Below are 57,104 nucleotides of genomic sequence, written 5' to 3' on the forward strand. Positions count from 1 at the left end.
GATGCTGGATATCGTCTTGTGGAGTGCCCACACAGATTGTCTGATAAATTGTTAAAGAGCAGTGCCGAGAAACTCATCGGCGCGGGCTGCGTATATTACGCTTTTAGCCCGGAGAGTCAAGCGTTTATTTCGCTGTCTTCTCGCTGACCCGGCGGCTTGTCAGTCGTTGTTCCCGGTCAGTGGAGGCGCATTATAGGGAGTTCTCGGCAGGCCGCAACCCCTAAATGCAAAAAACTTTTCAAGCGCTCAAATAATCGCCCAAAATGCCTTTTTAGGATGTTTATTAGTCAAAAAACACCGGTTTTAGCGCAGCAATAGCGGCAAACCCTGTAAATAGAGACAAATGAAGATAAAGAAAAGGGAGCGGTCACCCGCTCCCTTTCATCTTCATGACGCTTAGTTGCCGTTATTGGCGTGCAACGATATGGTCGTTTTCCACATCCAGCGTCACCAGCTTGCCGGGAATCAGCTTGCCGGACAGGATTTGCTGCGCCAGCGGGTTCTCGATCTCCTGCTGAATCGCGCGTTTCAACGGACGCGCACCATACACAGGGTCGTAACCGGTTTTGCTCAACAAAGCCAGGGCCGGTTCGGTCATGGTCACTTCGTAACCGCGTTCTTCCAAACGTTTGTACAAACGCGACAGCTGAATTTTGGCGATTGCAGCAATGTGTTTCTCGCCCAGCGGATGGAACACCACCACTTCGTCGATACGGTTGATGAACTCAGGACGGAAGTGGTGACTCACCATCTCCATCACCGACTCTTTCATCTGCGCGTAGTTCATCTGACCGAAGTGCTCCTGGATCAGATCGGAGCCCAGGTTGGAAGTCATGATCACCACGGTATTGCGGAAATCGACGGTACGGCCCTGGCCATCGGTCAGTCGGCCGTCATCCAACACCTGCAGCAGAATGTTGAATACGTCCGGGTGCGCTTTCTCGACTTCATCCAGCAGAATCACCGAGTAAGGCCTGCGGCGCACGGCTTCCGTCAGATAGCCGCCCTCTTCATAACCCACATAGCCCGGAGGCGCGCCGACCAGACGCGAAACGGAGTGTTTCTCCATAAACTCGGACATGTCGATACGCACCATGGCGTCGTCGCTGTCGAACAGGAACGAAGCAAGCGCCTTGCAGAGCTCGGTTTTCCCCACCCCGGTAGGGCCGAGGAACAGGAACGAACCGATCGGCCGGTTAGGATCGGACAACCCGGCGCGGCTGCGGCGGATAGCATTAGAGACCGCGCTGACCGCTTCGTCCTGGCCGATCACCCGCGAATGCAGCTCTTGCTCCAGGCGCAGCAGTTTGTCGCGTTCACCTTCCAGCATTCTGGCCACCGGGATGCCTGTGGCACGCGCCAGCACCTCGGCAATCTCCGCATCGGTCACCCGATTGCGCAGCAGCTTCATGCTTTTGCCTTCGGCCTGCGTGGCGGCGGCGAGCTGTTTCTCCAGCTCAGGGATTTTGCCGTATTGCAGTTCCGACATCCGCCCCAGATCGCCAACGCGGCGCGCCTGCTCCAGGGTGATTTTGGCCTGCTCGAGTTCAGCCTTGATGTTCTGGGTGCCGGAGAGCGAGGCTTTTTCCGCTTTCCACTCTTCTTCCAGCTCCGAATATTCGCGCTCTTTCTGCCCCAGCTCATCGCTGAGCATGTCCAGGCGTTTCTTGCTGGCGTCGTCAGACTCTTTATTCAGCGCCTGCTGTTCCAGCTTCAACTGAATGATGCGGCGTTCAAGCCTGTCGAGCGACTCCGGCTTGGAATCCATCTGCATGCGAATACTGGATGCCGCTTCGTCGATCAGGTCGATAGCCTTGTCCGGCAATTGACGATCGGCGATATAACGGTGAGAAAGCGTCGCCGCCGCCACGATGGCCGGGTCGGTGATCTGCACGTGGTGGTGCAATTCGTAACGCTCTTTCAGGCCGCGCAGGATAGCGATGGTGTCTTCCACGCTCGGCTCCGCCACATACACTTTCTGGAAACGACGTTCGAGCGCCGCGTCTTTCTCTATATATTGGCGGTACTCATCCAGCGTTGTGGCACCGACGCAGTGCAGTTCGCCGCGCGCCAGCGCCGGCTTGAGCATGTTGCCCGCATCCATCGCACCATCCGCCTTACCGGCGCCGACCATGGTGTGCAGTTCGTCGATAAACAGGATAACGCTGCCTTCCTGCTTGGCCAGATCGTTGAGCACGCCTTTCAGACGCTCTTCAAACTCGCCGCGGTATTTGGCGCCGGCGATCAAGGCGCCCATATCGAGGGACAATACGCGCTTGTGCTTCAGCCCTTCCGGCACTTCGCCGTTGATGATGCGCTGCGCCAGGCCTTCGACGATGGCGGTTTTACCCACGCCAGGTTCGCCGATCAGCACCGGGTTGTTTTTGGTACGGCGTTGCAGCACCTGAATGGTGCGACGGATCTCTTCGTCACGGCCGATCACCGGGTCAAGTTTGCCCTGCTCGGCGCGTTCGGTCAGATCGATCGTGTATTTCTTCAATGCTTGCCGCTGGTCTTCGGCGCCTTGGTCTTCCACGCTGTCACCGCCTCTCATTTGTTCAATGGCTTTGCTGATTTTGTCGGCCGTTGCGCCGGCCGCTTTCAACAAGTCGGTCAACGAGCCGCGGTCTTCCAGCACCGCCAGCACAAACAGCTCGGAAGAAATGAATTTATCCGCACGCTTCTGTGCCAGCTTGTCGCACAGGTTCAGGACGCGCACCAACTCGTGGGACGGTTGAACGTCGCCACCGGTACCTTCTACCTGCGGCAAACGGGACAGCGCCTGTTCGATCTCGGTGCGCACGCGCCCGGCATCGATACCTGCGGAAGTTAAAAGTGGACGAACCGTGCCCCCTTCCTGATTGAGCAGGGCGCTCATCAGATGTAGCGGTTCAATAAACTGGTTGTCGTGCCCAAGGGCTAGTGACTGGGCATCGGCGAGGGCAAGCTGGAATTTGTTGGTAAGACGATCCAGACGCATAACACCTCCAAGATGGGTCGAAATTGCTACTGGAGATTAAATGAGGTCATCCCTCAAATTTTCAAGGTTATCTCGACGCTAAATTTTCGGTACAACGCCATGCGTCGTTGGATCGTCCTAATTCAATAGGTTATATCAGCCAGATTAAACTTGCCAGACGTCCGGTTATTCCATCGCGTCGATAGGAGAAAAAATGACTCTTTTCGTTAACCGTGCAGCGGTCGCCGCCGTAGATGGCCTGCACGCCTGCCCGCAACAAACGTTGGCGAGCCAGCAAGTAGATATTAGCCAAAAACTTATCGCCGTGCGGCGTAAACGCCGCCGCGGCTTCGGCGTCTTCCGCGATAAAGGCAGCGCGCACCTCCGGCCCGACCTCAAACTGCTGCGGGCCGATCGCCGGCCCCAGCCAGGCGCTGATCTGGCTCGGCGCGGCGCTGAACGCCGCCACGGTTTGCTCCAGCACGCCATGGCATAACCCACGCCAGCCGGCGTGAGCGGCGGCCACTTCATCGCCGTGCTGCGAACAGAACAGCACCGGCAGACAATCCGCCGTCATCACGGCACACACCTGCCCCGGCACGTTGCTGTAAACCGCATCCGCCCGCAGATCGGCAGGCGCTTGCCCCGCCAACGTCACCACACGGGTGCCATGTATCTGCTCGAGCCACACCGGCATCTGCGGCAAGCCGGCGACGGTAACCAACCGTTCCCGATTGCGCTTCACCGCTTGCTCCTCGTCACCGACGTGGGCGCCGAGGTTCAGCGAGTCATAAGGCGGCAGGCTGACGCCGCCGCCGCGCGTGGTGCTGCAGGCCTTAACGCCGGGAGGCAATGGCCAGTCGGGCAGAATGAGCGAGTTCATTACCAGTCCATCTGATCTTTGAATTCTTCGGTATCCGCCTTCAGCGCGTTAATCAGATCGACCATGTCCTGCGGCAGCGGCGCATGCCACTCCATCTGGATGCCGCTGATCGGATGGTACAAACGCAGCATGGTGGCGTGCAGCGCCTGGCGGTCAAAACCGCGCAGCGTGTTGATGAAGGCTTCCGAAGCCCCCTTCGGCGGACGTGGACGGCCGCCGTACAGCGGATCGCCCACCAGCGGATGGCTGATGTAAGCCATGTGCACGCGGATCTGGTGAGTACGGCCGGTTTCCAGGCGCAGACGCAGACGGGTGTGCGCGCGGAAGTGTTCCATGATGCGGTAGTGCGTCACCGCCGGTTTACCCATCGGGTGCACCGCCATGTGGGTACGCTTGGTGGAATGGCGCGCTATGGGCTCTTCTACCGTGCCGCCGGCGGTCATGGTTCCGATCGCCACCGCTTCGTATTCACGGGTGATTTCACGTGCCTGCAGCGCTTCCACCAGCCGGGTTTGCGCCGGCACGGTTTTCGCCACCACCATCAGGCCAGTGGTGTCTTTATCCAGACGGTGCACGATGCCTGCGCGCGGCACGTCGGCGATTTCCGGGTAGTGATGCAGCAGCGCATTGAGCACGGTGCCGTCCGGGTTACCGGCGCCAGGGTGCACCACCAAATCGCGCGGCTTGTTGATCACCAGGATGTCGCTGTCTTCATAGACGATATCCAACGCGATATCCTGCGGCTCCCAACGCGCCTCTTCTTCTATCTGTGCATCGATGGCGACCGTCTCTCCGCCCAGCACCTTCTCTTTCGGTTTGTTTGACGTTTTGCCATTGACCTTCACCCGATCGCCCAGGATCCACTCTTTTATGCGAGATCGTGAATAATCAGGGAACAATTCGGCCAAAGCCTGATCTAAACGTTGTCCGAGTTGAGATTCGGCCACCGTTGCGGTGAGTTGTACTTGTTGTGCCATATGCAGCTTCTTCGTTAACGTTGGGTTTTCACGGCGATGCCGTTTAATATAATGTGCTATTGTACCTGGTCTTTGTCGGGAGCTTAACGGACAGTCTCCCGGAATAACACCCTGAGGATAATCAAAACGTCATGACGCGTATGAAATATCTGGTGGCGGCAGCCACGTTGAGCCTGGCGCTGGCAGGTTGCTCCACATCCAAGGATGCGGTTCCCGACAACCCACCTTCGGAAATCTATGCCACCGCGCAGCAAAAGCTGCAGGACGGTAACTTCAAGGGCGCGATTACGCAACTCGAAGCGTTAGATAACCGCTATCCTTTCGGGCCGTATTCCCAGCAGGTCCAGTTGGATTTGATTTACGCCTACTATAAGGCCGCCGACTTGCCGATGGCGCAGGCATCCATCGATCGCTTCATGCGCCTGAACCCGACGCACCCGAACATCGATTACGTGATGTACATGCGCGGTCTGACCGACATGGCGCTCGATGACAGCGCGCTGCAGGGCTTCTTCGGGGTTGACCGTTCGGACCGCGATCCTCAGCACGCTCGCGCTGCGTTCCGCGACTTCAGCCAGTTGATTCAGCAATACCCGAACAGCCAATACGCGACCGACGCCAACAAGCGTTTGGTGTATCTGAAAGACCGCTTGGCCAAGTATGAGCTTTCGGTGGCGGAATACTACACTAAACGCGGTGCTTACGTCGCGGTCGTTAATCGCGCCGAGCAGATGTTGCGTGAATTCCCGGATACCAAAGCGACGCACGACGTGTTGCCGCTGATGGAAAATGCCTACAAGCAACTGCAGTTGAACGGCCAGGCTGACAAAGTGGCCAAAGTGATCGCCGCCAACCCGCAATAAACGCGCGTCGGCAACGGCAAAAAAACAAAACGGCAGCCTCGGCTGCCGTTTTCATTGGCGTGGACCTGGTTTTCACTGGAAGAATACACAAGTAAAAACACGGTGTTAGCTAGCGCTCCTCACCGGTCAACTCATCGATAATGCGCCATCCGGCGGCAACTCTCAAGCATTAGATAACCAATTCAAATGCTGAATCACAGATTGAACTAACTTTGCAAAAAGTGACAAAAAATCGTGATTTACATCACGCATTTAAACAAAAAGCGGGGTATGCTGGGTTCACCAAGACGGAAAGACAGAGAGGTAAGTTATATGACATTGAACATTACCAGCAAACAAATGGATATCACTCCCGCAATCCGCAATCACGTCGAAGACCGTCTCACCAAACTGGAAAAATGGCAGACCCAGCTGATAAACCCGCATATCGTCTTATCCAAAGAACCGCAGGGGTTTGTCGCCGACGCTACCATTACCACGCCGAACGGCCCGCTGGTCGCCAGCGCCAAACATGATGACATGTATACCGCCGTTAATGAGCTGATCGCCAAGCTGGAGCGCCAGCTGAACAAGGTGCAGCACAAAGGTGAAGCGCGCCGCTGCAATGCCAGCGTGAAAGACATCGTGCCGGAAGTGACGCAGGAACAGGAATAACCGTCCGACTGCGGTTGCCGCATCAAACGCGCCCGAGGGCGCGTTTTTTGTCGGGTATTTTTGTTGACGGGGTAAAAGCCAGCGGTTACTTTAAAACCTGTTCGCATTAACCTTAGGTAGACCATGCCACGCACACCGTTTTTCTTCGCATTCTTTTTTACCTTCCCCTGACTGGGAGGCGTTTCGTCGTGTGAGAAAGAATGCGAAGACGAACAACAAGGCCTCCTGGAAACAGGAGGCTTTTTTTATGGCTGTTATACAACGAATAAGAACTGAAGGCGGAAGCTGATTATGACTGACAACCCGTTATTGGTGCTGCGCGAGCGCATCAGCGCACTGGATTTGAAACTGTTGGCCCTGCTGGCGGAACGCCGTGAACTGGCGATCGAAGTCGGCAAAACCAAACTGCACTCTCACCGTCCGATCCGCGACAAAGAGCGCGAGCGCGATCTGCTGGATGCGCTGATCGCCGCCGCCAAGCCTTACGACCTGGACGGTTTCTACGTCACCCGCCTGTTCCAACTGATCATTGAAGACTCCGTCCTGACCCAGCAGGCGCTGCTGCAGCACCAGCTCAATCCCGTCAGCCAACACTCCGCCCGCATCGCCTTTCTCGGCCCGAAAGGCTCTTATTCACATCTGGCGGCGCGCCAATACGCCGCCCGCCATTTCGATCGGTTGATCGAATGTGGCTGCCAGAAGTTTCAGGATATCTTCGCCCAGGTGGAAACCGGCCAGGCGGACTACGCCATTCTGCCGATCGAGAACACCAGCTCCGGCTCGATTAATGAGGTGTACGACCTGCTGCAACACACCAGTCTGTCGATCGTCGGCGAACTGACCAACCCTATCAACCACTGTGTTCTGGTGGCCGGCGACAGCGATTTGAGCCAGATTGAAACCGTCTACAGCCACCCGCAGCCGTTCCAGCAGTGCAGCCAGTTCCTGAATCGATTCCCGCACTGGAAAATCGAATACACTGAAAGCACGGCCGCCGCAATGGAGAAAGTCGCCAAGTTGAATTCGCCGAAGGTGGCGGCGCTGGGCAGCGAGGCCGGCGGCGCGCTGTACGGGCTGCAAGTGCTGGAACACAACCTCGCCAATCAACAACAGAACATCACCCGCTTTATCGTCCTGGCGCGTAAAGCGATCGACGTCTCCGAACAGGTGCCGGCCAAAACCACGCTGATCATGGCGACCGGCCAGCAATCCGGCGCACTGGTCGAAGCGCTGCTGGTATTGCGCGACAACGGCATCATCATGACCAAACTGGAGTCACGCCCGATCAACGGCAATCCGTGGGAAGAGATGTTTTACATCGATGTGCAGGCCAACCTGCGTGCCGACGCAATGCAAAAAGCGCTGCGCGATCTGGCGCCCATCACCCGCTCGCTGAAGGTGCTGGGCTGTTATCCCAGCGACACCGTGGTGCCGGTCAACCCATCCTGACGCGATAAAAAAAGGTTCGGCCAAGCCGAACCCTTCATTTTTATTTACCGCCGGTATTTTACTGCCGGCTGTCGTTAGCCTGCCGTAACAGCGTGCGGCTTTCCACCAGGAAGCGCTGGGCGTAATCGCCAAACCAGTGCTCCACCTTGCGGAAGCTATCGATAAACGCCTGTTTGTCGCCGTGCTCCAACAGCTTGATCGCCTCGCCGAAGCGCTGGTAGTAGCGTTTGATCAACGCCACGTTTTCCTCCGACGACATGATAATGTCGGCGTACAGCTGCGGATCCTGCGCAAACAGGCGGCCAACCATCGCCAGCTCCAGCCGGTAGATCGGCGAAGAGAGCGCCAGCAACTGCTCCAGTTGCACGTTCTCTTCCGCCAGATGCAACCCGTAGGCGAAGGTGGCAAAGTGCCGCAGCGCCTGAATAAACGCCATGTTCTGATCGTGTTCGACCGCACTGATGCGGTGCAGCCGCGCCCCCCACACCTGCAGCTGTTCAAGCAACCACTGGTAAGCCTCTGGCCGGCGGCCGTCGCAGTAAACCACGACCTGCTTCGCCACGCTGCCCACGTCCGGGCCGAACATCGGGTGCAACCCCACCACCGGGCCACTGTGCACCGCCAGCATCGCATGCAGCGGACGGTTCTTCACCGACGCCAAATCCACCAAAATACAGTCGTCGGGCAACGGCGGCAGGCGGCTTATCACCTGTTCGGTCACATGGATTGGCACGCTGACGATCACCATGCCGGCGTCTGCCAACAGCTGTTCCGCCTGCGGCCAATCTTCCTGATCCAATACCCTGACCTGATAACCCGACAACGTCAGCAGACGGTTGAACAGCCGGCCCATCTGGCCGTTGCCGCCAATGATGACGATCGGCCGCAGCTGCGGGCACAGGGTTTTAAAGCCTTTATCGTTCTCGCTGACGTACGATTCGCGCATCACGCGGCGCAAGACATCCTCGATCAAATCCGGCGGCACCCCGAGGTTTTCCGCCTCTTGACGGCGCGAGGCCAGCATCGCCGCTTCGCGCTCCGGCACATAAACCGGTAAACCGTGGCGGCTTTTCACCTCGCCGACTTCCGCTACCAGATGCAGGCGTTTCGCCAGCAGATCCAGCAGCGCTTTGTCCACCTCGTCAATTTGATCGCGTAACGCGGTCAGTTCTGCCACCATAACTTACTTTTCTCCCGTGCGTGCCGTCAGCGCAGCGCCGAGTTCCTGATGCATATGACGCAGCAGCGTTTCCGTGCTTTCCCAGTTGATGCAGGCGTCGGTGACGGACACACCGTAACGCATGTCTGCACGCGGCTGCTCGGAAGACTGGTTGCCCTCATGCAGATGGCTCTCCAGCATGATGCCGGTGATCGAACGGTTGCCCGCCTTAATCTGCTCCACCACGGACTCGGCCACCGCCGGCTGACGGCGATAGTCTTTATTCGAGTTGCCATGGCTGCAATCTATCATCAAGGACGGATGGAGTCCCGCCTCGAGCATCTGTTTTTCACAGGCCGCAACGTGCTCGGCGCTGTAGTTCGGGGTTTTACCGCCGCGCAGGATCACATGCCCGTCCGGGTTGCCCTGGGTCTGCAGCAGGCAAACCTGGCCCGCCTGGTTGATGCCGACGAAACGGTGCGGCATGGCGGCGGCGCGCATGGCGTTGATGGCGGTGCCCAGACTGCCGTCGGTGCCGTTTTTGAAGCCGACCGGCATCGACAGGCCGGAAGCCATTTCGCGGTGGGTCTGCGACTCGGTGGTGCGCGCACCGATCGCCGACCAGCTGAACAAGTCCCCCAGGTACTGCGGGCTGTTCGGATCCAACGCTTCGGTAGCCAACGGCAAGCCCATGCCCACCAGATCCAGCAACAGGCGACGCGCGATATGCAAGCCTGCTTCAACGTCAAACGAACCGTCCATGTACGGATCGTTGATCAAACCTTTCCAGCCGACAGTGGTTCTGGGTTTTTCAAAATAGACGCGCATAACGATATACAGCTGATCGCTCAAGTCAGCCGCCAGGGTTTTCAAACGACGGGCGTAGTCCAGCGCCGCATCCGGATCGTGGATCGAACAAGGCCCGCACACTACCAACAGGCGATGATCGCGCCCCTGCAAAATGTTGGCGATGGTGTTGCGCGCGGTGGCGATTTCATTTTCGTCGTCGGCGCTGAGCGGGAACTGGTTCTTCAGCTCCTCCGGCGTGATGAGAACCTGTTCTGCACTGATGTGTACGTTATTGAGCGCGTCTTTTTGCATGATGCTATTCCTGTCGTTTGGCGTTATGCGTTGAAGTGGAACCTTGAGCGTTTCAGGGCTCTACCTTATCACGCAATGTAAAGTTTTCAATCCAATTTCCGTAAATAAAAAATTACCGTAATTACCCCTAAGAAAAACCATTGGGAAAGGCACTTCAATAAATAAAATAAACGCAATAAATTTAATAAGATATACAAACAAAAAGATTGCCGACGCCTCTCTACTCGCTTGCCTGGCAATAGATGGGGGTCGTAAACATAAATGTACATTTGATTTTACAAGGAAGACGCGCCCCCCACCTCAGCGCCAACGAATGGGCTGAGACAGGCATCCGCCAGACTCAGCACGAAGCGCTGCTGAAAGCGATGAATTTCAGTAGAAGAAAAGCGAATAAATAAGGAATAAAAATTAAAAACTTAAGCTAATGGCGGCTATTTTTGTCGCCGAAATGAACCGATATAATGTGACCGTCATCAACAATAACCACCCTTAACAACTGGATCCAAAATGCTCTCTTCTCGCGCTCGTCGCGCTTTTCCGCTGTATATTTGCTGCTTAACGACTTTCACCAGTGTTTCAGCTCTCGCCGACAATACGCTTTTCACCGCGATGGACGATCCGGCCACCGCCAAGAAACCGTTTGAAGGCAACGTGCAGGCGGGCTACAACGCCCAGTCAGGCAACTCGCAGAGTTCCACCCTGCTGGCCAACACCAACATGACCTGGTTCAACAGCGACGCGGCGTACAGCCTGTGGGGGGCGGCCAACAACACCACCTCCTCCAACGTGCGCTCCTCCGAAAAATACCAGGCCGGTGGCCGTACGCGCTATAACCTGACCGACCGCAACTACCTGTTCGGCCAAGCCAGCTGGCTGAGCGACCGTTTCAACGGTTACGATTCACGCTCCACGCTGACCGGCGGCTACGGCCGTCAACTCCTCAACGGGCCGCTCAGCGACCTGCGGGTGGAGTTCGGTCCCGGCGTGCGCCATGACGAATACCACGGCGGCGGCCGCTCGACCAAAGGGCTGGCCTACGGTGCGGCCAACTATTCCTATCAGCTGACCGACAACACCAAGTTCATTCAGGGCGTTTCCGCGCTGGCGAACGAGGAAACCACGCTGAACTCGGAAAGCGCGTTGAACGTGGCGATCAACGATCGCTTCTCACTGCGCGTAGCCTACACCGTGACCTACAACAGCAAACCGCCGGCCTCGGCACCGAAAAACACCGACACCACCACCTCGGTCACGCTGGTCTACGGCCTGTAATCTCCCTTCCAGAATCTCTCGAAGCCCATCATAGATGGGCTTTTTTATGCCTGCGGCGTCAACGTTAACCAGACCATACCAAGCGCTTTCAACGCATCCGGAGAACATTGAAAGTCGACGTTGCCGCCGCTGACCCGCACTTGGTTACCCGGTAAACGCGCTATATCGTAAACGTCCAGGTTACCGTCTATGTCCACCAGCCAGCGGCCATTGGCGATATGCGTAACGGCCAGATCCACCAGCCAGGATACGCGCCCGCCATCAACATAAGCCGGCTGAGCCACGCCGTCAGGAATCAAAGAACAGTCTGCCGACCACTGCCCCACCTCTTTCAACTGCCCGGCGAGCAGGCGATATTTCGGTATCGTGCGCCCTCCGGGAACCGGTACCGCCGGTGCGGCATCACCCCACATTTCCCCCTGTCCCGTCGCCAACCACAGCAGCGAGACGCCTGTATCCAGAGCACAGGTCACCACGATATCGCCGGGGAAGTAGTTGCGGCGGACCCAGGTGCTCATCGTGCCTGAAGATATACCCAGCAGGTCGCCCAACTCTTTTTGCAGATTGAAACCGTAAGCATCCAAAATGCGGCGCAATACCCCTTTCCCGCCGGAAGCCAAAACGCGATCGTAAAGCGCTTTACCTTGCGCAGATGACGCAGGCTTGCGATTACTTTTTGATTTTACAAGTTCGCCGGTCATCAGCCAGGCCAAGTCTGCCCCCGTGGTTAACGCGCAGTTGATGATGACGTATCCGGGAACACTCCCCCGTTGTTGCCAACTACTGATGTTATTCGGCGCTATCCCGAGGATTTCACTCAATTCCTTCTGCGTGCCAACGCCATAAGATGAAAGAACTCTTTCAATCACCGCTCCCACGGAGGTGTTGTTGTTTGTTGCTTCTTCACGCATATCATCACCGATTAAAATAAAATTTGCATTTACAAGTCGCATTATGCGATTTAAAGTAACATCAATTCGCCGTCACTCGGCATATCGATCGCTTTAGTTAAGATGATGCGACATGGTTGATGAAAATGCAAATACCGTAAGGCGACGACGATCTTGCGTAAGCACTTTGTTTACACCGTGTTTACTCAAATTTTCGACCTTGATCGACGGATAACCGAACCTTGCTTTTGCGAGTATTCATCCATCATCAGATTCAGATAAGGAGATTGTCATGCTTCTAGCCAGCGAGGAGCAACGGGCTATCGGCCTGCGGCGTATTGCTGAAATCCGCCGCACACTGTTTGCCCGGCAAACCAACCATGCCGAAGAGATTTACGACACGGCGCCGCTGCACCTGCGCCATACGTTTTGCTTCCACGCCGGGCTGACTGAACGCTATGTGTGGTTAAAGTTTCACGAAATGGGTTATGCCGAACGGCGGAAAATCGTCGCGGCACTCAATGAACTCATCTCGCTCAGTCAATCGTTGCCGCGCTATATCAGCGAAACAGACTGTCTGTTAACCCCAAAAAAATAACCTTTCGAATAAAGCTGGCGTGCAACCCGCCGGGCATCGCTCGGCCCAAATTCTCCCTATTAAATACTGGAAAATGTTATGGCTGATACTATTGATATGGCGCAAGAGCGCCAGGCATTGATGCTCGAGAAACAAATTGCGTACGCCAGGCCGGTTGCCACTGCGCCCTCGGCGTTCTGCTGTGCCGATTGTGACGCGGCGATTCCTGTGGCGAGACGCATCGCGATTCCCGGCGTCAGCCGCTGCGTGACCTGCCAGCAGCTATCAGAAGCCAAGCAACGTCATGTCGCTCGCCGTTAAAAATAGGCCGGCGGAACATCTGCCGGTCAACGCCTCTGCCATACAACACGCAGCGTACGGTGATTACGCCTATCCATGGAATGCCCCACGCCGTGCGATAGGGCGCGAAGCGGCGCTGAATCGCGACCAACTGCGCCAATGGCAAGCGATACTGCAGTGCATTCATGACCTGCCTTATTATCTGCGCACGCCGTTCCTTGAGCGCCACCGCCAACTGCTCAGCCAGAAGGGAGCCCACGCAGCCTGGCATTATCTGGTGCGAGTTTTCCATCGGCGGATATGGCCACGCATTCAGCAGGTAAATAATAATTTCGGTTTGGATCAACGCAAATCACTGCACTTTGGCAGCGAAGCGGACAGCTATAGCGCACTGCCCGCGCTGGGCGATAAAGCGCTGGAGCAGTTGGCGCGGCGTATCGGGGGCCAACTTTCTGCGCTCTACCAGAGTGAATGTGACGCCTTGCTGGCGAAGCATGGCAATAATGCCGAGATCCTGCTACACGCGGATATACAGCGCCGCCTCTATCGCCAAATCGCCACGATGGCCCGCGCCTTCAATATCCAGCCCATGCACTGGCGCTGTTATCGTAAAGGCAAGTTGGACAGCGAGCGGGCGATTGCGGCGCTGTCGCGCCTGACCGACGATCGCTGGTGGCTGCGGCGTCTCAAAATGCAGCGCATGCAGTGGCGCGAGGCGCTGCAAATCGCGATAGGCAACGTCCGCAACAACACGTCACCTTATGCCAGCAGACAGGCCCTTCACGATGTCAAGGCTCGGCGTCAATCGAACCTCGATTATCTTCACCGTTGCGAGCTGGAAAACGTCGCCACGGGCGAGCGCGCCGATCTTATGGATAAAGTGCTCGGCAGCATCGCCAATCCCGCCATTCGTCGTATGGAGTTGATGAATACCCTCGCCGGTATAGAAACCTACGCCACTCGCAACGGCCACTGCGGGTTGTTTATCACGTTGACGACGCCGGCACGCTTTCACCCTATCCAGCATGTCGGCGCACGAGGCAAAATGCGCTTCAATACACGCTGGCAAGGACAAGCCCTAACACCGAAGGATGGCCAACGTTATCTGGTTGCCCAGTGGGGGAAAATGCGAACCGCCTTCAAGGATCGCCGTCTGCAGGTCTACGGTATGCGAGTGGTTGAGCCTCATCATGACGGCACGCCGCACTGGCATCTGATGATGTTCACTCCACAAATGCAACGTCAGGCAGTGCTTGACATCATACAGCGTTATGCGCTGCAACAGGATGCAGCAGAACCCGGTGCCCAACAACATCGTTTCCAGAGCAAACACCTCAACCGGGGTGGCGCAACCGCCTATCTGGCCAAATATGTCGCAAAAAACCTCGATGGGTATGCATTGGAGGAAGAGCTCGATCGCGAAACCGGCGCCCCGCTGAGCGATACCGCCCGCGCGGTCAGCGCCTGGGCCGCCACCTGGCGCATCCCTCAGTTTCATCCCTTCGGCCTGCCCGGTCTCGGGGTCTACCGCGAATGTCGACGTATTCGCGGCCAAAACCTGACGCCGCAGTTTGACGCCGGCACCGAAGCCGTGCGCGCCGCTGCCGACGCCGGCGACTTTGCCGGTTACATACAGGCGCAAGGCGGCGCCAATGTGCCACGCAGCCACCAATGGGTGCGGGTCGCGCGCGAAGCCTCAGAAACCCGGAACGCTTATGACGAGCCCGTCACAAAAGTTGTCGGCATTTATGCACCGCATTTGGGAATTGAACGGGTATACCGAACGCGCACCGTGCAATGGCGGATCGTCGCTAAAACACTCGCCGCCGCGACGCCTTGGAGTTCTGGCAATAACTGTGGAACGCGCGCTCTTCACCTGCCGCCGGCACCCGCGCCGTCGGCTCGTTTGACGCCGCCACAGCGGCAGCATTGTCTGAATATTGCCCGCAAACTTCGAGGTATTGGCATAGAACCGCAATGCTGGCAATTGGAGGTTCTCGCACGCGGCGGCAAAATTCATTTTGACGGCCTCCTTGTACAATTTCCGCTAATCAATGATTGGCCGTATTTTTACTACACAAATGATAAGCCCAACCATTGACGCCTTTAGCGTTTTGCTTAATACTGTATAAATACACAGTATAGTCAAGAGAGGGCAAAAACAGTGGAAATTATGGATAAACAACAAGTAACACTGTCCCGAATCCAATTCATCGCCGATGTTTCACAGGCTGCGCAATGCAGTGCCTCCGAGTTTCTGATCGCCATGTCGCTGATCTCCGATTTGGCCAGTCAGGTGCTGCCGAACAATGATTATCAAGAAATATTTTATCCCGCTGACGAACACCCCCCCTGCTAATCCCTCCAGCCAAACGTTTTTCATCCCCCCGCCGCCGGCGGGGTTTTTATTTCTGCCGACGGCACTTTTGCTCCTCAGTTGTGCCATCTCATCCACAACCCCCTCGCGTTGCCCCTCCCTCCCACGCGCGCGAAACTGAAGATATCCGGGGCCACAGCCCTCTCTCCCAACGCTATCGCAGGATGGTAATGATGAAAATTTATGCACAACAAGGTGACACCATTGATGCGATTTGCTGGCGCTACTACGGCAGCACGCAACGCCAGGTGGAACAAGTCTATCTGGCTAACCGTGGCCTGGCCGATCTGGGGCCCCTGCTGCCGCACGGTCAACCGGTTGAATTGCCGGACCTGCCTGCGGCGGCCCAACGCGAAATCGTCAAATTGTGGGATTAAGCGATGGAGAAACTCACTTCAACCCTTGCCTATTTCGTCGCGGCTTGCCTGGCCTGGTTAGGGAGCCACTCTGCACAGGACATTGCCATCCTGGTCGGCGCCGCAGTCGGCGTCGGTACCTTTGCAGTGAATTGGTACTACCGGCGTAAAAGCTACCAGCTGCTGAAATCGCTAAAAAAAAACGGCCTGAAACGCGGAGTCTACGATGAGCTCACTCGCTAAACGCTGCAGCGTGGCGGCTATTTTAACGCTCGCCGCCCTGCTGCCTCAGTTCAATACGCTGAAAACCTCTGAGCAAGGTTTGCGCCTGATCGCCGATTTCGAAGGCTGTCGGCTGTCCCCCTACCAATGCAGCGCCGGCGTCTGGACCAACGGCATCGGCCACACCGCCGGCGTGAAGCCGGGTGCAGTCATCAACGAACGCCAGGCGGCTACCCATTTGGTCGACGATGTGCGCTCCGTAGAGCGCGGCATCGCGCGCTGTATGGACGTCAAGATGCCGCAGCCGGTTTACGACGCCGTCAGCGCTTTCGCTTTCAACGTCGGCGTCAACGCCACCTGCAATTCAACGCTGGCCACCTTTGTCAAACGCCGTCAGTGGCAGGCGGCTTGCGATCAACTGTCTCGTTGGATTTATGTCAACGGCGTCAAAAATAAAGGATTGGAGCGCCGCCGCACGGCCGAACGTGCGCTATGTCTGAACGGCATCTCACACTGACCGTTTTCAATAAACGCCCACTCAAACCACTTCCTTTTCAGGAGATACACCATGTTAAAACCCGAACAGCTACGTGCAGCACTGCTCAATGCCATTCCCTTGTTGCAGCAAAACCCCGAACGGTTGCGCCTTGGCATTGTTAACGGCCGCGTGGTCTCAACGCTCGCCCCCTCGCTGTCCTTCGAATATCGCTATCAGCTCAATCTGGCGCTGGATGTGCCGTCAGCTGACGATGACCGGGTCATGGTCACCGTACTGGCCTGGCTGCACAGCCACCAACCAGACCTTCTTGCCAATCCGGATAAGCGTAAAAATGATTTTTCGTTTCAAAGAGATATAGACACTCCCAACCAGTTGATATTGCAGTTGCAACTTACCGAACGAATCCGGGTGGAACCGCGCGACGGCGCATTGCATATCAACCCGCTGGCTGAACCTCCCGAACCAGAGAACGTCGTTCGCTTCACCCAGATTTATCTGCACGGAGAGTTACTCAGCGAATTTAGTCAGCCGTAGCGCCCTACAGGCAGCTTCGGTTGTGCCGGCGGCAGCCAAACGCCGTCGCGTTGTCCCCCTTTTCATCCAGCGGCATTCTTGAGACATGAACACAGACAACTTCGATATTCAGCGCCTAGTGCGCAACCTGATACGGATCGGGACCGTCAGCGAGCTCGACCTGGAACGCGGGCGCTGTCGCATAGCCACCGGCGGCAATCTTACCGACTGGCTCAACTGGCTGACCGGACGGGCCGGCGACGCACGCAGCTGGTGGGCGCCCAGCATTGGTGAACAGGTCTTGGTGCTGTCACTTGGCGGGGAACTTGAAACCGCTTTCGTGTTGCCCGGCGTATTTTCCGATGCTCACCCCGCACCGTCGGCCTCAGCACAGGCGGCGCATATCGCTTTTCCTGACGGTGCAGTGCTCGAATACGAGCCGGCTACCGGGGCGCTTAAGGCCGTCGGCATAAAAAGCGCCACCATTGAAGCCGCCGAGCGGATCACACTGACGGCGCCAAATATCACCTGTATCGCCAGCGGAAAAATTACGCTGGACGCTCCCGAAGTGGAGTGTACCCAGCAACTCACTACCGGCACCATCGCCATCCATCAGGGCGGCTCGATGACCGGCGATCTCAATCACACCGGTGGCAGCATCAGCTCTAACGGCATTGTGGTGCATACCCACACTCACGGTGGAGTGCAAAACGGCAGAGGCCAAACGGACAAACCAGCATGAAAAACGCGAAATTTCTTGGCATGAATCGCGGCAACGGCCGCGCAATCGCCGATCTCGAGCACATTCGCCAGTCGGTGAGCGACATCCTGATTACGCCTATCGGCTCACGCGTCATGCGCCGCAGCTACGGTTCGTTGCTATCCGAGTTGCTGGATCAGCCGCAAAACGACGTACTGCGATTGCAAATGATGGCGGCCTGCTACAGCGCAATGCTGCAGTGGGAACCACGCATTCGGCTGACGGGCATCAGTTGCAACACCACCTTTGACGGAAAAATGGTGGTCGACATTACCGGCAACCGCACAGATACGCCGGATGCCTTTTCTCTTTCTATTTCAGTGAGCTGACACCATGGCAACCATTGACCTGAGTTTATTACCCGCCCCGACGGTGGTGGATCCTCTCGATTACGAATCGCTGCTGGCGGATCGCAAGGCCACACTGATTTCCCTTTACCCGGAAGAGCAGCGTGAAGCCATCGCCCGTACATTGACGCTGGAATCGGAGCCAATCGTCAAACTGCTGCAAGAAAATGCTTACCGCGAACTGCTGTTACGCCAGCGTGTGAATGAAGCCGCACAGGCAGTGATGCTGGGTTATGCCAGCGGCAGCGACCTCGACCAACTGGGAGCAAACTTCCAGGTGCTACGCCTGGTGGTGCAACAGCCGGATGAGAGCGTCATCCCGCCGTTGCCGGCGGTCATGGAATCGGATAGCGATTTCCGTGTGCGCATCCAGCAGGCATTCGAAGGTTTAAGCGTGGCAGGATCCAGTGGCTCTTACGAGTATCACGGCCGTTCCGCCGATGGTCGGGTCGCCGACGTTTCCGCGATCAGTCCCAGTCCGGCCAACGTGCTGATTTCCGTACTGTCACGCGAAGGAGACGGCACCGCCAGCGCCGAACTGGTGGCGATCGTCGATAAAGCGTTGAACGATGAAGATGTGCGCCCGGTGGCCGATCGCGTCACCGTCCGCTCTGCCAACATCATCAGCTACAACATCGATGCCGTACTGTACCTCTACCCTGGCCCTGAAGCAGAACCGGTGCGTCGCGCTGCCGAAGCCAAACTGAAAAATTACATCAGCGCCCAGCACCGTTTAGGCCGTGACATTCGCTTGTCGGCAATCTACGCCGCACTGCATGCCGAAGGGGTGCAACGCGTTGAATTGAAGACCCCGCAGGCCGACATCGTATTGGACAAAACCCAGGCGTCGCATTGTGCTTCTTATCGTCTGACGGTGGGAGGCTCCGATGAGTAACCGTCTGCTGCCGGTCGGCTCTTCCCCGCTGGAGGTCGCGGCTGCGGCCGCCTGTGCCGAACTGGCCGCCATGCCGGTGCCGCTGCGCGATCTGTGGGATCCAGCCACCTGTCCGGTCAATCTGCTGCCGTACCTGGCCTGGGCCTTCTCGGTCGATCATTGGGATGAAACCTGGACGGAAGATGCCAAACGCAGCGTCGTAGCCGCCGCTTTCTTCATCCACCGTCACAAGGGCACCATCGGCGCTATTCGCCGCGTGGTGGAACCGTTGGGTTACCTGATCAAACTGCGCGAGTGGTGGGGAACCAACGGTGAGCCCGGCACCTTCACGTTGGATATCGGCGTGTTGGAGAACGGTATCACCGAAGAGATGTATCTGGAAATGGAGCGGATGATCGCCGATGCCAAGCCGGTCAGCCGCCATCTGACAGGCCTGGCGCTGAACCTCGAAGCCGCTGGCGCAATCAACGTCGCCAGCGGTCAATATGATGGAGAGCTTACTACCGTGTACCCCGACTATGCCAGTCTCGCCCTGCAAATGCTGGAGGGACATTACCAATTCTTGCAACGCAATACCGGCATCACGCTGGACTCGACTCAACAACACTTCGTGCTTAACGACGAGCATGTCTTGGCCGATTCGCGCCATGAACGCGAGCTGTCGCGCATGGCGGGGCTGCCGAATGACGCCACCACCGAAGGACAGGCTCTGCAGATCCTTGGCTATGCCCATGCGTATCTGGCGACCGGAGAACAAAAATATTTGGAACAGGCCATCGCCTGTTTTGACGCCTATGTGACCTACTTTTACGACGGTGCGCCGATCCCTGACAGCCCTCAACGCTGGATCGCCAACTGGATCGTCAACGCCAAAGAGCCGGTGCCCGCCAATTGGCCGGTCGATACGAGGGATCCGACGCATAGCGGCTTCAAAGGTATTCCTCTAACTTTCAACAAGGGCCGTACTCTGATCCCTCACGGCGCCCCCTACTGGGGTGAATATCTCGACATCGCTACTTTCGCCTTCGACGGCTCGCTGGCCTGGAATGCCGTCAACGCCCAGGTGCGCGCGGTCAATGCCGCCGGTGAAATCGACTGGAATAACGACGGTAAACGCTATGACGTGGACTGGATCATCAATTGGCAGGGTTACCAGATCGATGCCGACGGCGAGATCCTGGTCAAAGGACTGCCCGCTGAACAAATCGGTACGGTGCAGTTAAAAGACGTCACGCTCGGCGGCAATCACAAGCTGAATTTCGCCAATCGCCAACCAGTCGAACACGGCGGCGTGTTAATCAAGCGTAATCAGGTACAGCATAACCGTCCGCTGCATGTGCCGGTCCCGCACAACGCCATGGGCAACGCGGCCGATGCCGAGCTGTGGTTTGCCGACGCCTGCTATCTGCTGCACAGCATCACCGGCGATCAGCGCTATTTCAACGCCTGGAAAAGCGTTGAATTCACCGCGATGGAATATACCGATATTGATGCGCAGGATAAGTTCTTTCGCCAGAGCCGCAGCGCCAATACGCCGTTTACCGACGGCATCTCCTACGATTGGTCATACCCTTCCGGTGAGCCGGTAAGCTACGGCCGTAGCGCCGAAGGCATGATCACCATTCGCAAAGAGATAGCATCGCAACAATCGCTGGAACAACAGGCAATCTGGTTCCGCATTAATCGCCAGTCAAAAATCCGCACTTGCTTTGGTGGCGTCGACGATCAGAATCAGCCGATCTCCTGCAAAATACAGCTGTCTATAGCACCGGAAAAAAACGCGGCGAGCACCACGGAATGGGGCGTCGCTCTGCCGCAGTCGTTCCAACCTCAGGTAAAAACATACGACATCGCGCTCAGCAGCCTGGCGGCGCTGACGAAAGAAGACGGCAGCGACTATCTGCTGGCCGATCTGCGCGCAGTGACCGACTACGGCGGTTGCGCGATCGCCAGCCAGTTTGAGGAACAGGTTTACGACAGCCGCAGCGCGACGGTGATCCAAGCCCGTTTCCCCAATGATGACGCTGGCATGGTGATCGGCGCCTGGTTGACCGCGGAGGAAAGTTTCCCCGTTACGCAGTTGGTCTATCGCGCGGACGCCGACTTCAACCTGCGGCTCGAAGATGATGACAAATGGCGCTGGTATTGGATGCTGCCCGCCACCGGCGGCAAATGGCAAATCGCAAATTTCGCCCCGCAAGCGGCTACGCTGAGCGGCTATCAGCCGGATCATCAGGATGTCGAGCCTAAACCGGCCGCACCTCGTTTCAGCCGCGTCAAGCAAGTAACCATTCTGCAAGACGGCAATGTACCGGACGCCACATTCAGCTACTACGTACTGAACGACATTCCACCGACGCTCAACGCAGATGACGGCTACACGATCCGCTATCGCATCACGTTCCAGGCGGCACACCCCTACACCGCGCTGTTGGGAGACTGCACCCTCCTGAATCACCGCCACGACGGCCTGTTCTGTACGCCGGGCGTCATGCCGTTCTCCAACATTTATCAGGCGGACGGCCAACAGTTCGATGGTTGGCACGGCATGCCTTATCCGGGCTACCAGTACCCGTTCATTTTCGTGCACGCCGCCGCCGATCCCGACGGGGTGATGCTCAACAACATGGTCGAGTTTCTGTGGCAGTCGCAGCAGTGGTATCAGCAGCAATTCGGCGTGCTGGGCCCCGGCGCATCGGCCTATATCTGGAACCGTTGGGACAATCGGAGTTACGGTCCGGCGGATACCTGGACCATGTATCACTGGGGTGACGGCACGGCCTGGTCCGGCTATCAGCCACGCGCCTTCTTCGGTGCCGCGCGCGCCTGGCTCGAGTTACAGCAGGCGGGCAAAACGCCACCGCTCAAGCTGGTGGAATATGTCGAAAACTGGCTGCGCTGGCTGATTGATTTTACCAATGACGCCGACGGTGTCACGCCAACCGATTTCCCGATGGCCAGCCTGCCGCAGCCCGATGCACAGGATTTTACCGGCCACATGTGCGGCCTGTGGCTGGCTGGCGCGGTGCTGGCAAAAATGGCCGGCAGTGAAATTGAGGGCCTCGAACACTTTATCGAACAATGCGTTACGGAATTACAAAGGCATTACCTCTCCACCGGTGACGTGATGGACGGCGGCTGGTCGCCCGCGCCGCGTCTCGGCACCGATAACGGCATGTTCTTCGGCTTTTGGTCAGGCGAGATCCTGCGCGGATTGAGCCTGTATGTGATGTATAAAAACGGCCTTACCTACCCGGCCGGCAAACAGAAGAGAACCACACCATGACAGCAAAATACCGCGCCCTGCTCACCGAACAGGGCAAAACGCTGCTGGCTAACGCTGCAGCAACCGGCCAAAAGCTGGAAATTACGCATATGGCGGTCGGCGACGGCGGCGGTTCGCCAACGCAGCCCGATGAAAGCCAGACCAAGCTGGTGAACGAAAAACGCCGCGCAGCATTGAATTCACTGCAGATAGATACCGGCAACAGCAACCAAGTGATCGCCGAACAAGTGATCCCGGAGGACGTTGGTGGTTGGTGGATCCGCGAGCTGGGGCTGTATGACAAAAACGGCGTGCTGGTGGCGATCGCCAATACGCCCGACACCTACAAGCCGCAGTTGACCGAAGGTGCCGGCCGCACCCAGGTCGTGCGCATGGTGCTTCTGGTAAAAGGCGACGCCAATGCGACGATCGTCGCAGACAAAACAGCCTTACTGGTCTCGCGCGATATGCTGAATGCCGCTATCGACGAACATGCCCGCTCGCGCAATCATCCTGACGCCACCTTGCTGGCAAAGGGTTTCACTCAATTGAGCAACGACAGCAATAGCGCCAGCGAAACGCAGGCCGCCACCCCAAAAGCGGTGAAAACGGTCAGCGACGCCTCGCTGAAAATTGCCGCTAACCTGAAAGACCTGCCAAACAAGTCCATCGCGCGCCGCAACTTGGAATTGGGTACTGCCGCCACGTGTAACGTCGGTACGCAAGCCAGCCAATTGATGGAGGTGGGCGCCTTTGGTCTAGGCTCTGGCCCGAAACATCGCGAGGAGACCATCAGCAATCTTGGCGAGATCTACCGTGTCACCAGCGCATCGAAAAACGCGCCGGGCGGCGGCGTCTACGGCGTGCTGAACCTGCCAATCGACGGCGGCCCTTCCAGTGGCTATCTGGCGGTTCAGACTAATGGATCATCTTACGTCGGCACATCCACCACCCCTGACAAACCGCTGAACTGGTACCGAATTTACACCACCGGTTTTAAACCGACCGCTGCGGACGTCGGTGCTTACAGCAAGGCGGAAGCCGACGGCAAATTCGTCAAACAGAGCGGCGATACCATTACCGGCAGCTTGACGGTCAACGGCTCAATTGAAACGAAATCGGGATTGACCACACCTTACGCCACAGTGATGGGGTCGTTAACCACCAAAGGCGGCGTCGAATTATTCGGAACCTCGCCCTATATAGATTTCCATTATGGCAATACGAACGCGGATTATGATGTTCGCATCATTAATGATAGCCAGGGTCAATTAAGTCTGGGTGCAAAAAACGTTCGGGCCAATGAAAACCTTACCGTTGGCTTAGACGCCCACGTTGATAGAACTCTTTATATCAATGGCCAAGATTTTATTACTAAAAAAGGGGTAATAACCGAAACCAGTGGTAATCGCAATACTCAAGGGCTGCACATACAAGGTGCAGGTAATCAGTATGTTGATCATTACTTTTATGAGGAGATAGGTAAGCGTGCATTTGGCGCAATGCATGTTTCATCTGGCGGCTCTGATGGCTGGTTCCAATTTGGTCATCAAGGCGATATTCGCAGCAATGGCCCATGGCCGCGCCTGATGTTAGGTGAAGCAACCTACTTTAATGACGGCAATATCAACGGCAGCATTTGGGGTGGCTATTTAAGCAACTATCTCAATCAAAACTTTGTGCGCGATGTTCGCCTGGGTAATGTGGAAAGTATCGCTACCTGGCGAGGCCCCGGCTATTCGGATAGTGCGGGTTATGTCCTGACCGGCGCAGCAAATAACAACGTGGATGAATACATCGACGTAATTTTCCGTCGTCCGCTGCAAAAACACATTGGTGGCAATTGGGTTACCGTCTGGAGCGTTTAGTGATGAATAACATGAAGAACTTTACCCTCGCCGCGCCGGAAACGGTAGAGCAGAAACAGCTGGCCGCCTCGCACGGTGTTTTGTTTTTAAAATCCGATGCTGGGGAAGACTGGTATGAATGTCAAAAAAGCTTCCGTCCTGAAACGGTAAAACTGATGTATGACAAGGACGGGATCATTCGTTCAATCACCACGAAACCGAATGCCGAAGGCCATTATGACGTTTCCGGATTTTTCCCGGAAAATATGAGCGTGGCAGAGGTCGGAAACTTGCCGGAAGGCACTGATATTAACGGCCGCTGGATTTTTGATGGAGAAAAAATCATACCAAGATCGTATTCAACTCAAGAGCTACGGCAACAGGCTGCTAATAAAAAACAAGAGTTGATTAAGCAAAGTTCGCTGCAGATAGAAACGCTTAACGACGCTTCTGACCTGGGAATGGCGAGCGAAGAGGAACTGCTGCTGCTGACCCGCTGGAAAACCTACCGCGTATTGCTTAATCGGGTCGATCCCGAAGCGGCCCCTGATATCGATTGGCCGCAACCGCCGCAATAACGTCGTTCAACGCCCCGCTTGGGGCGTTTTTTTCCTTTATTTTTCCTGCTGTTGTACCAGTTATCCCACACCCCGAATGAGATGCGGCGCCGCCTGCCAACAGGCATGCTGTCATCACCAACCACAAACGGAGTAATGCTATGGGTGACTATCACCACGGCGTGCGTGTCCTCGAAATCAACGAAGGCACCCGCGTAATTTCCACCGTCTCGACGGCCATTGTCGGCATGGTTTGTACCGCAGAAGATGCCGATGCAACCCTGTTTCCTCTCAACACCCCGGTGCTGATTACCGACGTCCTGGCCGCCAGCGGCAAAGCAGGTAAAAAAGGGACGCTGGCGCGTTCGCTGCTGGCGATCGCCGAGCAGACTAAGCCGGTAACCGTCGTGGTACGCGTGGCGGAAGGGAAAGACGAGGCCGAAACCACGTCCAATATCATCGGTGGCGCCGATGAAAACGGTAAGTACACCGGCATGAAAGCGCTGCTGGCCGCTCAGGCCGAGCTGGGCGTGAAACCGCGCATTCTGGGCGTACCGGGCCATGATAATCAGGAAGTGGCGACCGCGTTGGCCGGCATCTGCCAGCAGCTGCGCGCTTTCGGCTATATCAGCGCTTACGGCTGTAAAACCGTGTCCGACGCCATCAAATATCGCGCCAACTTCAGCCAGCGCGAACTGATGCTGATTTGGCCGGACTTCATCAACTGGAATACCACCACCAACAGCAGCGACATCGCCTTCGCCACCGCTCGTGCGCTGGGGCTGCGTGCCAAGATCGACCAAGAGACCGGCTGGCATAAAACCTTATCCAACGTCGGCGTCAACGGCGTGAGCGGCATCTCGGCCAGCGTATTTTGGGATCTGCAAACCGCAGGCACCGACGCCGATCTGCTGAATGAAGGTTGCGTCACCACCCTGATCCGCAAAGATGGCTTCAAGTTCTGGGGATCTCGCACCTGCTCCGACGAGCCGCTGTTCCAGTTTGAAAACTATACCCGCACCGCGCAGGTATTGGCCGACACCTTGGCCGAAGCTCATTTGTGGGCGATTGATCGTCCGCTCACCCCGACGCTGATCCGCGACATGATCGACGGCATCAAGGCCAAGTTCCGCGAACTTAAATCCGCAGGTCTGATCATCGACGGTGACTGCTGGTATGACGAAAGCGCCAACGACAAAGAGACCCTGAAGGCCGGCAAGCTGTTTATCGATTACGACTACACCCCGGTACCTCCTCTGGAGGATCTGACTCTGCGTCAGCGCATTACCGATCGCTACCTGGCGAACTTCGCCGCATCCGTGAACAGCTAAGGAGACTGAAGCATGGCACTGCCAAAAAAACTGAAATACCTGAACCTGTTTAACGACGGCTTCAACTACATGGGCGTGGTTTCCTCAATGACGCTGCCGAAACTGACACGCAAGCTGGAAAAATTCCGCGGCGGCGGCATGAGCGGCGCAGCCTCGGTGGACTTCGGCCTGGATGACGATGCGCTGGTGGTGGAATGGACCATGGGCGGCATTGACGAACTGGTGCTCAAGCAATGGGGCCGCGTCGATGCGGTACCGCTGCGCTTTACCGGCTCTTTCCAACGCGACGATACCGGCGACGTCTCTGCGCTCGAAGTGGTGATGCGCGGCCGTCATAAAGAGATCGACAGCGGCGACTTCAAGCAGGGTGAAGATACCGAAACCAAAGTTTCCACCGACTGCACCTACTTCAAGTTGAGCATCGACGGCAAAGAGCTGATCGAGATCGATACCGTCAACATGATCGAAAAAGTCGACGGCGTAGATCTGCTGGCTGCGCACCGCCGCGCCATCGGCCTGTAATTTTTCACCTCAAACGGCCAGCCCCGCGCTGGCCCTCTTTTTCCGACTGAAAACTGGATACCCCATGGAACTGAATGCATCCCCGGAGAACACCGTCGTCCTGAATACTCCGATTAAACGTGGCGACAGTGAAATCACTCGCGTGCAAGTGACCAAGCCGAATGCCGGCAGCCTGCGCGGCATCGGTCTGGCCGCGCTGGCCAACGCCGATGTCGACGCGTTGATCACTATTCTGCCTCGGGTCACCTACCCGAACCTGACCAAGGAAGAGTGTACCCGTTTGGAACTGCCTGACCTGATTGCGCTGGCCGGCCAGGTGATCGGTTTTTTGTCGCCGACATCGGCCGAGTAACGGTCGAGCCTACTCTGACAGTAGATGACCTGATGGCGGATATCGCGGTGATTTTCCACTGGCCGCCGTCAGAAATGAACGGCATGACGCTGGCGGAGCTGATCGGCTGGCGCCACAGAGCGCTGCAACGTAGTGGAGTAAAAACAGATGAGTAACAGCAGACAGGAGCTGGAGTCACAAAACGAGATTGTCATCGGGCTTCAAGCGATAGCCAAGCAGAGCAAAGAACTGATGAGGCAGTTGCGCAGGCCTACCGGGGATAAAAACCTGTACAACAGTCTGGGACAGGATATCCAACGAGCAGAGAAAAAAGTCAAACATCTGCGCCAGCAGGAAAATGACATCGACGCTTTCCAAAAGACGAACCAGTCGCTGGCTGAAACCAATAAGTTGCTGGCAGCGTCGCGCAAAAAATCCGCCGCGCTGGCAATGCTGACGAAAGATCGCGAGCCAAGCCAGCGTTCCCGATTTATGAACAAAGAGATTGCGCAGGTCGCGGAGACGATAAATGCCCTGGAAAAGAAACGTGATCTCCTCGCCGCAATCGATAAAAGCCAGCGCCATCATCTTACCCAGCAAGGGATTAATCTAAAATCGCTCGGCAATGAGCGCAAAAATCTGCGTGACGGCAGAATTAATGCCGGCGCCGCTATCGTTACCCTAAAAGAACAACGGCAATTGATAGCGCAGGAGCGCTATCGATCCGCACAGGCAGGCAATCAAGCGCGCCTCGACAAGCTGGAAAAATTACGCAACACCAGCAGCGCAGGCTTTTCTGTCGCCAAAAGTGCCACCATAGGGGGAGCTAACCTGCTGGCGCCGGGAATCGAATTTGAAAAACAGCTTTCTCAACTGCGGGCGCAGCTGAATCTGGGCAAATCTGATCCGCAGCTCACGGCTCTCGAGCAGCAGGCTCGCGGTATGAGCCAATCCGGTTATACCCCGGATCAAGCCCTACAAGCGCAAACAGCGCTGGCAAAACAAGGGTTGAATGCCAAGGAAATTTTAACGGCTTCGCCCGCCGCACTGACACTCTCCGCCGCGACGGGCAGCAGCGTCAACGAAGCCACCGCAACGATGACGGAAATGCTGCACAGCTTCAATATGGGCTCCGATCAATTCGACCGCATTGCCGATGTATTGGCGCTGGCCAGCAATCAATATGGCATGGATATTCGGGCCGTTGGTGCGGCCATGAAAAGCAAAGCCACAACAGGTGTCGATATCGTCAGTGCGGCGCAACAGATTGCGCCTTCGGGCAGAGAGAAGCTCCAGGCCAACCAGGTTGCCGGCTCAGCGCAGCACTTGGTCACCGTCAAAGGCGACAATATGGATGGTGATATCCAAAAGCTTTTTGCCTCATGGGATAGCCTGAGAATCAACCTGTTTAGCGGCCAAAACGCTGCCCTGCGGGAACTGACCCAAACGGCGACAGAGTGGCTGGTGAAACTGAATATGTGGATAACCAATAATCCGGCGTTGGCCGGCACCTTGCTGCAGGTCGCCGGTGGGCTCACGTTATTGCTCGGCGGCCTTAGCGGCGTCAGCCTGGTCGCCACCCAGGTACTCTTAGGGTTCTCTATTATCAGCGGCGCGATCCTAAAGGCAGGGCAAGCCATGATGTGGCTAGGGCGGATAGCGATGGCCAACCCGCTGCTGGCCATTGTCGGCCTGGTTGCGCTTGCTGCTTTTACCCTGATTGAAAACTGGGACAAGGTCGGCCCCTTCTTTAGCCATCTCTGGGAGCAGATATCGGCAGGGTGTGAGGCGCTGAAGAATTACATTTCAGACACCATTGATGGCTGGATAAAACAACTGACGTCATTGACCGAATATCTTCCCGACTGGATGCAATTTGGCGATAAGAGCAGCACCTCTGGCAATGCCGAAAACGGCAGCGCCTGGTTTGCCGGCAAGTTCGATCGCGGGGGAGACATTCCTGCCGGACAATTCGGCATTGTAGGCGAAAACGGTCCTGAGTTGGTCAGCGGCCCCGTTCAGGTGACCGGCCGCCGCCATACGGCCGCCATGTCGGCGGCTTTACTGTCGCTCAGCGCGCCTGTAATGCCGGCCTCGCCGGTAGCAGATTCGCCGGTAACCCAAATCCAGGTTCCGTCGGTCACTATCAACATCACTGCCGGCGCCGGTCAGAATGAACAAGACATCGGCCGCGAAGTCGCGCGGCAATTTGAATTACTTGCTCATCGCCAGGCGGCAAATGCTCGCAGCCGGATGAGTTAATCATGCGAATAGGAGAAATATGATGATGCTGACCCTCGGCATGTTCGTTTTTATGTTGAAAACCGTGCCTTATCAAAGCATGCAACGCAGCGCCAATTACCGCTGGCCGACTCTGCCGCGCATCGGCCAGCGCCCTGCCGCGCAGTTTCTGGGAGTAGACAATGAGAAAATAACGCTGACGGGAGTCTTGGTACCGGAAGTGACCGGAGGGACATTGTCATTGATGGCGCTTCAGCTCATGGCTACCCAAGGCAGAGCCTGGCCACTGATCGAGGGCAATGGAACTATTCATGGGATGTATGTCATTGAAAGCATAGTCGACACGAAAACCCAGCTTTTTTCGAACGGCAGCGCGCGACAGATAGAATTTACGATCAATCTGATGCGCGTTGATGAATCGCTGATCGCCATGTTCGGCGATCTGCGCCAACAAGCCTCTGACCTTGCCGATAAAGCAGGTCAGGCTGCGGCGCGGCTCAGGGAGATGCTGCCGTGATCACGCAAACCCCCGTCCCTATTGGCGCGCTCATTGCGCCAGACTACGCCTTGTTTTTGCAGCAAGCAGACATCACGGAGGCTTTCCGCCACCGTCTGCTCTCATTGACGTTAACCGATAATCGCGGTTTTACCGCGGATCGATTGGATCTTGAGCTCGACGATGCGGATGGGCAAATCGCCATGCCCAAACGCGGCCAAACGCTCACTGTGAAGCTCGGCTGGAAAGGACACGCCTTGATCGACAAAGGCAAGTTTATCGTTGATGAAATCGAACATCGTGGCGCACCGGATAAACTCGTCATTCGGGCCCGCAGCGTCGACTTTCGAAACTCGATGAACGTGGCGCGAGATCATTCCTATCACGATCGCACCCTTGGTGACATCGTCAACGAAGTGGCCAACCGTAACCGGATGGGGCATACGCTGGCGGCAGGACTGGCAGAGATCAAAATCACGCATATCGATCAGTCTCAGGAAACGGATGTCGCCTTTCTTACCCGGCTGGCGACCATGAATGGTGCAGTCGCCGCCATTAAAAATGAACGCCTGCTGTTTCTGGTCCCAGGTTCTGGTCTAAGCATCTCGGGCAAACCGCTGCCGTCACTGACTTTGGAACGCAGCGATGGCGACCAGCACTACTTCAATGTGGCCGATCGGAACGCTTACACCGGCGTTATTGCCAAATGGCAAGATACTCAGCATGCCAGGCAACAGCAGATGACAGTACAACGTGAGGAAGGGAATACCACAGATGAAAATGCGGCTTCAAGCTATCTGGCAGGTGAAAGCAATAACGTTTTTACCCTGCCGACGCTCTACGCGAATAAAGAAAGCGCAATGCGTGCGGCAAAAGCGAGGTGGGCAAACATTCAACAAGGGAATGTGCAATTATCCATAAACCTCGCCGTTGGCCGCCCTGAGCTCGGTCCAGAAACGCCGATTCACCTGAGTGGATTCAAAGAGGTTATCGACAGACAAGCGTGGATCATAAGTCAAGTCGTTCACACGCTTAATGATCGAGGTTTCTCCACCAGCCTCGCATTGGATGTACTGACTCAACGCATGGAGTTTGCAATCACGGAGGGGTGATAATTCATTTGCATCTTAATCTTGCTTTTGCGAGTCAATGGGCTATTATAAGTCATATAACCTGATGTAGCAGAACGAGGGATTCAACTATGATGCACTGTCCATTATGCGGTCACGTGGCCCACACTCGCTCCAGCCGCTATCTGAGCGAGTCGACCAAAGAGCGTTACCATCAATGCCGCAACATCAATTGCAGCTGCACGTTCGCCACGCACGAGTCCGTCGCGCGGGTGATCGTCAAACCTGGCGATGACATTGTCCCGGCGCAGCCGCACCCGCCGGAGAGTCAGCATAAACAAAGCGCCGCCGCGCTGTAATGCAAAAAGCCTGCTTATGCAGGCTTTTTAATGTCGCTGCCAGGCGGCTAAGTCTCGCAAATGCGAGGTGATAGATTTTCCTGATAAAAAAAGGGGTTGGCATAATGCCAACCCCTGATAACTATTAACTTTTGGATGCAGCGTTAGCCAACGCGGTTCAGACGCTCTTTGATACGAGCAGCCTTACCAGTACGCTCACGCAGGTAGTACAGTTTAGCTTTACGAACGGCACCACGACGTTTCACAGCAATGCTGTCGATTACTGGGGAGTGAGTCTGGAATACGCGCTCAACACCTTCGCCGTTGGAAATCTTACGAACAGTGAATGCAGAGTGCAGACCGCGGTTACGGATAGCGATAACCACGCCCTCGAATGCCTGCAGACGTTTTTTGCTACCTTCAACGACCCATACCTTCACTTCCACGGAATCACCCGGACGGAATGCAGGTACGTCTTGTTTCATCTGCTCTTGTTCAAGTTGCTTAATAATGTTGCTCATAATATGTCTCTTACCCTAGGTAAACTGATATATCGGTCCCGTCTGATGTCAGACGTTTCCTTCATAGTCCTGTTGCCTGGCCTGATGTTCCCGTTGGAAATCAGCCAGCAACACCGCTTGCTCGTCAGTCAGAGCTAGGCTTTCTAGAAGTTCAGGTCTTCTAAGCCAGGTTCGGCCCAGCGACTGCTTTAAGCGCCAGCGACGTATCTCGGCATGGTTGCCCGACAGCAGAACCGGCGGTACTTCCATCCCTTCCAACACCTCTGGGCGGGTATAGTGCGGGCAGTCCAGCAATCCGTCGGCGAAGGAGTCTTCCTCCGCTGAGGCCTGATGGCCCAGCACACCCGGTATGAAACGGGCGACTGAATCAATCAGGGTCATCGCCGGCAGTTCCCCGCCGCTGAGAACGTAATCGCCGATTGACCATTCTTCGTCAATTTCGGTTTGGATTACGCGCTCGTCTATCCCTTCGTAGCGGCCGCACACCAGAATCATCTTCTGATTGGCCGCCAGTTCGCACACGCCGGTTTGATCCAGCTTGCGCCCCTGAGGTGACAGATAAATCACCTTTGCTCCCTCGCCTGCCGCTGCTTTCGCCGCATGAATGGCTTCCCGTAAAGGTTGCACCATCATCAGCATTCCCGGGCCGCCGCCGTAAGGGCGATCGTCCACGGTGCGATGCCGGTCGTAGGTGAAGTCGCGAGGACTCCAACACTGCACGCTCAGCAGGCCATTTTTTACTGCCCGGCCAGTCACCCCGTAATCGGTGATAGCGCGGAACATCTCAGGAAACAGGCTTACAATACCGATGAACACAAGCCAATCCCCTTACCGTTATTCCACTTGCTTCGACCGTTTGATCCGAGGGTCAAAAACCAGGATCCCAATCTGCCTCAATCACGCGGGCAGTGAGATCGACTTTCTTGATAACCTGCCCATGAAGAAACGGAATCAACCGCTCCTTCATGCCGAACGCATCTTTCAGGTTCGCTTTCACAACCATCACATCGTTCGAGCCGGTTTCCATCATATCGATGACTTTACCCAGCTCGTAGCCGGCGGTGGTGACTACCTGGCAGCCCATCAGGTCTTTCCAGTAGTAATCGTCACCCTCCAGCGGAGGAAGTTGATCTGAATCCACCATAATCTCGCGATTAGTCAGCAGATTCGCCGCGTCCCGATCGTCAATGCCTTTGACCTTGATGATCAGATCCTGACTGTGGCGCTTCCAGTCTTCCAACTCGATATGCTGCCACTGACCCGCCTGCTGGATAAACCACGGCTGATAGTCAAAAATGCTTTCGGCGTTCTCGGTGGATGAAAACACTCTGAGCCAACCACGAATGCCGTAAGCGGACCCCATTTTACCGAGTACAATCGGCTGCTTAGGCGCTACCGGTTTGAGTTGCTTGCTCATTGCCACCACCGCGACAGATTAAGCTGCTTTCTTAGCGTCTTTGATCAGCGCGTGAACGCGATCAGAAACGGTTGCACCCAGACCGACCCAGTGCTCGATGCGGTCCAGGTCCAGACGCAGTGCTTCAGCCTGACCGGAAGCGATCGGGTTGAAGAAGCCTACGCGCTCGATGAAACGACCATCACGAGCGTTGCGGCTGTCGGTCACTACTACTTGATAGAACGGACGCTTTTTAGCGCCGCCACGTGCCAAACGAATTGTTACCATAACATCCTCTTTAGTTAATAAAACAGCCGGGCCCCATTGAGGGACGGGGCCCGGTTGCAATATAAAAAGCCCGAAAATTTTACTCATTTTGGCGCAAAAAGCAATCTAAAGCGTCGATCGCAGGGGACAACTTTTGCAGCCTGTCAAATTTCGGGCGGTTTTCACCGCGAACGGCGAATGCTGAAAGCGCCCGCACTCGGCGTGCGGAGGCCTATCAGCGGCCTGGGAAGCCCGGCGGCATCATACCTTTCATGCCGCGCATCATCTTCGCCATGCCGCCTTTCTTCATCTTCTTCATCATACGCTGCATTTCGTCGAACTGCTTCAGCATGCGGTTGACGTCCTGCACCTGCATGCCGGCCCCCATCGCGATGCGGCGCTTGCGCGAGCCCTTGATGATTTCCGGTTTGGCGCGCTCTTTCAGCGTCATCGAGTTGATGATCGCCTCCATGCGCACCAGCACTTTATCGTCCATCTGCGACTTGACGTTGTCCGGCAGCTGGCCAGCGCCCGGCAGCTTGCTCAGCATGTTGGCCATGCCGCCCATGTTGCGCATCTGCTTGAGCTGCTCCAGGAAATCGGTCAGATCGAAACCGTCGCCCTTCTTCAGCTTGTTGGCCAGCTTCTCCGCCTGCTCGCGGTCGACCTTGCTTTCGATATCTTCGATTAGCGACAGCACGTCGCCCATGCCCAGGATGCGCGATGCCACGCGATCCGGGTAGAACGGCTCCAGCGCTTCGGTCTTCTCGCCCACGCCGAGGAACTTGATCGGCTTGCCGGTGATATGACGGATGGACAGCGCGGCACCGCCGCGCGCGTCGCCGTCGACCTTGGTCAGCACCACGCCGGTCAGCGGCAGCGCTTCGTTAAACGCCTTGGCGGTATTGGCGGCGTCCTGGCCGGTCATGGCGTCGACCACGAACAGGGTTTCCACCGGCTTGATCGCCGCGTGCACCTGCTTGATCTCGTCCATCATCGCTTCGTCAACGTGCAAGCGGCCGGCGGTATCGACGATCAGTACGTCGTAGAATTTCAGCTTGGCCTGTTGCAGCGCGCGATTGACGATGTCGATCGGTTTTTCTTTGACGTCGGACGGGAAGAAGTCGATGCCGACGCCTTCCGCCAGCGTTTCCAGCTGTTTGATCGCCGCCGGGCGATAAACGTCCGCGGAAACCACCAACACTTTCTTCTTCTGTTTTTCTTTCAGGAATTTGCCGAGCTTACCGACGCTGGTGGTTTTACCGGCGCCCTGCAGGCCCGCCATCAGCACCACCGCCGGCGGTTGGGCCGCCAGATTCAGCTCGGTGTTGACTTCGCCCATCGCGGCGATCAGCTCGCCCTTGACGATCTTGACGAACTCCTGCCCCGGCGTCAGGCTCTTGTTGACTTCATGGCCGACCGCGCTCTCTTTGACGCGGTTGATGAAGTCGCGCACCACCGGCAGCGCGACGTCCGCTTCCAGCAACGCCATACGCACTTCACGCAGGGTTTCCTTGATATTCTCTTCGGTCAGCCGCCCGCGGCCGCTGATATTGCGCAACGTGCGCGACAATCGATCGGTTAAATTTTCAAACATCGTCTCATGCTCAACGTGTGATGACAGGCCGCTCCGGCGACACAATTGCGCCGATGATAACACGAAGCGCGCCGGATCTCTGCCTCAGCGTTGGAGATAGGTTGGAGTGAAACGCGCGCAACGTTATACTGACACTCCAATTAACCACGCCGAAGCAAAATTAAACGCTATGCCAGTTTTCTCCATTGTGGCTTTGATGGCCTACCTGCTCAGCCTTGGACTGATCATTCCCAGCTTGTTGCGGAAGAACAGCGCATACCGTCGGCTTGCCCTCGTCTCGGCGGTGGTGGCGCTGATTTGCCACGCCATCGCGCTGCAGCAGCGCATCTTCGACGTCAGCGCCGGGCAGAATCTCAGCCTGCTGAACATTGGCTCGATCGTCAGCCTGATCATCTGTTCGGTCATGACCTTCGTCGCCTCGCGCGACCGCGGCTGGTTCCTGTTGCCGATCGTCTACAGCTTCGCGATGATCAATCTGGCCTTCGCCAGCTTCATGCCCGGCGAGTTCATCACTCACCTGGAGTCCAGCCCGGAATTGATGGTGCATATCGGCCTGGCGCTGTTCTCTTACGCCACCCTGATCATCGCCGCGCTCTACGCCTTGCAGCTTGCCTGGCTCGACTACCTTCTGAAAAACAAGAAGTTGACCTTTAGCGCCGACATGCCGCCGCTGATGAGCATCGAGCGCAAGATGTTCCATATCACCCAGATCGGCGTGGTGCTGCTGACGCTCACTCTGTGCACCGGCCTGCTGTACATGGATAACCTGTTCAGCAAAGAGAACGTGCATAAAGCGGTGCTGTCGATCATGGCCTGGTTCGTGTATATCGTGCTGTTGTGGGGCCATTACCATGAAGGCTGGCGCGGCCGCCGCGTCGTCTGGTTCAGCTTCGCCGGCGCCTTCCTGCTGACGCTCGCCTACTTCGGCAGCCGTCTGATTCAGCAGGTGATGGTGCGCTAAGCCGGCCGCCTCAACTTTCCCTCTCTATAAGGAATACTGCATTGGAGCATGTGTCGACGGGGACCCTCATCATTATCCTGGTGATCATGATCGTGGTCTCCGCTTACTTCTCCGCCTCCGAAACCGGCATGATGACGCTCAACCGTTATCGCCTGCGTCACCTGTCCAAACAGGGCAATCGCTCGGCGCGCCGTGTGGAGAAGCTGCTGCAAAAACCGGATCGGCTGATCGGCCTGGTGCTGATCGGCAACAACCTGGTCAACATCCTCGCCTCGGCGCTGGCGACCATCGTCGGCATGCGGCTGTATGGCGACCTCGGCGTGGCGATCGCCACCGGCATACTGACCTTCGCCGTGCTGCTGTTCGCCGAAGTGCTGCCGAAAACCTTCGCCGCGCTCTACCCGGAACGCATCGCCTTCCCCAGCAGCTTTCTGCTGGCGCCGCTGCAAAAAGTGATGTTCCCGCTGGTCTGGCTGCTCAACGGCATTACCAGTATGACGCTGCGCCTGTTCGGCATTCGCACCAACGTGCGCATCAGCGATGCCGTCAGCAAGGATGAGCTGCGCACCATCGTGCGCGAATCCCAGTCGCAAATCTCCCGGCGCAATCAGGACATGCTGATCTCGGTGCTGGATCTGGAAAAGGTGACGGTTAACGACATCATGGTGCCGCGCACCGAGATCGTCGGCATCGACGTCAACGACGACTGGAAATCGATCATGCGCCAGTTGACCCACTCGCCGCACGGCCGCATCGTGCTGTACCGCAGTTCGCTGGACGACGCCATCGGCATGCTGCGCGTGCGCGAAGCCTACCGCCTGATGACCGAGAAAAAAGAGTTCAACAAAGAGAACCTGCTGCGCGCCGCCGACGAGATTTACTTCGTGCCGGAAGGCACGCCGCTCAACGTGCAGCTGGTGAAGTTCCAGCGCAACAAAGAGAAGGTCGGCATCGTGGTCGACGAGTACGGCGACATTCAGGGCCTGGTCACGGTGGAGGATATCCTCGAGGAGATCGTCGGCGACTTCACCACCTCGATGTCACCCACGCTGGCGGAAGAGGTCACGCCGCAGAGCGACGGTTCGGTCTTGATCGACGGCACCGCCAACGTGCGCGAGCTGAACAAGGCCTTCAACTGGACCTTGCCGGCCAACGAGGCGCGCACCGTCAACGGCATGCTGCTCGAAGAGCTGGAAGAGATCCCCGAAATCGGCACCCGGTTGCGTATCGGCCATTACGATATCGACATTCTCGACGTGCAGGGCAACATGATAAAACAGGTGCGGGTCACGCCGATCACCTCGCTGCAGTCCAGCGTCGGCCATCACTGACCGCTGGCCAGAACGTAAAAAAGACGCGAAATCGCGTCTTTTTTTCTCTGCGGGAACTCGCGGCTAGATATGCAGTTCCTGCAGCTTCTCTTTCGGCAGCGCCAGCTCGTCGTTGTGGTTCACCACTACGTCGTTATCCAGGATGTGCTTGGCGATCTCCTGCGCTTCTTCCAGCGAGTGCATATGGTAAGTGCCGCACTGGTACTCGTTCAGCTCAGGGATTTTGCGCTGGTCGGTCACTTTCAGCACGTCGGCCATCGCCGCTTTCCACGCATCAGCTACGCGCTGCTCTTCCGGCACGCCGATCAGGCTCATGTAGAAACCGGTACGACAGCCCATCGGGGAGATGTCGATAATCTCCACGCCCTGGCCGTTCAGGTGGTCACGCATAAAGCCGGCGAACAGGTGCTCCAGCGTGTGAATGCCGCGCTCGGGCATCACTTCCAGGTTCGGGCGGCAAAAGCGCAGATCAAACACCGTGATGGTATCGCCGTGAGGCGTCTTCATGGTTTTCGCAACGCGGACAGCCGGGGCTGCCATACGGGTATGATCGACGGTAAAGCTATCCAGCAATGGCATTTCGCTACCTCCTCGTAAAAGAGCATTTATTTCGAAACTTTTTTTCCTAACCGGGAAACCTTTTCCAACCCTGCGAGTCTCAGTATCTGAAAGACGCGCATTTGTTATCATCATCCCTGTCATCAGAGATGCATATTTGGCCACATTGATGTGGCCTTTTTCTTTTTCAGCTTCCGCCGTTTTGCTTCAGGAACGCTTCAAAGCTTAGCGTATCATTGGCTTCTATGTCGCGTTGGCGTTGCCACGAGGCTTCCCGCTCTTTATCCAGCTCGGCCTCGTTCAGGATTTCCAACGGCTCTTCCAGCAGCATCTTGCGATATTGCTCCGCCAATTGCAGGCCGACGCGCCCGGTGCCTTCCGCTTGCATCGCTTTCAGGATGCGTGCGGAGAAGGTCAGCTCAGGGTCGTCGAACGCGGCGACCAGCTCATCGCACACCTGCTGGTATTGGCGATCGCCGGCTTCGCCGTCCAACACTTCCGCTACCCGACGCAGATCGGCGAACAACGCCTTGCCCACTTTTTCGAGCGGTTCATGGCTGGCGCCACAGCCGATGCCGATGGTCTGGCCCGGCTTGCGGCCCTCCAGGATCACCCGGTTCCAGTTCTTGCGCGTGCACAGCAGTTCATCGCTGCTCATCTCCGGCGCATCGGCCAGCGCGCACCACACCAGGAACAGATCCAGGAAACGCGCCTGCACCGCATCCACGCCGATCGGCGAGAACGGGTTGATGTCCAGCGAACGCACTTCGATGTATTCGATACCACCGCGCAGCAGCGCGTCCGACGGCGTCTCGCCGCTTTTGGTCACGCGCTTCGGCCGGATCGGCGCATACAGCTCGTTCTCGATTTGCAGCACGTTGCTGTTCAGCTGCAGGTAACGGTCACCCTCTTTCACGCCCAGCTTGGCGAACTCTTCGGAAGGCGTCGCGATCGCCCGTTTCAGACCGGCCACATAGCTGTGCAGATCGTTAAAGGTGATGCCCAGATTGCTCTGCGACTTGTTGGTATAACCCAGGTCGCTCAGGCGCAGCGAAGTGGCGTACGGCAGGTAGCACATCCCCTGCTCGGTGCGCTCGAACGGCAGATTGGTCTCGCGCCCCTTGAGGAACGAAGAACAAATGGCCGGCGATGCCCCGAACAGATACGGGATCACCCAGCCGAAACGATAATAGTTGCGGATCAGGCGGAAATAGCCCGCCGAGATCTGCTCTTTACCGCTTTCTGCGTCCTGCACGCCGGCCCAGGCCTGCCAAAACTCCAGCGGCAGCGAGAAGTTGTAGTGCACGCCGGAAATGGTCTGCATCAGCGCGCCGTAGCGATTCTTCAACCCTTCGCGGTACAGCGTCTTCATGCGGCCGATGTTCGACGAGCCGAACTGCGCCAGCTCGATATCCTGCTCAGCTTCGATAAAGCACGGCATGCTGAGCGGCCACATGCGCTCATCGCCGATATTGCGCGCCACGTAGCGATGAATATCGCGCAGGAACGTCAGCAGGTGATCGATATTGTCATCAACCGGCGTAATGAACTCTAACAGCGCTTCGGCGAAATCCGTGGTGATCCAGTGGTGCGTCAATGCCGCGCCCAGCTTTTCCGGATGCCCGGTGGTCGCCAAGGTGCCGTTCGGCGTGACCCGCAGCGTTTCACGCTCGATGCCGCGACGAATGCCTTTTAATGCCTGGGGATGGGCTTCCAACCAAGAAAGCGCCTGTGATACGTCCGGGATCAAATTGACCTCCCGCTTCTAAAAACAATAACTCGTAAGCATACTGAATCCGCACCCGAGAGAATATTGAGTTATATTCACTTGGTTACTGCCACCAGGCGATGCCCTGTACCGTTATCATAGCCAAAACGATGTAACGCAGCGCCTTTCCGATACACAGAAACAGCGCGACAGAGCCCCAGGGCATGCGCAGCCAACCTGCCAACACGCACAACAAATCGCCCACCACCGGCACCCAGCTGAGCAACAGCGCAGCCGGGCCGAAGCGTTGCAGCCACCCGAGCGCCGTTGCCAGCCCCCGCTGTGGTTTCAACGCCGGTAACAGGCGCCCGATAATGACATTGGTCAAGCCACCCAGCGTGTTGCCCAGGGTCGCGGCCAGCACCAGCAACTCCGGCGAGACACGACTCTGGGTCAGCAAGGCGACCAGAACGATTTCTGAATTTCCCGGCAGCAGCGTCGCACTGAGGAAGCTACTGCCAAATAACGATATTACGGCTAGCGTACTACTCACAGCGTACGGACGTCTACCACCGCCATACCGGCGCTTTTCGCCGCCTGAATGCCGAAATCAGCGTCTTCAAACACCACGCATTTTTCCGGCCGCACGCCGATCAGTTCGGCGCAGCGCAGGAAGGTGTCCGGCTCCGGTTTGTGGCGCTGCACGTCGTCCGCACCGACGATCGCGTCGAAGCAGTTGAACAGGCCGAGATGACGCAGCAGCATTTCCGCCATGCGGTGCTCGCTGCCGGTGCCGACCGCCATCGGACGGCGGCCATGATAGGACTTCACCACCTCGATCAGCGGCAATGGACGCACGCTGTCCAGCAGCATCGCTTCCACCGCGCGGGTTTTCTCCGCGGCCAGGTGATGAGGATCGAGATCGGCCTGATGGCTGGCGATAATCGCCTGCGCGATGCGCCAGGTCGGCGAACCGCTCAGCGCCACCATGGCCGCTTCATCAAACGTCATGCCATAACGGGACAGCACTTCACGCCACGCTTTACGGTGCGTTGGCTCGGTGTCCAGAATCGTGCCGTCCATGTCGAAAATAAGACCCTGATAGCGGTCGAACATCGTTACTCCATGATCGTTGAGAAAAGAAAACTACTTTAGCGTAAAGCCGTTGGGTTGTCGCTGACTGCGTCATAACGGAATGTGCTGTGCCCTATCGGGCGCAAAGGAGGACAGGGGTGAAGTAGAGAATGGTTAAATGCTGAAAAGCGAAAAACCCGCCGAAGCGGGTTTCTCTTAGATGGTGCATCCGGGAGGATTCGAACCTCCGACCGCTCGGTTCGTAGCCGAGTACTCTATCCAGCTGAGCTACGGATGCATTACTGTTTTTACTGCTTGCCTGCTTCGCTAATGAAACCAGACTTAAAGAATGGTGCATCCGGGAGGATGATTCGGCGCTTGCGCCTCACCCTGCGGGCCGTTGCTGAAACAACGTTATCCTCCCTAAGGGACACTTTCTTTTTTACTGCCCGCCTGAAGATTTCTCTTCGCAGTACGGGAAGTGAAGAATGGTGCATCCGGGAGGATTCGAACCTCCGACCGCTCGGTTCGTAGCCGAGTACTCTATCCAGCTGAGCTACGGATGCACAGTAATTCTTTGATACCCTATGGTACTTTGTTCCCAACTCTACCATACGGCTAATATGGTGCATCCGGGAGGATTCGAACCTCCGACCGCTCGGTTCGTAGCCGAGTACTCTATCCAGCTGAGCTACGGATGCAAATGGCGGTGAGGCGGGGATTCGAACCCCGGATGCAGCTTTTGACCGCATACTCCCTTAGCAGGGGAGCGCCTTCAGCCTCTCGGCCACCTCACCAAACGCTTCTTTCGAATTGTGCCTAACTCGCTTTAGAGAAGCTCATCGGCACTGCGTGGCGCACATATTACTTTCTCCGACTTTTAAGTCAAACAATTTTTCCCAACTCATGCGCGTTTGCACAATTCGCACCCAACATGGGCAATTTCACGGCAAAAAGGGCGTTTTATCAACAGGCAACCGCCGCGTCTGTAGCAACAAAGCAGGAAACTAACCGGGAAAATAATCACGAAAAAGAAGAGGGAGGGCGAAGGAAGTGGGTAAAACGATGCAGTAGCGTCTCGTCTGGCAACGAGACGCTGCTTCGGAATCAGTAAGTCGTCTGCTGAGACTTCTCTGCCTGAATGCGCTGATAGATTTCTTCACGGTGAACCGAAACCTCTTTGGGGGCGTTCACACCAATACGCACCTGGTTGCCTTTTACCCCTAGCACAGTAACCGTAACCTCATCGCCAATCATGAGGGTTTCACCAACTCGACGAGTCAGAATTAACATTCTTTGCTCCTTGAAAGATTAAAAGAGTCGGGTCTCTCAGTTTCCCCGTCATTATCCATCATATGTGGTGAAAACGTAAGCCACGCAACCCACAATAAGTGTAAGCAGACTTGGTCCCACCTCAGATAATGGTAAGTTTAGCCGACCTGAAAAACTTTGTTCCCGCAATTGTAACTAAATTGTGTTAGCACAGTATGAAAACGCCATAATCAACAAAGTATTATGGCGTTTGTGCGTGCTATTTATTTATATTCACAGCTTCGAGGCCACCCAGGCTTCTACGCTGTTTAACGCCGCTGGCAGGGCGTTGATATCCGTCCCCCCCGCCATCGCCATATCCGGGCGACCACCGCCCTTGCCGCCGACCTGCTGCGCCACGTTGCCGATCAACTCGCCGGCTTTCACGCGGTCAGTCAGATCCTTGGTCACACCAGCAACCAGGCTGACTTTGTCATCGGCCGTCGTTGCCAACACGATGATGGCCGAACCCAATTGATTTTTCAGGTCATCCACCATGGTGCGCAGCATTTTGGCTTCGACATTGTCCAACTGGCTGACCAACAGCTTCACGCCGTTAACCACTTTTGCCTGGCTGGACAACGAAGCGCTCTCCTGCGCCGCCTGCTGATCTTTCAACTGCTGCAGTTCTTTTTCCAGCGCGCGCGTGCGATCGAGCACCGAGCGCACTTTATCGGTCAGGGTGTTACTGTCGCCTTTGACCAACTGAGCAACGTCTTGCAACAAATCGCTTTGCTGATGCAGCGTAGCGATAGCGCCAGCGCCGGTCACCGCTTCAATACGGCGGATACCCGCCGCGGTGCCCGACTCGCTCAGAATGCGGAACAGGCCGATATCGCCGGTGCGGCTGGCGTGGGTGCCGCCGCACAGCTCGGTGGAGAAGTCGCCCATGGTCAACACGCGCACGTTGTCATCGTACTTCTCGCCAAACAGCGCCATCGCGCCCTTCTCTTTGGCATCTTCCAAGGCCATCAGCTCGGTCTGCACCGGCAGGTTACGACGCACCTGCTGGTTCACCAGATCTTCCACCGCGCGGATTTGCTCCGGCTTCATCGCTTCGAAGTGCGAGAAGTCGAAACGCAGGTATTTGTCGTTAACCAGCGAGCCTTTCTGCGCGACGTGGTCGCCCAACGTTTGGCGCAGCGCGGCGTGCAGCAGGTGAGTTGCGGAGTGGTTCAGACGAATGCTGTTACGGCGCTCAGCGTCGATCTGCGCGTCCACGCGATCGTTCAGCTTCAGCGAACCCTGCGCCAGTTTGCCCTGATGGCCGATAGCCTGACCGTATTTCTGGGTATCGTTGACCGTAAACTCAGCGCCGGCGGCTTTCAGCACGCCTTTATCGCCGACCTGGCCGCCGGACTCGCCATAGAACGGCGTCTCATCCAGCACCACCACCGCCTCTTCGCCGGCGTTGATCTGATCGACCGGCTGGCCGTCGCGGAACAGCGCGATGACCGTCGCCTGCTGCTCGTCGTGATCGTAACCGCTGAACTGGCTGCTGCCGTCCACGCGGATCAGGCTGTTATAGTCGGCGCCAAAGCCGCTGGATTCGCGCGCACGGCGGCGCTGCGCTTCCATCGCTTCTTCAAAGCCCGCTTCGTCGACTTTCAAACCGCGCTCGCGGCAGACGTCAGCGGTCAGATCGATCGGGAAACCGTAGGTATCGTACAGACGGAAAGCGGTTTCGCCGTCCAGGGTATCGCCCTGCAGCTTGGCCAGCTCTTCGTCCAACAGCGCCAGGCCACGCTCCAGCGTGCGGGCAAACTGCTCTTCTTCGGTTTTCAGCACCTGCTCCACCAGCGATTGCTGGCGTTTCAGTTCGTCGGCCGCCGGGCCCATCACTTCGATCAACGGCGCCACCAGTTTGTAGAAGAAGGTGTCTTTCGCGCCCAGCATGTTGCCATGGCGGATCGCGCGACGAATGATGCGGCGCAGCACATAGCCGCGGTTTTCGTTAGACGGGATCACGCCGTCCGACACCAAGAAGGCGCAGGAACGAATGTGGTCGGCGATAACGCGCAGGGATTTGTTGTCCAGATCGGTTGCGCCGGTCACTTTAGCCACGGCGGCGATCAGGGTACGGAACAGATCGATTTCATAGTTGGAGTTCACATGCTGCAACACCGCCGCAATGCGCTCCAGACCCATACCGGTATCCACAGAAGGTTTCGGCAGCGGCAGCATGGTGCCGTCGGACTGACGGTTGAACTGCATGAAAACGATGTTCCAGATCTCGATGTAGCGGTCGCCGTCTTCTTCCGGGCTGCCTGGAGGGCCGCCCCAGATGTGATCGCCGTGATCGTAGAAAATCTCGGTGCACGGGCCGCATGGGCCAGTGTCGCCCATCTGCCAGAAGTTGTCGGAAGCGAAAGGCGCGCCCTTGTTGTCGCCGATGCGGATAATGCGCTCGGCCGGTACGCCGATTTGCTTCTGCCAGATGTCGAACGCTTCGTCATCGGTTTCATACACGGTGACCCACAGCCGCTCTTTCGGCAGGTTGAACCAGTTTTCACCGGTCAGCAGTTCCCATGCGTAGCCGATCGCGTCGTGCTTGAAGTAATCGCCGAAGCTGAAGTTGCCCAGCATTTCAAAGAAGGTGTGGTGACGCGCGGTATAACCGACGTTTTCCAGGTCGTTATGCTTGCCGCCTGCGCGCACGCAGCGCTGCGAGGTGGTGGCGCGGGAATAGGCGCGTTTGTCGAGCCCCAGGAAAACATCCTTAAATTGGTTCATGCCGGCATTGGTAAACAGCAATGTCGGATCATTGTTAGGCACCAGGGAGCTGCTCGCTACAACCTGATGACCCTTACTATGAAAGAAATCGAGAAACGCTTGACGGATCTCAGCGGTGCTCTTGCTCATAATTTTCCTGGAAAGGCTAGAATAACGACACGTGAGCCGGTGACGCGTCATCCCGACGATGACAACCAGCTCACGAACAAAAAGTGGGGATAAGATAAATTTTCTTCAGAGGGAAGTAAAACCCCGTGTGCGCTCATTGCGCAAAATCACGGTAAATTGACTGAATTTCTTCCTGGAAGAAGCCGCGATAGAGCAGATAACGCTGCACTTTGGCTTTCTCTTTCCAGTCGGTTGGCAACGCATCGCCAAATTTTCGCTGCGCCACCTGTTTTGCCTGTTCGCACCAGTCGATATCGCATTCCGCCAGCGCGTCCTGCACCAGCGCTTTGTCGACGCCCTTTTGCATCAGTTCGCTGCGGATGCGCTGCGCACCGTAACCTTTACGGCTGCGGCTGCCGATGTAGCTGTGAGCGAAACGCTTATCGTCCAGCCAATTATGCTGGTAACAGTAGGCGATAACCTGCTCGATCAGCGCAGGATCCACCGGCTCTTCAACCACCGGCGGTGATGCCGGCGCATGTGGCCCCTTGCTGCCAAAACGGGCTTTCGCCACAAACGGCTGCGCCGCAAGTTTGCGGCGCAGTTCAGCTTCACTATGATCGCGTTGCGACAGCAGGCGCATGGCGCGGCTTAGCAAGTCATTCATCATTCAAGCCTGAATTTATGGGATATGCGCCACACGAACGGCGGCGCACATCTTCAGCGATTAGAACTGCTCGCTGGTTTCCGCTTCGTCGTCTTCGAAGTCGTCACCGGAAGCGGCCACCAGCTCACCGCCGCTGTGCAGCAGCAAATCGCGCAGCTTCTTATCCAGCTCGGCGGCGATAGCCGGGTTTTCTTTCAGGAAGTTACAGGCATTCGCCTTGCCCTGACCGATTTTCTCGCCGTTATAGCTGTACCAGGCGCCGGCTTTTTCGATCATCTTGTGCTTCACGCCCAGATCGACCAGCTCGCCACGGCTGTTGATGCCTTCGCCGTACATGATTTGGAATTCAGCCTGTTTGAACGGCGCAGCGATTTTGTTCTTCACCACTTTCACGCGGGTTTCGCTGCCCACCACTTCGTCGCCCTCTTTGATGGCGCCGATGCGGCGGATATCCAGACGCACCGAAGCGTAGAACTTCAGGGCGTTACCGCCGGTCGTGGTTTCCGGATTGCCGAACATCACACCAATTTTCATACGGATCTGGTTGATGAAGATCAGCAGGGTATTGGCGTTTTTCAAGTTGCCGGCCAGCTTACGCATCGCCTGGCTCATCATGCGCGCCGCCAGACCCATGTGCGAATCGCCGATTTCACCTTCGATTTCCGCCTTCGGCGTCAGCGCCGCCACGGAGTCGACGATGATGACGTCAACCGCGCCGGAGCGGGTCAGCGCATCACAGATTTCCAGCGCCTGCTCGCCGGTGTCCGGCTGGGAGCACAGCAGGTTGTCGATATCGACGCCCAGCTTTTTCGCATAGATAGGATCCAGCGCGTGCTCGGCGTCGATGAACGCACAGGTTTTGCCTTCGCGCTGCGCAGCGGCGATCACCTGCAGCGTCAGGGTGGTTTTACCGGAGGATTCCGGGCCGTAGATTTCGACGATGCGGCCCATCGGCAGGCCGCCGGCGCCCAGAGCGATATCGAGTGACAGTGAGCCGGTAGAGATCGTTTCCACGTCCATGGAGCGGTCTTCACCCAGGCGCATGATGGAGCCTTTGCCGAACTGTTTCTCAATCTGGCCCAGTGCCGCAGCTAACGCCTTTTGCTTGTTCTCATCAATAGCCATTTTTGCTCCTTCGTTTCGCAATGCCGGTGTTACCCCACACTGCCACTGAATGTATGTTGTGCAGGAAATGTCACTAATTATACTGTATGGTCATACAGTATCAAGCCTAATTTACAAAAATTCGTCGATGGCGGTTTGCAGCGCGAAAATCGTCGCCTGCAGCCGCACCGCATCGCGATCGCCCTCGAATTGCATCTTGCGCGACAGCCCCCGGCCATCGCTGCCGGCGAAGCCGAACCACACGGTGCCGACCGGCTTTTCCGCGCTGCCGCCGTCCGGGCCGGCGATGCCGCTTACCGAGAGCGCCAGATCGGCTCGCGCCGCACGCAGCGCCCCTATCGCCATCTCGCGCACCACCTCTTCGCTGACCGCGCCGTGCGCCGCCAACGTGGCTTCGCTCACCCCCAGCAGGTCGTGCTTCGCCGCATTGCTGTAGGTGACGAAACCGCGATCGAAATAGGCGGAGCTCCCCGCGATATCGGTAATGGCCTTGGCAATGCCGCCGCCGGTGCAGGATTCCGCGCAGGTGATCCAGCGGCCCTGAGCCTTCAGTTTTTCCCCCGCCAGCACGCTGAGCCGGCGCAGTTGGTCGTCACTCATAACCCCTCCCTCGCGAATTCAGGTATATGCGCCCGATAGTAGCATTTATCAAGGCGGCGCGACGGCTGGCGCGCAGAAATGCGCAGCGCCTCGCAGGAGGTGCGGTTTTAAGCGCCCGGCCAAGCTGCTAGTATCAAAAGAAGCGCCCCAGCGAGCGGCGGCGCACCAGCACAAGGAACATCACGGAGGCGGCACGCTGCGGCGGCGGCCTCAGGGCGCACCAGAAGAGATTAGGACGATAGCGTGAAAAAAACGTTGGGCGTATTCTTGCCGTTGTACACCACCACCCTGCTGCTGCTGTTGGGCTCGGGCCTGCTCACCACCTACGTCTCGCTGCGGCTGGCCTCCATCCACGTCAGCAGCGCGCTGATCGGCGCCATCATCGCCGCCAACTACATCGGGTTGGTGATCGGCGGCAAGGTCGGCCACTTTCTCATCGCCCGCGTCGGGCATATCCGCGCCTACGTGGCCTGCGCCGGCATCATTACCGCCGCGGTGCTGGGGCACGGCCTGACGGCGTTCATTCCCGCCTGGGTTGCGCTGCGCCTGGTGATCGGGCTGTGCATGATGTGTCAGTTCATGGTGCTGGAAAGCTGGCTGAACGACCAGGCGGAATCCAACCAGCGCGGCATGGTGTTCGGTTTCTATATGGCGGCGACCTATCTCGGCATGTCGCTGGGCCAGATCGTGCTGATGCTGCAAAGCAATCTGGGCATCGCCACGCTGCTGGTGATCGCACTGTGCTTCGCGCTCTGCCTGGTGCCGATCGCTCTCACCACCCGCACCAATGCGCGCCACATGTCGCCGGCGCCGATGGAACTGCGTTACTTTGTCGGCGCCATTCCCAAGGTGCTGGCCACCACGCTGGTAATCGGCATGGTGGTAGGTTCGTTTTACGGCCTGGCGCCGGTCTACGCCAGCCTGCAATCCTTAACCACGCAGCAAACCGGCCTGTTCATGGCGCTGGCCATCTTCGCCGGGCTGGTGGCGCAATTCCCGCTCAGTTGGCTGTCGGATCGCTATAACCGCCCCTTGCTGATGCGCCTCAACGCCATTTTTCTGATCGTGGCGGCGCTGCCGCTGGCGCTGCTGCCGCACATCGATTTCCCGCTGCTGCTGGCGGTGGGGTTCGTCGTCAGCATGCTGCAGTTTACGCTCTACCCGCTGGTGGTGGCATTGGCCAACGATCTGATCGAGCCGGAGCGTCGCGTCTCGCTGGCCGCCTGCCTGCTGATGGCGTTCGGCGTCGGCGCCAGCATCGGGCCGCTGGCGGTCGGCGCGCTGATCGAGCCGCTTGGCGGCAATATCCTGTACGCCTTCTTCGCCCTGTGCGGCGTGCTGCTGGCGGCCCTCAGCCGCACGGCGAAAGCGGAGGAGCCGCAGCTGGCGCAGGACGCGCCGGTGCCGCACATTCCGCTGCCGGACAGCCTCGCCAGCTCGCCGCTGTCGCCGGCGCTCAATCCGACCTTTGATGAGCAGATCATTCACGACACCATGCCCCCGCCGGAAGCGGCGCCCGATGTCGACGAGCCGCAGCCTGAAGAACAGGAAGCGGAACCCTTGCCTCAGGGCGCCGATCCGCAAGAGGACACCGGCCTGAAAAAGGCGCACGCCATGCTGTAAACGGCACGGAGCTACAGATCCAGGAAAGAGCCCAGCAGAAAACCGCGTTCGGCGATCGCCGCTTTCAGCGTCGCCGCGGTCAACACATCCAGCTCGACGAGGCGCGGGTGGCAGTATTTGCTCTGCAGGATCGTCGCGTCGAGGAACGCCGGGTGGCACATCATTTCCAATGACTCGGCGCCCAGCTCGTCGGCGCGCGCCAACCGCTGCAGGAACAAGGCTTCGGAAATCGTTTCGCCGTAGAATCCCGCGTCAAACGCGTCGGTGCTGCAGGGCGTCTGCAACGCAATATCGCGCCGTTTCGCCTCTTCGCGATCGAGGCGCAGCGGCAGACCCTGCGCCTGCGCAAACGCCTCCACCAGCGGGTAAATCTGCGGCTGCATATGTACATGGTGGTGGCTGTCGATGTGCGTCGGCGGCCTGCCGAACAGCGTCACAAACCGCGCGAACTGGCGCTGCAGCTCCTCCTGGATCTCGTCCAGCTGCAGCTCGCCGGCCTCGGCGCGGCGCCACAGCCATTTACCCAATTCGCCATGCTCGTTGACCAGCGAGGGCATGGCGCCCAGCGGCCTGCCATGGGTCAAAACGAAATGCAGCCCGATCGGCAGCCCCGGATATTGCCGGCTGAGCGCCGCCGCGTGCTGTGCGCCGCCGCCGTTCACCATCGCCGTGGTAGAGGAAACGACGCCATGCTGATACGCCTCGATAACACCGTAGTTTTGCCCCTTGCTCAGGCCGAAGTCATCGGCATTCACGATCAGTAGTTTTTCCATAGTGGCTCCCGCGGGATGAATTTTTGGCAAGGGAAGCCCGACCGACCGGCGCGGCATTCCCCTTCGCTAAGATAAAAATCGAATGATTAACCGGCCGGCGGCCTGAAGCTCATCGGCATATCGGCGTTGATACTGATCGGGAGCGGCCCTAAAGAGGGCCGTAGCACTTTTTTCGGTAGTTGCCTGGGGTCACATCGGTGAGCCGCTTGAAGTTTTTAATGAACAGGCTGACATCGCCATAGCCGGAATCGAAGGCGATATCGGAAACCGAATAGTTGGTGACCTCCAGCTGCGTCTTGGCGAAGTTGATGCGGATCTCATTGATCACCTGCATCGGCGTCTTGTGGTAGTAACGCCGCATCGCCCGGGTCAGATATTCCTGGGTTTTCCCCGACAGCGCCACCATGTTAGCCAACGCCCTTTCGCCGAACATCGCCTTGTCATGCATGCCGGCCAGGGTGTTCTTCAGCCACTGCGGGATATCATCGCCGCCATCGTTTTCTTCTTTATGGTGACGAATACGGCTGATCACATAGAAGGTCAGCGTTTCGAGAAATTCGGCGAAGTCGTCCTCGCGAAACTGCGGCGAACTCACCACCGATTCGATATAGGCCAAAAACTCGTTTCTCAGGCTGTAGGCCTGCGAGGCGACGAAGCAGCGCGGCAGCTGCTGCAAATAGTGCTCTTCAAAGAACGATTTGCTGACCGCCACGTTGAAGATTTTCGTCGCGCCGAACTCGTAAAAGCTCTGGTGGTAGGAGCCGATGGGGATAAAGACGAAATCCCCGCGCTCCAGCAGCACCCGCTTGCCGTTGATCTCCTGATAGCATTTGCCGCTCAGCACGATGGTGAACTCGTAATAGTCGTGCTGATGCAGCCCGGTGGCGCTTTCCACCTTGTTGTAGATAAACAGGTGAAAATCTTTGCAGTTAAAAAAATCCTGCTCGCGAATCAGCTTCACGTCGTTGGCACTCAGCGAAATTCGGTTGTCGGACACGGCGCCGGCCTCCCGTTAGTCAAATCCGTTGCGTCTGGCCGCCTCGGCAAACCAGTAGCCGCTTTTCTTGATGGTGCGGCGCTGATCCGCCCGATCCAGCCGCACCAGCCCATAACGATTCTTGTAGGCGTTCAGCCAGGACCAGCAGTCGATAAAGGTCCACAGATGATAGCCTTTGCACTGCGAGCCTTCCGCCAGCGCGCGGTGCAGCCACTTCAGGTGCTCGCGAATAAAGTCGATGCGGTAATCGTCCTCCACCCGCCCATCGGCGCCGATAAACGCCTCTTCGCCCTCAACGCCCATGCCGTTTTCCGAAATATAACAAGGCAGGTTGCCGTAGTTCTCTTTCAGATCCATCAGGATGTCGTACAGCCCCTTTTCGTAGATCTCCCAGCCGCGGTGCGGATTGATTTTGCGGCCCGGCATTGCATAGTAACTGAACAAATCCTCCGGCGATGCGATCGGCCCCTCGGCACGACGCCCCTCTTTCGCCTGCACCCTGCGCGGCTGGTAATAGTTGACGCCGAGGATGTCCACCACGCCGCCTTCAATCAGCGGCGCATCCTGTGGCTCGCAGCAGGGCATCAGCCCATGCCGCTCCAGCAGCTGCAGCAACGCCGCCGGATAACGCCCTTTGGCGACCGGATCGAGGAAACTGCGGTTGAGCAGCAGATCGGCGTCGTACGCGGCCTGCCGATCCTCCGGCGCGTCGGAACGCGGATAGGTCGGGCTCAGATTCAGAATGATGCCGATGCTCCCCGGCAGCTCCCGCGCTCTGAAACGCTGCACCGCCATGGCGTGCGCCAGTACGCTGTGATACGCCACGGTGACCGCCCGTTTGAAGTCCACCACGCAAGGGTAATGCAGGTCATTCAGGTAACCGGCCTCCACCGGCACGATCGGCTCGTTGAAGGTGAACCAGTGGGTGACCCGATCGCCAAACAGGCCGAAGCAGATATCGGCGTAACGCGCATAGGCTTCGACCACCGCCCGGCTTTCCCAGCCGCCGCGCTGCTGCATGCACAGCGGCATATCGAAGTGGTAGAGATTGATAAACGGTGTGATGCCCTGCGCCAGCAGCTCGTCGATCATCGCGTTATAGAACGCCACCGCCTGCGGGTTCACCTCGCCGTCACCGTCCGGGATCAGCCGCGACCACGAGATAGACGTTCTGAAGGTATTGTGGCCCAGCGTTTTGAGCAGCCCGATATCGGTGCGGAAATGGTCGTAAAAGGTCGAGGCCTCGGCCGGCCCCACCCGATCGTGAAAGCGCTCGGGCACGATCTCGTACCAATAGTCGAAGATGTTGCGGCTCTTGCCGTCGCGCGCGGCCGCCCCTTCAGACTGCGGCGCGGAGGTGGCGCTGCCCCACCAGAACCCGTCGGCAAATTGATATTCCATACTCGCGTCCCTCGCAGGGCGGCCGCGCCGCCCCGTTCCACAGTTAGAATTTCAGCGCCTTGGCGATGTCTTCTTCGCTTTCCGTCGCCGCGTCGATCTGGCTCTGCGCCTTGTTGGAGATCGCCACGAACGGCAGATAAATCACGGTGGCGACCGCCAGGTTAAACAGGCTCAACAACATGGCCATGATGCTGCCGTTGGTGTTGAAGAACGCCCCCAGGCCGACCGGCATGGTCCAGGGCGCGATGTTGGTGATAGGCGGGATCAGCCCGGAGTAATAAGCCAGCGAGGTGATAATGGTCAGCACCGGCTGCACCAGGATGAACGGAATGAACATCACCGGGTTCATGATCACCGGCAGGCCGAACAGAATCGGTTCGTTGATCTGAAAAATGCCGGACGGCGTCGCCAGCTTGGCGACCTGGCGGTAATCCTCGCGGCGCGAGGCGATGAAGATGGCGATGATCAGGCCCAGCGTCGAGCCGGTGCCGCCGAGGTAAATGTAGGAGTCGACGAACGGCTTCGCCCACATGTGGAACTCTTTCCCGGCGGCCACCGCCGCTTCGACCGAACCGTATTTGTTGTACAGCTCCACGTTTTCGAGTGCGAACGGCGTCATGATGCCGCTGTCCAGCGCCGCCAGCGCCATGGAGCCGTGCACCCCAAAGAACCACAGCAGCGAGGAGAACAGCACGTACACCCAGCCCACCACGCTGCCCATCTTGGCCAGCGGCGCCGAAATGCCGTCCATGATGATCTGGTGGAAGTTGGTGCCCCAGTGCGCCAGCGCGAACGCCACCAGCCCCATGATGGAGAGGATGATGAAACCGGGGATCAGCGCCGAGAAGGAGCGCGACACCGAAGCCGGCACGCTGTCCGGCAGGCTGATCACCCAGTTGCGCCGCACGATGAAAGCAAACATCTCGGCCACCACCAGCCCGATCACCATACCGGAAATGATGTTGGCGCCGCCCAGCCAGTTGGCGCCCACCGCATAGGCCTCGCCGACGTTGAACGGCGTGACGGTCATAAAGGCCGCCACCGCCAGCAGCGCCGAGGCGAGCGGATCGACCTTGCGCTCTTCGGCCAACGCCATGCTGATAAAGAACGGCGTCATCAGGGACATGATCCCCAGCGTGCCGTTGTACACGCTGCCGCCAATGCTCTTCAGGCTATTGAGCGTCTCGATGGTGGAGGCGTCCAGGCGCACGCCCAGCGAATAGAAGAACGATCCTTCGCCGAAGCTCAGGAACACGTTGTTAATCAACACGAACATCGCCCCGGTCAAGGTCAGCGGCATCAGGCGGATAAAGCCGTTCTTGATGGCGTTGACGTGGGGCTGCTTGCCGATTTTTACGGCGAAAGGCAGGATAACCTTCTCGAGCGAGGCAATGAGGGTATTCACGGCGGCCTCCTGTTATTGGTTGGCTTTCTTGATGGCGGCCACCGCGGCCTTCAGCACGCCCAGCCCATCGACCTTGCCGTACAGCAGCGGATCGATGACTTCAACGGGTTTGTTGGGCAGCTGTTTTTGCACTTCCGGCAAGGTGTAGGCAATCTGCGGCCCCAGCAGGATCAGATCCGCTTCAACGCCTTTCTCCGCAGCCAGCGCTTCCGGGTAGGCGGCGATGATCACCGGCACTTCGTATTTCTCGGCCTGCGCCTTCATTTTTGAAACCAACAGGGAAGTGGACATACCGGCAGAACAAAACAGATAGATTTTTTTCTTTTCCATACCAAGCACCTCAGATAATCAAAAAAACCCCGTGTTATTTGTATGCCAGATGCAATCACGATTGCTTCACGCACATTCCTTATGAAAATTTCCGTCACGTTGCCCTGGTTGCAGACAGTATACGGAGCATGAAAAACGGATCGGTAAGCCAGGGGAGAGAATAACCGTCTCTCCTTGACCTGATGGCTTGACCCCCTTCACATTTCGCATAAAAAAATAGTGTGACCGGGCTCTCAAATAACCGATATAAACTCAGAATATTCGCAATAAACACTCAAATAACAATTATAAACAGACAGTTATAAACACGCCGAGAATTTAAGGGTTTATTTGCACCTGAACAAACGAAAAGGGAATAAAAATAGTTCAAGCTTGATTCGCCTGCTGCTCTCCGAACGCGATGGCAGGCGAAGAGGATTAGGTGGGCAGACGCAGCAACTCGATCACCGTGGCCAGCGCCACAGAATGGTTCCTGCGGTTGGGGTAATAGAGGTAAAAACCGGGAAACGGCGCGCACCAGTCGGCCAACACTCGCCGCAGCCGCCCGCTCGCAAGATGATCTTCCACCTCCTGCTCGATGGCGAAGGCGATGCTGACGTGCGCCAGCGCCGCCTGCAGCAGCAGCCTGGCGTCATCCACGATCAGCGAGCTGTTAACCGCCACGGTAAATCGCTGCTCGCCCTGCTGAAACGCCCACTTGTAGCGCTCGCCCGAAGAGGCCTTGCGCCAACCGATGCAGCGGTGCTGCAGCAAATCCTGCGGGTGCATCGGTTCGCCGTGCCGTTGAAAATAGCCCGGCGTGGCGACGATGGCAAAACGCAGATCCGGCGTCAGACGCACCGCGCGCATATCGTTGTGCAGATCCTCGCCGAGCCGAATACCGGCGTCAAAGCCTTGCTCGACGATGTTGGCGAACCCTTCGTCCGCCACCACCTCCAGCGTAATGCCGGGATATTCGCTGGCCAACCGCCCCAGATGCGGCACGATGGCGAGATCGATCGCCGAACGCGGCGCGTTGATGCGTACCAGGCCGCGCGGCCCTTCGCGAAACGCATTCAGGCTCTCCAGCGCGGCGTCGATGTCGGTAAAGGCCGGCACCAGCTGTGCCAACAGATGCTCACCGGCCTCCGTCGGCGAAACGTTGCGGGTGGTGCGGTTCAGCAGGCGAATGCCCACCTGCGCTTCCAGTTCGCGCAGGGTGTGGGTCAGCGTCGGCGGCGTCACGCCCAATCGGGCGGCGGCGCGGCGGAAGCTGCGTTCACTGGCGATAGCCACGAAGGCCGCCAGTCCGGACAATTCGGGTTTCTTCATGCTATTAATATAAATTATCTAATAGTGAGATGAATTTTTAGCGGATAGTTATCCGTTATCTAACAACATAGCATTACGATCGAACCCATTACCAGGTATCGATGCGATGATTAATGCTACAGCTCCAACTCATGAAACGCCGCGCCGTCTGGCGGACAAAGTCGTGCTGGTGAGCGGCGGCGGCACAGGCATCGGCCGCGCCGCCGCGCTGGCCTATGCCCGCGAAGGCGCCAAAGTGGCGCTGGCCGGCCGACGCGCGGCGGAAATCGAAGCCACGGCGCGCGACATCGCGCTCGCCGGCGGCGACGCCCTGCCCATCGTGGCCGACGTATCCCAGGAAAACGACATCCGCAGGCTGCTCGCCACGGTGACCGCCCACTACGGCCGGCTCGACGTCGCCTTCAATAACGCCGGCATCATCGGCAACTTCGCTCCCATCACCGAACAGAGCAGCGAGGATTTTGACCGGGTGATCGCCATTAACCTCAGAGGCGTCTGGCTGGCGATGAAATACGAGATTGAAACCTTCCTGGCTCAGCGCTCGGGCGGCGTGATCGTTAACACCTCCTCCTGGCTGACCCACGGCGCGCTGGCCGGTTCATCCAGCTACTCCGCCAGCAAAGGCGCGCTCGATGCGATGATCCGCGCGGTGGCGCTCGAATACAGCGGCCAGGGCATCCGTGTCAACAACATCAACCCCGGCATCATCGACACGCCGATGGCGCGCGGCAGCGTGGCCAACAGCGCGGCGTTCGCGCCCTTTATCGCCCACACGCCCGCCGGCCGCCTGGGCGAATCGGAAGACATCGGCGATGTGGCGCTGTGGCTGGCGACGGACGAAGCCCGCTTCATCACCGGCCAAAGCCTGCTGGTGGACGGCGGTTACACCATCGCCGGCATGCGCTGAGGAGACGACGCCATGAACTACGTTCGGCTTGGCGACAGCGGCCTGAAGGTGTCCCGCCTCTGCCTGGGCGGCATGACCTACGGCGATCCGGCCTGGCGCCCCTGGGTGCTGAAGGAGGATGAAGCGCGCCCCTTTATCCGCGAGGCGCTGGAAGCGGGCATCAATTTCTTCGATACCGCCAACATTTACTCCGACGGAGAAAGCGAACGCATTCTCGGCCGCGCGCTGAAGGCGTTCGCCCGTCGAGAAGACGTGGTGATCGCCACCAAGGCCTACTTTCCGATGGACGCGCAGCCGAACAGCCGGGGGCTGTCGCGCAAGCACCTGCTGCACAGCATTGACGCCTCCTTGCAGCGGTTGGGAACGGATTACCTCGATCTGTTCGTGCTGCACCGCTTCGACACCGAAACGCCGATCGAAGAAACTGCCGACACCCTCGATGGCCTGGTGCGGGCGGGCAAGATCCGCTATCTCGGCGCGTCTTCACTGCACGCCTGGCGCCTGATGAAAATGCTGGCCTTTCAACGTCAGCACCGCCTGGCGCCGTTTATTTCGTTGCAAAGCCAATACAACCTGGTGACGCGTGAAGACGAAGAGGAACTGATCCCGCTGTGCCTGGAGGAAGGTCTTGGCCTGACGCCCTGGTCGCCGCTGGCCCGCGGCGTGCTGGCCGGCTCCGGCAGTGGCGGCACGCTGCGCGCCGCCACCGACGAGCAGGCCCCCCGTTGGTACGGCGGCAGAAACGAGGTCGAACGCACCGTCGCTGCGGTAGCGGAGGTGGCGGCCGCGAGCGGCGTTCCCCCGGCGCAGATTGCGCTGGCCTGGCTGTTGGCCAAACCCGGCGTGGCATCGCCGCTGGTGGGCATGTCCAAGCCACACCATCTGCAGGATGCACTGGCGGCGCTAGACCTCAGGCTATCGCAAGAAGACGTGGCCGCGCTGGAGGCGCCAATGGCGCACGCTGCCCGCCCCGAGCGCTGGTAACCCCTTTTCCTTCATTCCAGGAGAGAAACATGGCATACGCTGTGACCGCGCGAGCGGCGTTATTCACCCTCGCTACTGCACTCACCCTCAGCGCGCCGGCGCAGGCCACCGTCGATGCACACTGTACAGAAAGCAGCATGACGCTGCCGCCCGGCGCGCTTTACCCCAACGGCATCGCCCGCGCGGCGGACGGCACGCTGTATGTCGGCCTGATCACCAGCGGCAACGTGCTGCGCAAACGGCCGGGTAAAGCGTGGGAAACCTTTTTCCCCGGCGCTGACACGGTGTTCGCCTCAAACGCGCTGCGGCTGGACGAACGGCGCGGGCTGCTGTGGGGCAATTCGCCGGACTTCCTCTCCGGCGGC

Annotated in this window: 59 protein-coding genes, 4 tRNA genes, 1 pseudogene and 1 other annotated feature (1 of these 65 running past the window's edge); of the genes and pseudogenes, 34 read left to right on the plus strand and 30 right to left on the minus strand. The window is 57.6% G+C overall.

All coding sequences use genetic code 11. From position 1 onward, the window contains the following. Positions 1-406: 406 nt before the first annotated feature. From clpB to rluD, 3 genes are all read right to left on the minus strand, one after another. Positions 407-2,980, minus strand: coding sequence for an ATP-dependent chaperone ClpB (gene clpB, locus REA38_RS06285; protein WP_025301647.1), 2,574 nt, complete (start codon positions 2,978-2,980; stop codon positions 407-409). Positions 2,981-3,110: 130 nt separating this feature from the next. Then, complete coding sequence (gene yfiH, locus REA38_RS06290; RefSeq protein WP_049213703.1) at positions 3,111-3,842, minus strand: purine nucleoside phosphorylase YfiH; 732 nt, start codon at positions 3,840-3,842, stop codon at positions 3,111-3,113. After that, positions 3,842-4,819: a 23S rRNA pseudouridine(1911/1915/1917) synthase RluD gene (gene rluD, locus REA38_RS06295; protein ID WP_004932452.1), complete on the minus strand. Its 978-nt coding sequence runs from the start codon at positions 4,817-4,819 to the stop codon at positions 3,842-3,844. The genes yfiH and rluD overlap by 1 nt, the downstream gene beginning before the upstream one ends. 131 nt (positions 4,820-4,950) lie before the next feature. Between rluD and bamD the strand changes: the two genes are divergently transcribed. The 4 genes from bamD (at position 4,951) to pheA (ending at position 7,785) form a co-directional block, all read left to right on the plus strand. After that, complete coding sequence (bamD, locus tag REA38_RS06300) at positions 4,951-5,682, plus strand: outer membrane protein assembly factor BamD (RefSeq protein ID WP_004932456.1); 732 nt, start codon at positions 4,951-4,953, stop codon at positions 5,680-5,682. A gap of 312 nt (positions 5,683-5,994) precedes the next feature. Further along, entirely contained in the window at positions 5,995-6,336 is a 342-nt protein-coding gene (gene raiA / locus REA38_RS06305; RefSeq protein WP_004932457.1) for a ribosome-associated translation inhibitor RaiA, read from the plus strand. A 122-nt stretch (positions 6,337-6,458) separates the two neighbouring features. Next, positions 6,459-6,585, plus strand: a sequence feature (Phe leader region). After that, positions 6,460-6,507 (plus strand): hypothetical protein, encoded by a 48-nt coding sequence (locus tag REA38_RS06310; RefSeq protein ID WP_101428074.1) that lies wholly within the window; start codon positions 6,460-6,462, stop codon positions 6,505-6,507. It overlaps the preceding feature by 48 nt. A gap of 42 nt (positions 6,586-6,627) precedes the next feature. After that, entirely contained in the window at positions 6,628-7,785 is a 1,158-nt protein-coding gene (pheA, locus tag REA38_RS06315; RefSeq protein ID WP_033637186.1) for a bifunctional chorismate mutase/prephenate dehydratase, read from the plus strand. Positions 7,786-7,843: 58 nt separating this feature from the next. Here the strand turns inward: pheA and tyrA are convergent, their stop codons facing one another. Both tyrA and REA38_RS06325 read right to left on the minus strand, forming a co-directional pair. Beyond that, positions 7,844-8,965, minus strand: a complete 1,122-nt coding sequence (gene tyrA / locus REA38_RS06320; RefSeq protein ID WP_033637185.1) for a bifunctional chorismate mutase/prephenate dehydrogenase — start codon at positions 8,963-8,965, stop codon at positions 7,844-7,846. A gap of 3 nt (positions 8,966-8,968) precedes the next feature. Then, entirely contained in the window at positions 8,969-10,045 is a 1,077-nt protein-coding gene (locus REA38_RS06325; RefSeq protein WP_016929016.1) for a 3-deoxy-7-phosphoheptulonate synthase, read from the minus strand. 507 nt (positions 10,046-10,552) lie between these two features. Here REA38_RS06325 and REA38_RS06330 point away from each other — a divergent pair. Next, entirely contained in the window at positions 10,553-11,317 is a 765-nt protein-coding gene (locus REA38_RS06330; protein WP_004932469.1) for a YdiY family protein, read from the plus strand. A gap of 44 nt (positions 11,318-11,361) precedes the next feature. Here REA38_RS06330 and REA38_RS06335 read toward each other — a convergent pair whose 3' ends face one another. Continuing rightward, positions 11,362-12,228 carry a helix-turn-helix domain-containing protein gene (locus tag REA38_RS06335; protein ID WP_374213772.1) on the minus strand — a complete coding sequence of 289 codons (867 nt, stop codon included), beginning with the start codon at positions 12,226-12,228 and terminating at the stop codon, positions 11,362-11,364. Between the two features lie 271 nt (positions 12,229-12,499). On the opposite strand from REA38_RS06335, the gene REA38_RS06340 reads away from it, so the two are divergent. The 22 genes and pseudogenes from REA38_RS06340 (at position 12,500) to REA38_RS06445 (ending at position 31,072) form a co-directional block, all read left to right on the plus strand. After that, on the plus strand, positions 12,500-12,805 hold the full coding sequence (locus REA38_RS06340; protein ID WP_033652973.1) for a hypothetical protein: 306 nt from the start codon (positions 12,500-12,502) through the stop codon (positions 12,803-12,805). Between the two features lie 78 nt (positions 12,806-12,883). Beyond that, complete coding sequence (locus REA38_RS06345) at positions 12,884-13,105, plus strand: TraR/DksA C4-type zinc finger protein (RefSeq protein ID WP_033641931.1); 222 nt, start codon at positions 12,884-12,886, stop codon at positions 13,103-13,105. Beyond that, positions 13,089-15,185, plus strand: a complete 2,097-nt coding sequence (locus REA38_RS06350) for a replication endonuclease (protein ID WP_308885374.1) — start codon at positions 13,089-13,091, stop codon at positions 15,183-15,185. Before REA38_RS06345 ends, REA38_RS06350 begins: the two co-directional genes overlap by 17 nt. Positions 15,186-15,248: 63 nt before the next feature. Further along, on the plus strand, positions 15,249-15,443 hold the full coding sequence (locus REA38_RS06355) for a hypothetical protein (protein WP_033641930.1): 195 nt from the start codon (positions 15,249-15,251) through the stop codon (positions 15,441-15,443). A 188-nt stretch (positions 15,444-15,631) separates the two neighbouring features. Then, positions 15,632-15,838 (plus strand): tail protein X, encoded by a 207-nt coding sequence (locus REA38_RS06360; RefSeq protein ID WP_374213773.1) that lies wholly within the window; start codon positions 15,632-15,634, stop codon positions 15,836-15,838. Between the two features lie 3 nt (positions 15,839-15,841). Next, positions 15,842-16,060 (plus strand): HP1 family phage holin, encoded by a 219-nt coding sequence (locus REA38_RS06365; RefSeq protein ID WP_033641928.1) that lies wholly within the window; start codon positions 15,842-15,844, stop codon positions 16,058-16,060. Then, complete coding sequence (locus REA38_RS06370; protein ID WP_033652971.1) at positions 16,044-16,556, plus strand: lysozyme; 513 nt, start codon at positions 16,044-16,046, stop codon at positions 16,554-16,556. The genes REA38_RS06365 and REA38_RS06370 overlap by 17 nt, the downstream gene beginning before the upstream one ends. A gap of 51 nt (positions 16,557-16,607) precedes the next feature. Continuing rightward, the gene (locus REA38_RS06375) at positions 16,608-17,072 is read left to right on the plus strand and encodes a phage tail protein (protein ID WP_308885377.1); all 465 of its coding nucleotides are present in this window, start codon (positions 16,608-16,610) and stop codon (positions 17,070-17,072) included. 85 nt (positions 17,073-17,157) lie between these two features. After that, complete coding sequence (locus REA38_RS06380) at positions 17,158-17,793, plus strand: phage baseplate assembly protein V (RefSeq protein ID WP_033652969.1); 636 nt, start codon at positions 17,158-17,160, stop codon at positions 17,791-17,793. Continuing rightward, on the plus strand, positions 17,790-18,140 hold the full coding sequence (locus REA38_RS06385; RefSeq protein WP_074026410.1) for a GPW/gp25 family protein: 351 nt from the start codon (positions 17,790-17,792) through the stop codon (positions 18,138-18,140). Before REA38_RS06380 ends, REA38_RS06385 begins: the two co-directional genes overlap by 4 nt. A 4-nt stretch (positions 18,141-18,144) precedes the next feature. Continuing rightward, the gene (locus tag REA38_RS06390) at positions 18,145-19,053 is read left to right on the plus strand and encodes a baseplate assembly protein (protein WP_074026409.1); all 909 of its coding nucleotides are present in this window, start codon (positions 18,145-18,147) and stop codon (positions 19,051-19,053) included. Next, positions 19,046-19,567, plus strand: a pseudogene (locus REA38_RS06395) (phage tail protein I); the annotation flags it as partial. The gene REA38_RS06390 and the pseudogene REA38_RS06395, both read left to right, overlap by 8 nt. Before the next feature lie 2,768 nt (positions 19,568-22,335). Continuing rightward, on the plus strand, positions 22,336-24,186 hold the full coding sequence (locus REA38_RS06400) for a phage tail protein (protein WP_060427199.1): 1,851 nt from the start codon (positions 22,336-22,338) through the stop codon (positions 24,184-24,186). Positions 24,187-24,188: 2 nt separating this feature from the next. Then, complete coding sequence (locus REA38_RS06405) at positions 24,189-24,743, plus strand: tail fiber assembly protein (RefSeq protein WP_060423417.1); 555 nt, start codon at positions 24,189-24,191, stop codon at positions 24,741-24,743. Between the two features lie 140 nt (positions 24,744-24,883). Continuing rightward, complete coding sequence (locus tag REA38_RS06410) at positions 24,884-26,053, plus strand: phage tail sheath protein (protein WP_060422386.1); 1,170 nt, start codon at positions 24,884-24,886, stop codon at positions 26,051-26,053. Between the two features lie 12 nt (positions 26,054-26,065). Continuing rightward, entirely contained in the window at positions 26,066-26,575 is a 510-nt protein-coding gene (locus REA38_RS06415) for a phage major tail tube protein (protein ID WP_033641919.1), read from the plus strand. Positions 26,576-26,639: 64 nt separating this feature from the next. Further along, positions 26,640-26,927, plus strand: a complete 288-nt coding sequence (locus REA38_RS06420; RefSeq protein WP_033652960.1) for a phage tail assembly protein — start codon at positions 26,640-26,642, stop codon at positions 26,925-26,927. A 32-nt stretch (positions 26,928-26,959) separates the two neighbouring features. Further along, a complete protein-coding gene (locus REA38_RS06425) occupies positions 26,960-27,082 on the plus strand; it encodes a GpE family phage tail protein (RefSeq protein WP_033641916.1) in 123 nt (40 codons plus the stop codon). Further along, complete coding sequence (locus tag REA38_RS06430) at positions 27,075-29,168, plus strand: phage tail tape measure protein (RefSeq protein ID WP_308885383.1); 2,094 nt, start codon at positions 27,075-27,077, stop codon at positions 29,166-29,168. The genes REA38_RS06425 and REA38_RS06430 overlap by 8 nt, the downstream gene beginning before the upstream one ends. 22 nt (positions 29,169-29,190) lie before the next feature. Continuing rightward, on the plus strand, positions 29,191-29,664 hold the full coding sequence (locus REA38_RS06435; RefSeq protein WP_033652990.1) for a phage tail protein: 474 nt from the start codon (positions 29,191-29,193) through the stop codon (positions 29,662-29,664). Beyond that, entirely contained in the window at positions 29,661-30,755 is a 1,095-nt protein-coding gene (locus REA38_RS06440; RefSeq protein ID WP_060427200.1) for a phage late control D family protein, read from the plus strand. The genes REA38_RS06435 and REA38_RS06440 overlap by 4 nt, the downstream gene beginning before the upstream one ends. A gap of 89 nt (positions 30,756-30,844) precedes the next feature. Beyond that, the gene (locus tag REA38_RS06445; RefSeq protein ID WP_033637183.1) at positions 30,845-31,072 is read left to right on the plus strand and encodes an ogr/Delta-like zinc finger family protein; all 228 of its coding nucleotides are present in this window, start codon (positions 30,845-30,847) and stop codon (positions 31,070-31,072) included. Between the two features lie 143 nt (positions 31,073-31,215). On the opposite strand, the gene rplS is transcribed toward REA38_RS06445, so the two are convergent. The 5 genes from rplS to ffh form a co-directional block, all read right to left on the minus strand. Then, positions 31,216-31,572, minus strand: a complete 357-nt coding sequence (gene rplS / locus REA38_RS06450; RefSeq protein WP_025301638.1) for a 50S ribosomal protein L19 — start codon at positions 31,570-31,572, stop codon at positions 31,216-31,218. A 48-nt stretch (positions 31,573-31,620) separates the two neighbouring features. Next, a complete protein-coding gene (trmD, locus tag REA38_RS06455; protein WP_047569238.1) occupies positions 31,621-32,388 on the minus strand; it encodes a tRNA (guanosine(37)-N1)-methyltransferase TrmD in 768 nt (255 codons plus the stop codon). Positions 32,389-32,440: 52 nt separating this feature from the next. Beyond that, positions 32,441-32,989, minus strand: a complete 549-nt coding sequence (rimM, locus tag REA38_RS06460) for a ribosome maturation factor RimM (RefSeq protein WP_049196875.1) — start codon at positions 32,987-32,989, stop codon at positions 32,441-32,443. Positions 32,990-33,007: 18 nt separating this feature from the next. Next, on the minus strand, positions 33,008-33,256 hold the full coding sequence (rpsP, locus tag REA38_RS06465) for a 30S ribosomal protein S16 (RefSeq protein ID WP_004932501.1): 249 nt from the start codon (positions 33,254-33,256) through the stop codon (positions 33,008-33,010). A gap of 214 nt (positions 33,257-33,470) precedes the next feature. Next, positions 33,471-34,832, minus strand: a complete 1,362-nt coding sequence (gene ffh / locus REA38_RS06470; RefSeq protein ID WP_308885385.1) for a signal recognition particle protein — start codon at positions 34,830-34,832, stop codon at positions 33,471-33,473. 169 nt (positions 34,833-35,001) lie between these two features. Here ffh and REA38_RS06475 point away from each other — a divergent pair, with 169 nt between their 5' ends. Beyond that, the gene (locus tag REA38_RS06475) at positions 35,002-35,793 is read left to right on the plus strand and encodes an inner membrane protein YpjD (RefSeq protein ID WP_033637181.1); all 792 of its coding nucleotides are present in this window, start codon (positions 35,002-35,004) and stop codon (positions 35,791-35,793) included. Positions 35,794-35,834: 41 nt separating this feature from the next. Further along, entirely contained in the window at positions 35,835-37,124 is a 1,290-nt protein-coding gene (locus REA38_RS06480; RefSeq protein ID WP_033637180.1) for an HlyC/CorC family transporter, read from the plus strand. 63 nt (positions 37,125-37,187) lie between these two features. Here REA38_RS06480 and luxS read toward each other — a convergent pair whose 3' ends face one another. The 10 genes from luxS to alaS form a co-directional block, all read right to left on the minus strand. Beyond that, on the minus strand, positions 37,188-37,703 hold the full coding sequence (gene luxS, locus REA38_RS06485; RefSeq protein WP_019455133.1) for an S-ribosylhomocysteine lyase: 516 nt from the start codon (positions 37,701-37,703) through the stop codon (positions 37,188-37,190). A gap of 166 nt (positions 37,704-37,869) precedes the next feature. Then, positions 37,870-39,432, minus strand: coding sequence for a glutamate--cysteine ligase (gene gshA, locus REA38_RS06490; RefSeq protein WP_033650024.1), 1,563 nt, complete (start codon positions 39,430-39,432; stop codon positions 37,870-37,872). Between the two features lie 82 nt (positions 39,433-39,514). Then, positions 39,515-39,943, minus strand: a complete 429-nt coding sequence (locus tag REA38_RS06495; protein WP_004932520.1) for a YqaA family protein — start codon at positions 39,941-39,943, stop codon at positions 39,515-39,517. Beyond that, positions 39,940-40,506 (minus strand): fructose-1-phosphate/6-phosphogluconate phosphatase, encoded by a 567-nt coding sequence (yqaB, locus tag REA38_RS06500; RefSeq protein WP_103774037.1) that lies wholly within the window; start codon positions 40,504-40,506, stop codon positions 39,940-39,942. The genes REA38_RS06495 and yqaB overlap by 4 nt, the downstream gene beginning before the upstream one ends. 179 nt (positions 40,507-40,685) lie before the next feature. Continuing rightward, positions 40,686-40,762 (minus strand) — tRNA-Arg (locus REA38_RS06505). A gap of 191 nt (positions 40,763-40,953) precedes the next feature. After that, positions 40,954-41,030: transfer RNA gene (locus REA38_RS06510), tRNA-Arg, on the minus strand. Positions 41,031-41,088: 58 nt separating this feature from the next. Next, positions 41,089-41,165: transfer RNA gene (locus REA38_RS06515), tRNA-Arg, on the minus strand. Between the two features lie 3 nt (positions 41,166-41,168). Continuing rightward, a tRNA-Ser gene (locus REA38_RS06520) sits at positions 41,169-41,261 on the minus strand. A 310-nt stretch (positions 41,262-41,571) separates the two neighbouring features. After that, a complete protein-coding gene (gene csrA / locus REA38_RS06525; protein WP_004091602.1) occupies positions 41,572-41,757 on the minus strand; it encodes a carbon storage regulator CsrA in 186 nt (61 codons plus the stop codon). 252 nt (positions 41,758-42,009) lie between these two features. Further along, positions 42,010-44,637 carry an alanine--tRNA ligase gene (gene alaS, locus REA38_RS06530; protein ID WP_033637175.1) on the minus strand — a complete coding sequence of 876 codons (2,628 nt, stop codon included), beginning with the start codon at positions 44,635-44,637 and terminating at the stop codon, positions 42,010-42,012. On the opposite strand from alaS, the gene REA38_RS06535 reads away from it, so the two are divergent. Continuing rightward, positions 44,587-44,730, plus strand: a complete 144-nt coding sequence (locus REA38_RS06535) for a hypothetical protein (RefSeq protein WP_162091232.1) — start codon at positions 44,587-44,589, stop codon at positions 44,728-44,730. The genes alaS and REA38_RS06535 overlap by 51 nt on opposite strands. A gap of 40 nt (positions 44,731-44,770) precedes the next feature. Here REA38_RS06535 and recX read toward each other — a convergent pair whose 3' ends face one another. The 3 genes from recX to pncC form a co-directional block, all read right to left on the minus strand. After that, positions 44,771-45,283 (minus strand): recombination regulator RecX, encoded by a 513-nt coding sequence (recX, locus tag REA38_RS06540; protein ID WP_047569255.1) that lies wholly within the window; start codon positions 45,281-45,283, stop codon positions 44,771-44,773. A 60-nt stretch (positions 45,284-45,343) separates the two neighbouring features. Next, entirely contained in the window at positions 45,344-46,408 is a 1,065-nt protein-coding gene (gene recA / locus REA38_RS06545; RefSeq protein ID WP_004932541.1) for a recombinase RecA, read from the minus strand. A 111-nt stretch (positions 46,409-46,519) separates the two neighbouring features. Continuing rightward, positions 46,520-47,008, minus strand: a complete 489-nt coding sequence (pncC, locus tag REA38_RS06550) for a nicotinamide-nucleotide amidase (RefSeq protein ID WP_041033341.1) — start codon at positions 47,006-47,008, stop codon at positions 46,520-46,522. A 243-nt stretch (positions 47,009-47,251) separates the two neighbouring features. Here pncC and REA38_RS06555 point away from each other — a divergent pair, with 243 nt between their 5' ends. Further along, entirely contained in the window at positions 47,252-48,631 is a 1,380-nt protein-coding gene (locus REA38_RS06555; protein WP_049233620.1) for an MFS transporter, read from the plus strand. 11 nt (positions 48,632-48,642) lie between these two features. Here the strand turns inward: REA38_RS06555 and chbG are convergent, their stop codons facing one another. The 6 genes from chbG to REA38_RS06585 form a co-directional block, all read right to left on the minus strand. After that, on the minus strand, positions 48,643-49,404 hold the full coding sequence (chbG, locus tag REA38_RS06560) for a chitin disaccharide deacetylase (protein WP_126192176.1): 762 nt from the start codon (positions 49,402-49,404) through the stop codon (positions 48,643-48,645). Between the two features lie 148 nt (positions 49,405-49,552). Continuing rightward, a complete protein-coding gene (gene chbR / locus REA38_RS06565) occupies positions 49,553-50,401 on the minus strand; it encodes a transcriptional regulator ChbR (RefSeq protein ID WP_308885389.1) in 849 nt (282 codons plus the stop codon). A 15-nt stretch (positions 50,402-50,416) separates the two neighbouring features. Further along, a complete protein-coding gene (locus tag REA38_RS06570) occupies positions 50,417-51,802 on the minus strand; it encodes a glycoside hydrolase family 1 protein (RefSeq protein ID WP_308885390.1) in 1,386 nt (461 codons plus the stop codon). A 43-nt stretch (positions 51,803-51,845) separates the two neighbouring features. Continuing rightward, the gene (chbC, locus tag REA38_RS06575) at positions 51,846-53,207 is read right to left on the minus strand and encodes a PTS N,N'-diacetylchitobiose transporter subunit IIC (RefSeq protein ID WP_004932557.1); all 1,362 of its coding nucleotides are present in this window, start codon (positions 53,205-53,207) and stop codon (positions 51,846-51,848) included. 12 nt (positions 53,208-53,219) lie between these two features. After that, positions 53,220-53,537 carry a PTS sugar transporter subunit IIB gene (locus tag REA38_RS06580; protein WP_004932561.1) on the minus strand — a complete coding sequence of 106 codons (318 nt, stop codon included), beginning with the start codon at positions 53,535-53,537 and terminating at the stop codon, positions 53,220-53,222. Positions 53,538-53,954: 417 nt separating this feature from the next. Continuing rightward, a complete protein-coding gene (locus REA38_RS06585; RefSeq protein ID WP_308885392.1) occupies positions 53,955-54,848 on the minus strand; it encodes a LysR family transcriptional regulator in 894 nt (297 codons plus the stop codon). 106 nt (positions 54,849-54,954) lie between these two features. Here REA38_RS06585 and REA38_RS06590 point away from each other — a divergent pair, with 106 nt between their 5' ends. The 3 genes in view from REA38_RS06590 to REA38_RS06600 are tightly spaced (at most 29 nt apart) and all read left to right on the plus strand, a layout consistent with a single transcriptional unit that may run on beyond the window. Beyond that, complete coding sequence (locus REA38_RS06590) at positions 54,955-55,755, plus strand: SDR family NAD(P)-dependent oxidoreductase (protein WP_052475376.1); 801 nt, start codon at positions 54,955-54,957, stop codon at positions 55,753-55,755. A 12-nt stretch (positions 55,756-55,767) separates the two neighbouring features. Continuing rightward, a complete protein-coding gene (locus tag REA38_RS06595; protein WP_308885394.1) occupies positions 55,768-56,739 on the plus strand; it encodes an aldo/keto reductase in 972 nt (323 codons plus the stop codon). Positions 56,740-56,768: 29 nt separating this feature from the next. Further along, positions 56,769-57,104, plus strand: the 5' end (the start) of a protein-coding gene (locus REA38_RS06600; RefSeq protein WP_308885396.1) for a hypothetical protein. The gene runs 657 nt beyond the window's last position; only the first 336 of its 993 coding nucleotides appear in the window; it begins with the start codon at positions 56,769-56,771; its stop codon lies off the right edge, out of view.

Origin of the sequence: Serratia sp. MF1(2023), assembly GCF_030954545.1 — a bacterium.
Lineage (GTDB): Bacteria > Pseudomonadota > Gammaproteobacteria > Enterobacterales > Enterobacteriaceae > Serratia > Serratia sarumanii.

Bases quoted from the DNA above. Each gene is read 5' to 3' on its own strand.
- clpB (WP_025301647.1), bottom strand. From the start codon at position 2,980: ATGCGTCTGGATCGTCTTACCAACAAATTCCAGCTTGCCCTCGCCGAT.
- yfiH (WP_049213703.1), bottom strand. From the start codon at position 3,842: ATGAACTCGCTCATTCTGCCCGACTGGCCATTGCCTCCCGGCGTTAAG.
- rluD (WP_004932452.1), bottom strand. From the start codon at position 4,819: ATGGCACAACAAGTACAACTCACCGCAACGGTGGCCGAATCTCAACTC.
- bamD (WP_004932456.1), top strand. From the start codon at position 4,951: ATGACGCGTATGAAATATCTGGTGGCGGCAGCCACGTTGAGCCTGGCG.
- raiA (WP_004932457.1), top strand. From the start codon at position 5,995: ATGACATTGAACATTACCAGCAAACAAATGGATATCACTCCCGCAATC.
- pheA (WP_033637186.1), top strand. From the start codon at position 6,628: ATGACTGACAACCCGTTATTGGTGCTGCGCGAGCGCATCAGCGCACTG.
- tyrA (WP_033637185.1), bottom strand. From the start codon at position 8,965: ATGGTGGCAGAACTGACCGCGTTACGCGATCAAATTGACGAGGTGGAC.
- REA38_RS06325 (WP_016929016.1), bottom strand. From the start codon at position 10,045: ATGCAAAAAGACGCGCTCAATAACGTACACATCAGTGCAGAACAGGTT.
- REA38_RS06330 (WP_004932469.1), top strand. From the start codon at position 10,553: ATGCTCTCTTCTCGCGCTCGTCGCGCTTTTCCGCTGTATATTTGCTGC.
- REA38_RS06335 (WP_374213772.1), bottom strand. From the start codon at position 12,228: ATGCGTGAAGAAGCAACAAACAACAACACCTCCGTGGGAGCGGTGATT.
- REA38_RS06340 (WP_033652973.1), top strand. From the start codon at position 12,500: ATGCTTCTAGCCAGCGAGGAGCAACGGGCTATCGGCCTGCGGCGTATT.
- REA38_RS06345 (WP_033641931.1), top strand. From the start codon at position 12,884: ATGGCTGATACTATTGATATGGCGCAAGAGCGCCAGGCATTGATGCTC.
- REA38_RS06350 (WP_308885374.1), top strand. From the start codon at position 13,089: ATGTCGCTCGCCGTTAAAAATAGGCCGGCGGAACATCTGCCGGTCAAC.
- REA38_RS06360 (WP_374213773.1), top strand. From the start codon at position 15,632: ATGATGAAAATTTATGCACAACAAGGTGACACCATTGATGCGATTTGC.
- REA38_RS06365 (WP_033641928.1), top strand. From the start codon at position 15,842: ATGGAGAAACTCACTTCAACCCTTGCCTATTTCGTCGCGGCTTGCCTG.
- REA38_RS06370 (WP_033652971.1), top strand. From the start codon at position 16,044: ATGAGCTCACTCGCTAAACGCTGCAGCGTGGCGGCTATTTTAACGCTC.
- REA38_RS06375 (WP_308885377.1), top strand. From the start codon at position 16,608: ATGTTAAAACCCGAACAGCTACGTGCAGCACTGCTCAATGCCATTCCC.
- REA38_RS06380 (WP_033652969.1), top strand. From the start codon at position 17,158: ATGAACACAGACAACTTCGATATTCAGCGCCTAGTGCGCAACCTGATA.
- REA38_RS06385 (WP_074026410.1), top strand. From the start codon at position 17,790: ATGAAAAACGCGAAATTTCTTGGCATGAATCGCGGCAACGGCCGCGCA.
- REA38_RS06390 (WP_074026409.1), top strand. From the start codon at position 18,145: ATGGCAACCATTGACCTGAGTTTATTACCCGCCCCGACGGTGGTGGAT.
- REA38_RS06400 (WP_060427199.1), top strand. From the start codon at position 22,336: ATGACAGCAAAATACCGCGCCCTGCTCACCGAACAGGGCAAAACGCTG.
- REA38_RS06405 (WP_060423417.1), top strand. From the start codon at position 24,189: ATGAATAACATGAAGAACTTTACCCTCGCCGCGCCGGAAACGGTAGAG.
- REA38_RS06410 (WP_060422386.1), top strand. From the start codon at position 24,884: ATGGGTGACTATCACCACGGCGTGCGTGTCCTCGAAATCAACGAAGGC.
- REA38_RS06415 (WP_033641919.1), top strand. From the start codon at position 26,066: ATGGCACTGCCAAAAAAACTGAAATACCTGAACCTGTTTAACGACGGC.
- REA38_RS06420 (WP_033652960.1), top strand. From the start codon at position 26,640: ATGGAACTGAATGCATCCCCGGAGAACACCGTCGTCCTGAATACTCCG.
- REA38_RS06425 (WP_033641916.1), top strand. From the start codon at position 26,960: ATGGCGGATATCGCGGTGATTTTCCACTGGCCGCCGTCAGAAATGAAC.
- REA38_RS06430 (WP_308885383.1), top strand. From the start codon at position 27,075: ATGAGTAACAGCAGACAGGAGCTGGAGTCACAAAACGAGATTGTCATC.
- REA38_RS06435 (WP_033652990.1), top strand. From the start codon at position 29,191: ATGATGCTGACCCTCGGCATGTTCGTTTTTATGTTGAAAACCGTGCCT.
- REA38_RS06445 (WP_033637183.1), top strand. From the start codon at position 30,845: ATGATGCACTGTCCATTATGCGGTCACGTGGCCCACACTCGCTCCAGC.
- rplS (WP_025301638.1), bottom strand. From the start codon at position 31,572: ATGAGCAACATTATTAAGCAACTTGAACAAGAGCAGATGAAACAAGAC.
- rimM (WP_049196875.1), bottom strand. From the start codon at position 32,989: ATGAGCAAGCAACTCAAACCGGTAGCGCCTAAGCAGCCGATTGTACTC.
- rpsP (WP_004932501.1), bottom strand. From the start codon at position 33,256: ATGGTAACAATTCGTTTGGCACGTGGCGGCGCTAAAAAGCGTCCGTTC.
- ffh (WP_308885385.1), bottom strand. From the start codon at position 34,832: ATGTTTGAAAATTTAACCGATCGATTGTCGCGCACGTTGCGCAATATC.
- REA38_RS06475 (WP_033637181.1), top strand. From the start codon at position 35,002: ATGCCAGTTTTCTCCATTGTGGCTTTGATGGCCTACCTGCTCAGCCTT.
- luxS (WP_019455133.1), bottom strand. From the start codon at position 37,703: ATGCCATTGCTGGATAGCTTTACCGTCGATCATACCCGTATGGCAGCC.
- yqaB (WP_103774037.1), bottom strand. From the start codon at position 40,506: ATGTTCGACCGCTATCAGGGTCTTATTTTCGACATGGACGGCACGATT.
- csrA (WP_004091602.1), bottom strand. From the start codon at position 41,757: ATGTTAATTCTGACTCGTCGAGTTGGTGAAACCCTCATGATTGGCGAT.
- REA38_RS06535 (WP_162091232.1), top strand. From the start codon at position 44,587: ATGAAAGAAATCGAGAAACGCTTGACGGATCTCAGCGGTGCTCTTGCT.
- alaS (WP_033637175.1), bottom strand. From the start codon at position 44,637: ATGAGCAAGAGCACCGCTGAGATCCGTCAAGCGTTTCTCGATTTCTTT.
- recX (WP_047569255.1), bottom strand. From the start codon at position 45,283: ATGAATGACTTGCTAAGCCGCGCCATGCGCCTGCTGTCGCAACGCGAT.
- recA (WP_004932541.1), bottom strand. From the start codon at position 46,408: ATGGCTATTGATGAGAACAAGCAAAAGGCGTTAGCTGCGGCACTGGGC.
- pncC (WP_041033341.1), bottom strand. From the start codon at position 47,008: ATGAGTGACGACCAACTGCGCCGGCTCAGCGTGCTGGCGGGGGAAAAA.
- chbG (WP_126192176.1), bottom strand. From the start codon at position 49,404: ATGGAAAAACTACTGATCGTGAATGCCGATGACTTCGGCCTGAGCAAG.
- REA38_RS06570 (WP_308885390.1), bottom strand. From the start codon at position 51,802: ATGGAATATCAATTTGCCGACGGGTTCTGGTGGGGCAGCGCCACCTCC.
- REA38_RS06580 (WP_004932561.1), bottom strand. From the start codon at position 53,537: ATGGAAAAGAAAAAAATCTATCTGTTTTGTTCTGCCGGTATGTCCACT.
- REA38_RS06585 (WP_308885392.1), bottom strand. From the start codon at position 54,848: ATGAAGAAACCCGAATTGTCCGGACTGGCGGCCTTCGTGGCTATCGCC.
- REA38_RS06590 (WP_052475376.1), top strand. From the start codon at position 54,955: ATGATTAATGCTACAGCTCCAACTCATGAAACGCCGCGCCGTCTGGCG.
- REA38_RS06595 (WP_308885394.1), top strand. From the start codon at position 55,768: ATGAACTACGTTCGGCTTGGCGACAGCGGCCTGAAGGTGTCCCGCCTC.